This window comes from Kitasatospora sp. NPDC059462 (assembly GCF_042749955.1).
Lineage (GTDB): Bacteria > Actinomycetota > Actinomycetes > Streptomycetales > Streptomycetaceae > Kitasatospora.
Window position 1 is genome coordinate 1 of sequence record NZ_JBHYUU010000034.1, and the last position, 56286, is coordinate 56286.

Genomic DNA, 56286 nt, shown 5'->3' on the forward strand with positions numbered 1-56286 from the left:
CCCCGGCCACCACCGCGCCGCCGTCCGGCGGCCCGACCCCGGCGACGCCGAGCGCCACGGCCACGCCGCGCGGCAAGGCGAAGCCGTCGGCCCGGCCGGAGACCGGGGCGCCCGCCTCGGGGGCCCCGGCGGCGCCCGGGTCGTCCGCACCGGCGCCGTCCGGTACGGCGCCCTCGCAGCGGGCCACCCCGGCCCCGCCGTCCGGCAGCGGGCCGGCGTCGAAGCCGGCGCCGAGCGCCGGGACCGGCGGCCAGGGCGGCGCCCCGAGCGGCTCGGGCGGCTCGGGGCTGCTGGGCGGGGTGCTGGGCAGCGCGCCGCTGGCCGAGCTGTCCGGCGGCGGTGCCCGCCCCTCGGCCGCCCGCCCGGTGGCGGCGACGGCCACCTGACGGGCCGGGCGAACGGCCCGGTGACGGCGACCGGCCGGGTGCTCCGTGGGGGAGCACCCGGCCGGTCGCGTTGCGGGTCGCGTGGCGGGTCGCGTGGCGGGGGCGGCTACCGCGGGGCGCGGCCGGCGCCCGAGGCGAGCTCCTTGGCGGCCTCGGTGAGGTCCTTGGCGGTGTCGATGGCCCGCCAGTAGACGCCCTGCGGCAGCTGGTAGCCGGCCAGCCGCTTGCCACGGGCCAGCTGCGGGAAGGTGGTCCGCTCGTGGTCGCCGACGTCCGGCAGCAGTTCGGCGAACTCCGGGCTGAACACGTAGAGGCCGGCGTTGATGAGGAAGGGCGACGGCGGGGCCTCGATGAAGTCCAGCACGTTGCCGAACTGGTCGGTCTCCACGGCGCCCCACGGGATCCGCGGCCGGGCCAGCGCGAGGGTGGCGACGGCGGCGCGCTCGTGGTGGAAGGCGGCCATGTCGCGCAGGCTGAACCTGGTCCAGATGTCGCCGTTGGTGGCGTACCAGGGCTCGTCGGGGCGGGGCAGCGCCTTCGCGGCGTACTTGAGCCCGCCGCCGCGGCCGAGCGGCTCGGCCTCGACCACCGTGCGGACCCGCAGCGGCAGGTCGGCCTTGTCGAGCCAGTCCTCCAGCACCTCCGCGAGGTGGCCGCAGGAGATGACCACGTCGGTGACGCCCTCGGAGGCGAGCCAGGCCAGCTGGTGGCCCAGGATCGGGGTGCCCGTGCCGGGGATCTCCACCAGCGGCTTGGGGCGGTCGTCCGTGTAGGGGCGCAGCCGGGAGCCCTGGCCGCCGGCCAGGATGACGGCCTGGGTCACCGGCACCGGGCGGGCGGCGGAGGTGTGCGGGGGAGTGGCCGTGGGGCCGGAGTCAGCGGTCATGGCTGAACAATAGGCGCACCCGCCGCGGCGGTGTACGGCCCTCCTCGGCCTTCGCCGGCCTTCCTCGGCCGGGTGCGGCCCCGCGCGACCCCGCGCGACCCCGTGCGGCGCGCGGCTCGGCTCAGCCGGCCGCGCCGGCGGCGAAGGAGCCGTCGCAGACCGGGCGGGCGAAGGAGCGGGCCCGCTGGACGTCGCCCTGGTACTTGCGCACCGCGGCGCGGCCGAGCTCGGTGGCGAGCGAGCTGCAGTACGGGGTGAGCCCGGGCTGCTCGCGCATCGAGCGCTCCAGCAGGTCGAGGGCGCTGCCCGGGTTGTGGGCGCGCAGCTCGTCGAGGAGCGTGACGCGCAGCGCGTCCTGCGGGGCGAGCCCGTCCTGGGACCGTCCGGCTCCCGTCGTCCGGCCGATCCCGGCGCCGTCCCCGCTGGACGCCGCCACGACCTGCTGGTCCAGCGAGGTCGGCGGGGCCCACGGCACCCTGGTCACGGCGAGGGTGCCGGTGGTCACCAGGACGACGGGCAGGGCGAGGGCGACGGTCTGGCCGATGCGGCGAACTAGCTGCTTCACGCACAGGAGCGTAGCGGTGGGTAGGGCTTCCATGGCCCTCGGTGACACCATCGGGTGACACGGTGTCCCGGTTCGTCCCGGCGCCGGGTTGACGGCCGTCACCCGTGGGAGTGGCCGGGGAACGGCGGGAGCCCCGCCGGACCGGATGACGGTCCGACGGGGCTCCGCGGCGGGGCCGGTCGCCTCAGCTGGAGAGGCGGGCGCCGGTGCTGGTGGAGAAGACGTGGGTCTCGTTGGCGATCGGGACCACGTGGATGGTCTCGCCGCGGGACGGGATCTGGCGGCCGTGCACGCGGACGACCAGCTCCTTGTCCTCGCCGCCGATCTTGGTGGTGCCGTACACGAAGCCGTCCGAGCCGAGCTCCTCGACCACGTTGACGGTGACGGCCACGCCCTCGATGCCGCCGCCGGAGACGACCTCGAAGTGCTCCGGGCGGATGCCGACGGTCACGGTCTTGTCGGTGCCGGCGCCGGCCAGGTCCTCGCGGGAGATGTTGACGACCGAGCCGCCGAACTTCACGCCGCCGTCGACCAGCGGGACCTCGACCAGGTTCATCGCGGGCGAGCCGATGAAGCCGGCCACGAAGAGGTTGGCGGGCCTGTCGTACATGTTGCGCGGGGTGTCGACCTGCTGCAGGACGCCGGCCTTGAGCACCGCGACCCGGTCGCCCATGGTGAGCGCCTCGGTCTGGTCGTGGGTGACGTAGACCGTGGTGATGCCCAGGCGGCGCTGCAGGCCGGCGATCTGGGTACGGGTCGAGACGCGGAGCTTGGCGTCCAGGTTGGACAGCGGCTCGTCCATCAGGAAGACCTGCGGCTCGCGGACGATCGCGCGGCCCATCGCGACGCGCTGGCGCTGACCGCCGGAGAGCGCCTTCGGCTTGCGGTCCAGGTACTCCGTCAGGTCGAGGATCTTGGCGGCCTCCTCGACCTTGGTGCGGATCTCGCTCTTGTTGACGCCGGCGATCTTGAGCGCGAAGCCCATGTTCTCCGCGACGGTCATGTGCGGGTACAGCGCGTAGTTCTGGAACACCATCGCGATGTCCCGGTCCTTCGGCGGCAGGTGGGTCACGTCGCGGTCGCCGATCCGGATGGCGCCGCCGTTGACGTCCTCCAGGCCGGCCAGCATGCGGAGGCTGGTCGACTTGCCGCAGCCGGAGGGACCGACCAGGACGAGGAACTCGCCGTCGGCGATGTCCAGGTCCAGCGCGTCCACCGAGGGCTTGGTCGCCCCGGGGTAGACACGGGTCGCCTTGTCGTACGTCACAGAAGCCATGGTCGTGCTCTCCTCCACCGGCAGGAACGTGCCGGACGATCCGAGTAAAGGGCGGGTGGTGCCGCTTCCGCCGGCCGCCCCAGTGGTCTGAACCACTGGACGAACCGACTCCCGGCGACGCTACCTGCGCTTCCGCCGCTTGTCAGCCCCCGGTCGGCCCGATTTCGGCATCGGTTCCATCACGCCCGCCCCTCCCGCCCGGCCCCCGGATATCCCCACACCGCCCGCGCCCCGCCCGGTAGACTGCCCCCGGTGCCGCCGTGACCTCGTCGCGGACGGTCACCATGCCTCCTTAGCTCAGCTGGCCAGAGCACCGCTCTTGTAAAGCGTAGGTCGTCGGTTCGAATCCGACAGGGGGCTCCGAAGGTCCCTCCTCGAAGGCCCCCCGGCATGCCGCCGGGGGGCCTTCGTCGTTCCGTCAGGGGCGCGTCGGGCGGAGGCGGCGCAGGGTGAGGGCGGGGGCGTGGGCGGTGAGGAGTTCGGCGGCGCGGCGGTAGGAGAGGCGGGCCCGGCGGGTGTGGGGGCAGCGGTCGGCGGCGGGGGTGGCGGCCGGGGCGCGGCGGGTGGTGAGGAAGAGCGGGCCGGTGGTGCGGCCGGCCAGGAGCAGGGGGAGCAGCCGGGCGGTGGCGGCCTGCCAGCCGAGCGGCGGGGCCGGGGGCCGGGTGCGGCGGTGGACGAGGTCGAGGTCGTCGACGTCGAGGGCGAGGACGGTCCCGACGGTGGCGCCGCTCTCGTGCAGGAGGCGCCAGAGGACCTGTTCGCGCAGCGGGGCGCGGAGCGCGAACAGGGCGCGGAGCTCGTCCGGGGCGAGCGGGGCGGGGCCGTCGGCGGGGGCGGGGAGGGGGTGGTGGCGCAGGCCGTCGGCGGGGTCGGTGCGGATCCAGCCCTGTGCGCGCCACCAGGCGAGGGCGGCGCGCAGGGTGGAGAGCTCGCGGTTGAGGGTGCGCGGGTCGGTGGCCGGCGAGCGGTGGCCGACGGCGGCCCGGAGGCGGTCGGCGGCCTCGGGGCGGTCGAGCAGGGCGAGCGGCAGGACGGGCGGGCGGGAGCGGCGCCGTTCGGCCCCGGTGGGGGCGGGGCGGCCGGCCAGTGCCCAGGCCCAGGTGCGCAGGGCGATCCGGTAGACGCGGCGGGAGCCGTCGCCGAGCCCGGAGGCGGCCAGGTAGCGCTCGACGGCGACGGCGTACTCGACCGGGGGCGGGGGAGCCATTCGGACCTGCTTTCCGCAGTAAACGACGAGGAGTGGGGCCGGGGAGAGAATAGCCCGTGGCGCAGTAAAGAGCAGGTGGAACAGGGTTTTCCGGGGTATTTACTGCGGCGGCGAGGGGGCTGGTGGAAATTGACGGTAAAAGGCTCAGGTTTTTCTCCGGAAAGCCTTGCCGGGGGTTTCCGTCCGTGGGCAGACTGAGCGACCATGACAGGGGAGAAGGAGCGTGCTCCGGCCCGCCGCCGGCGGCTGACCGGCCGTCTGGCCGTGCTGGGCGAGCGCGATTTCAGGTGGTTCTTCGCCGGGTACGCGACCTCGCTGCTCGGCTCCTCCATGGCGCCGGTCGCGGTGGCGTTCGCGGTGCTGGACGGCGGGGGCGGCGGAACGGAACTGGGCTGGGTGATGGCCGCCCGGATCCTGCCGATCGTGCTGGTGATGGTGGCCGGCGGGGTGGTCGCGGACCGGCTGGGCAGCCGCCGGGTGATGCTGGCGGCGGACGTGCTGCGCTGCGCGGTGCAGGGCGCCTTCGCGGCGCTGCTGATCGGCGGGCACGCGCCGGTGGCGGCGATGGCGGCGCTGGTCGCCGTCTGGGGCCTCGGCGAGGGGGTGTTCCTTCCGGCGCTGGGCGCGCTGGTGCCGGCCCTGGTGCGCCGCGAGGAGCGCCTGCCGGACGCCAACACGCTGCTGGGGCTGGCCCGTTCGGTGTCCACGGTGGCCGGCCCGGCACTCGCCGGAGTGATCACCGCCGGGTTCGGGCCGGGGGCGGTGCTGCTGATCGACGCGGTGACGTACGGGGTCGGGGCGCTCGCGCTGGCCCGGCTGTCCGCGGTGGCGCCGGCCGGCCCGGACGGCGCCGGGGACTCGCTGTGGACCGATCTCCGGGACGGCTGGGGCGAGTTCCGCTCCCGGCGGTGGCTCTGGGTGACCACCGTGCAGATGGCGCTGTTCAACCTGCTGGTCTGGGCGCCGTTCCTGGTGCTGGGGCCGCTGACCGCGCAGCGCGAACTGGGCGGGGCGCGGGCCTGGGGGCTGGTGATGGGCGTGTACGGGGTCGGCGCGGTGCTGGGCGGGCTGCTGATGCTCGGGCGCCGGCCCGGCCGGCCGCTCGCGGTGGCGACGGTGGCGACGCTCGGCTGGGCGCTGCCCTCGGCGGCGCTCGCGGCCGGGCTGCCGCCGGCCTGGACGGCCGCGGCGGCGCTGGTGGCGGGGGCCGGATCGGCGGTCTGCGGCTCGCTGTACGACTCGACGCTGCAGAGCTGGGTGCCGGCGGAGGTGCTGGCGCGGGTGACGGCCTTCGGCGGGCTGGGCGCGTTCGTGCTGGGGCCGCTGGGCCTGGCGGCGGCCGGACCGCTGGCCGACCGGGTGGGGGTGGCGGCCGTGCTGGCCCTCGGTGCGGGGTGGCAGCTGGTGGCCGGGGCGGCGGTGCTGGCGGTGCGCGACGTGCGCGGCCGGCGCTGGGAGGAGCCGGACGGGGGAGCGGTGCCGGGGGCCGGGCGGCCGGCCCCGACGGCGGCGGGTGCCGGCTGAGCCGGACGGTCGTACCGTGGAGGGGTGCGGGGGCGAACGGAGGAGGCAGGACATGCCCGGTTCTCTCACCATCAGCCACCACGAGACGGCCGCGACCCTGGACCACGCGGACGCCGTGCGGCTCGCCGCCGTCCTGGACGAGCTGGCGTACCTGCTGGGGATCCCGGGGCCGAACCGGATCAACGACGCCCAGCTCGCCGCCCTGTGCGAGGGGCGGGCCCCGGACCGGGCCGACCTGGCGCGGTGGTCGCGCGGGCTCGCCGCGGCGCTGAGGGGCCGGCGCCCCTGACCGCGCAGGTGTCGGAGCACCCGCCGGACCCGCCGTACGATGGCGCGCGGGGCGGGTGGTCCGCGCGCACCGCGGAGGGCGGGGGGAACGACGTGGCAGAGCGTACGGCGCCGATGGCCTGGCTGACGGTGGACACCCCGTTGCCGAGCGGCCCGCTGCACGTCGCGGTGACCGCGCAGGGCGTGGCGGCCGCCGGCTACCTCGGCCGGGAGGGCGAACTCCCGCGCTGCGCCGACGAGTCGAAGATCTCCGCGGTCACCGGCCGGGTCGGCGAGTACCTCGCGGGCCGCCGCCGGCAGCTGGACCTGCCGATCGACTGGAGCCTGAGCACCGGCCCGCACCGGGCGGTGCTGCAGACGCTGCTGCGCGAGGTGCCGTTCGGGAGCACCATCACCTACGGCGAACTCGCGGACCGCAGCGGGGTGTTCGGCGAGATCGAGGAACCCGGGCTGGCGGCCCGGACGGTCGGGCAGATGATGGCCGCCAATCCCGTCGCGCTGCTGGTGCCCTGCCACCGGGTGGTGGCGGCGGACGGGATCGGCGGCTTCGGCGGCGGCCGGGTCGGGATCGACGTGAAGCGCTGGCTGCTCACCCTGGAGGGTGTGCTCGATCCGACGCTGGACTGGAACGGCCCGCTCTAGCGGCCGTGGTGACGGGCCGTCAGTGCACCAGCCGGCCGGCGCCCGCCGCCAGTCCGGCCGGCCCGCCCGGGGCGAGCGGCGGCAGCACCGGCTGGATCCCGGAGACGAGGGTGTACTCGATGCCCGCCGGGTCCCCGGTCCACTCGGTGTCCGGCCGTTCGCCGAGCGCCAACTGCACCGCGTTCCAGGGCAGGTTGAGCCCGCACAGGCGCAGCTGGTGCAGCCCGCCGGAGGGCCGGGTGTTGACGTCGATGACCACCGGGTCGCCGCGCAGGTGCCGGAACTGCACGTTGGAGAGGTAGGCCATCCCGGTGGCCTCGACCAGCCGGCGGGCGGGTTCGAGGTACTGGGGCGCGGTGGTGAAGCTGCGCCGGCGGCGGTGCTTGCTGCGGCCGACGGCGGCGAGCAGGGTGCCGTCCAGGTCGGCGAGGCAGTCCACCGAGACCTCGGGGCCGTCGAGGTAGGGCATGACCAGCAACTCGGTGGTGGCGTCCGGGTTCTCGCGGGCCGCCCGGTCGAGCGCGGCGACCACCTGGTCGACCTGGACGCGGCTGTCCCAGCCGGCCAGCCGGTGCAGTCCGAACGGCTCACGGGTGAGGACCCGGAAGCCCTCGCCGCCGGCGCCCGAGGCGGGCTTGAGGCAGGCGGTGAGGCCGGACTCCTCGATCCGGTCGACGGCGGCGACCAGGTCCCCGGCGGTGCGCACCAGCCACCAGGGCGGGGTGGGGAGTCCGGCGTCGGCCATCGCCGCGTAGCCGTCGGCCTTGCTCTCGAAGGCGGCGATCGCGGTGGCCGGCGGGCAGGCGAGGGCGGTGCCGACGGCCTCGAACTCCTGGCGGTGCAGGGATATCGCGAGCTGGTGCAGCCGGGGCACGAAGACGTCGACGCGGTGGCGGGCGCAGTGGTCGAGGGCGAAGGCGACGTAGGCGTCGGGGGTGAGGTCGGCGGGTTCCAGGCCGGCCGTGTCGGCGGCGGCGAGGACGGGGGAGTCGGGGTCGGCGTGCGTCGCGTGGATCCGGACCGGGCGCGGGGCGGCGCGCAACTGTTCGATGAAGAACACGTTCTCGGCGTACGTGCGGTTGAGCCAGACGGTGACGGGGGCGCTCATGGGGCCTCCCAGGGCAGGGGTGAACGAGGGGAAGGGCTGTCTCGCGGCCGCGCTCGTCCAGTGGCCCGTGGCCCTTTGAGGTGGCACCTTAGCGGCCTCCCGAACGGGCGCGTACGCGGGGTGGGCCGGTGGCGCACGGTCCGGGGAAGCAGACCGGAGGGTTTCATTCCGGAAAGAATTAGATCACTTGATCGAATGAATATCGATCAGACATTCTATTCGTACTATTTTTTCGGTTATCCCGACCACCCGAAAGAGTGATTGCGGCGCCCCTCCGAACGGGGTCACCATGATTGTTGCAAGTTGCAAGGCGACACTTCATCGGGTACGGGCACGCGAAGGGCTTCCTATGTCGACCGAAACCAACGTCGGTATTCCTGCACCGGGCGGTGAAGCACAGGCCGGGGAGCAGCAGAGTCTTGCCACGGCCGCCGCGCGGAACCTCGCGACGACGACCAAGTCCGCGCCGCAGATGCAGGAGATCAGCCCCCGTTGGCTGCTCAGGGCGCTCCCCTGGGTCCAGGTCTCGGCCGGCACCTACCGCGTCAACCGCCGGCTGCGGCACGCCGTCGGCCGCGGCCGGGTCAGCTTCGACCGGACCGGCAGCGAGGCCCGGATCCTGGCGCCGACCCTGCGCGAGGTGCCGGTGCTGCGCGGCTTCCCGGACGACGCCGTGCTGGAGGAACTGGCCGGGCGGTTCGTCCAACGCGAGTTCTCCGCGGGTGAGGTCCTGGTCTCGGCGGGGTCGCCGATCGACGAGGTCTTCATCATCGCGTACGGAAAGCTGAGCCGCCTCGGTACGGGCAAGTACGGCGAGGAGGCCGTCGTCGGCACCCTGGCCGACGGCGACCACCTGGGCGACGAGGTGCTCCAGCAGGAGAACGCCACCTGGCCCTACGCCGTCCGGGCGGACACCGCGGGCACCCTGCTGTCCCTGCGGTTCTCCGACTTCCAGCAGCTCGCCGACCGCTCCGAGGCGCTCCAGCTGCAGGTCATGGAGTACCTGGCCGGGTTCCAGCAGCCGCAGAACAAGCACGGCGAGGCGGCGATCGACCTCTCGGCCGGCCACCACGGCGAGTACGAGCTGCCCAGCGCCTTCGTGGACTACGAGCTCAAGCCGCGCGAGTACGAGCTGAGCGTCGCCCAGACGGTCCTCAAGGTGCACACCCGGGTGGCCGACCTCTACAACCAGCCGATGAACCAGACCGAGCACCAGCTGCGGCTGACCATCGAGGCCCTGCGCGAGCGCCAGGAGCACGAGCTGGTCAACAACCCGGAGTTCGGCCTGCTCGCCAACGCCGACTACGACCAGCGCATCCAGACCCACTCCGGCCCGCCCACCCCGGACGACGTGGACGAGCTGCTGAGCCGCCGTCGCAGCACCAAGCTCTTCCTGGCCCACCCGCGGGCCATCGCGGCGTTCGGCCGCGAGTGCAACCGGCGCGGCCTCTACCCGGACACCGTCGAGGTGCAGGGCCGCCGGGTGTTCGGCTGGCGCGGGGTGCCGGTCTTCCCGTGCAACAAGATCCCGATCGTCAACGGGACCACCTCGATCCTCGCCATGCGCACCGGCGAGGACAACCAGGGTGTCATCGGGCTGCACCAGACCGGAATTCCCGATGAAGTCGAGCCGAGCCTTTCGGTGCGGTTCATGGGCATCAACGAGAAGGCCGTCATCTCCTATCTGGTGAGCGCCTACTACTCCGCCGCGATTCTGGTGCCGGACGCCGTCGGCGTGCTGGAGAACGTCGACATCACGCACCGCTAGGGCCGACCGCGGCGGGGCCGGCCCGACCCCGGGCCGGCCCGTCGCACCACCAAGGGGGAGGACCCATGGGAATGTTCATGCTGGAGCGCGACCATCGCGAGGGGAACGAGGCGCAGGACGTCCTCGCCCGCGCCCGCACCCTGGTCGACCCGGTGCTCCGGGCCGCCGTGGACTCGCTCCCCGGCACCATGCGCCGGGTCGCCGGCTACCACTTCGGCTGGTGGGAGGCGGACGGCTCACCGTCGACGGCGTCCTCCGGCAAGGCCATCCGGCCCGCCCTGGTGCTCGCCGCCGCCCAGGCCCTGGGCGGCGACCCCGCCGCGGCCACCGCCGCGGCGGCCGCCGTCGAGCTGGTGCACAACTTCACGCTGCTCCACGACGACATCATCGACCGGGACGAGACCCGGCGGCACCGCCCCACCGCCTGGCTGGTGTTCGGCACCACCGAGGCCATCCTGGCCGGGGACGCCATGCACGCGCTGGCCCTGCGGCTGCTCGCCGAGGACGGCCACCCGGCCGCGGGCGACGCCGTGCGCCGGCTGGCCGACTGCGTGGTGGAGCTCTGCGAGGGCCAGCAGATCGACTGCGCCTTCGAGCAGCGCAACGACGTCTCGCTGACCGAGTGCCTGGCGATGGCCGAGGCCAAGACCGGGGCGCTGCTCGGCGCCGCCTGCGCCATGGGCGCCCGGTACGCGGGCGGGTCGGAGGCGGCGGCCAAGGCGATGGACGGCTTCGGCCGGGAGATCGGCCTGGCGTTCCAGCTGATCGACGACCTGATCGGCATCTGGGGCGATCCGGCCGTCACCGGCAAGCCGGTCGGCGCGGACCTCCTGGTCCGCAAGAAGTCGCTACCGGTGGTCGCGGCGCTGGGCTCCGGCACGCCCGACGGGGCCCGGCTGGCCGAGCTGTACGCGCTGGAACGGCCGCTCACCGGGGAGGAGTTGGCCGACTGCGCGGCCGCCGTCGAGGGCGCCGGCGGGCGCGCCTGGGCCCAGGGGGAGTCCTGCGACCGGATGGCGGCGGCGATGACCCAGCTGGCCCTCGCGGTGCCCGAGCCGTCGGCCGCCGACGAGCTGCTCGCGCTCGCCGAGCTGGTCACCCGCCGCACCCACTGAGCCGGCGCCCGCCGGGGCAGCGGGACGCCGCGAGGGGCGCCGGGGGTGCGGGGGCACCGGGGGAGCGGCCCGGCCGCCGCCTGCCCGCCGGGCGGGACCGGTCCCGCCCGGTCAGCGCGCCGGGGCGAGCGCCTCCAGCAGGCGCCGCTCCTTCGCCGGCTCGATGCCGTGCAGGATCCGGCCGCGCTTGCGCCCGTCCGGCTCCGTGTCGTCCGCCGGCCCGCGCTGCCGCAGCCACTCCCAGGTGTCCGCGGCGGTCTCGGCGAAGGGCCGGCAGCGCAGCCCGGCCGCCTCGGCCCGGCGGGTGTCGGCCCGCCAGGTGCCCGCCGCCTCCGGTACGTCGGGCATCCAGAGCGGCAGCTCGCTCCACGGCCGGACGCTGTCCGGTCCCTCGGCCGTCAGCGGCCCGTCCGCGACCCAGACGAGTTCGACGCTGCCGTCACCGGCCGCCGCGGCGCAGCCCGCCAGGAACTCTCCGTAGGTGAGCCGGCCGGGCGGCGCCGTGGTGATGAAGCGGCCGGCCGTGCCCGCCGTCAGCCGGTCCAGCCCGAACACCGCGAAGTCCCGGACATCGATCAGCTGCATCGGCCGCCCCGGCTCGCCGGGCGCCAGCACCCGCCCGCCCCGGGCCATCCGCTCCAGCCACCACGGCAGCCGGCCGCCCTGCTCGTGGGGGCCGATCAGCAGCCCGCTGTTGAGGAGCAGCGCACGGCCGGCGCCGAAGTGCTCCAGGACGGCCCGCTCGCAGCCGGCCTTGAGGGCGGTGCCGAACTCCTGCCCGGGCGGGGTGTCGGCCGGACACGGGTGCCGCGGGGAGGTCTCGTCGACCACCCGGGCCGGCCAGTCGGTGAAGGCGTGGACGGAGGAGACCAGGGTGTAGTGGCCGGCGCGGTCGCGCAGCAGCCGGGCGGACCGCGCGGCCTGGGCGGGCTGCTGGGCCGAGGTGTCGACCACGGCGTCCCAGGACCGCCCCTCGGCGAGCCGGGCCAGGTCGTCGGCCGCGTCGCGGTCGCCGCGCACCGCCTCCACACCGGGCAGGTCGGAGGCCGTGCGGCCGCGGTTGAAGGTGGTGACCTCGTGGCCGCGGGCGAGGGCTTCGGAGGCGAACGCCCGCCCCAGGAAGGACGAGCCGCCGAGCAGAAGGATCTTCATACCGGCAAGGCTGTCCCGGCCTCCACTGCCGCATACCGGCGTTCGCCACGGGCGGAGGCCGGTGCCCGTCCGGGCGGCCCCGGACGGCCGGGGGAGGGCCCGCGTCGGCCGAGATGCCGACCCCCGGGGGCCCGCATAGCATCCGATTCGTACTGGTACGTCCCTTCGCCCCGTCCGTCACGCAGCCGCCGCGCCCCGCCCCGGGGCACGGCGCAGGGAAGAGCGCCACCATGGTCAACCCGGCACTCGTGGACCCGGACACCATCCGCGCGACCGCCGCCGAGGCGTGGATCCGCGGCTACCCGGTCCTGCAGAACTACCGCACCCTGTACACCCAGGCACTGGACGACGCCGACCCGCGCCACACCGGCGGCTTCGGCGTCTTCCGGCACTACCCGCGCCCCGCCACCCCGGCCGACACCGACGTCGTCACGCCCAACAACGACACCCCGTACTCCTGGGCCTGGCTCGACCTGCGGACCGAACCCTGGGTGCTCTCCGTCCCCGCCACCGACCGCTACTACGTCCTGCCGGTGCACGAACTCGACACCGTCTACGCCGGGTTCGTCGGCTCCCGGACCACCGGGCAGGAGGCCGGCGACCACCTGGTGGCCGGCCCCGACTGGCACGGCGAACCCCCGCCCGGCGTCAGGAGCGTCATCCGCACCACGACCCGGCTGGCCGGCATCCTCGGCCGCACCCACCTCGGCGGGACGTCCCCCGCGGACATCGCGGAACTCGCCGCGCTCCAGCAGCAGTACCGCCTCCGTCCGCTGCACGCCTACGCCGGCACGCCGGAGCCCGAGCCCGCCCCGCAGCCCGTCTGGCCGGTCTGGCGCGACGAGGTGCTCGACACCGTCGAGTTCTTCGTCTTCCTCGACTTCCTGCTCGGCTTCCTGCCCGCCGAGGCCGCCGCGCCCGAGGAGGACGGGCTGCGCGGCCGGCTGGCCGACCTCGGCATCGACGGCCGCGGCGAGTTCGAACCGGCCGCCCTGCCCCTGGCGGTCCGCGCCGAGATCGAGCGCGGCATCGCCGACGCCAAGGCCGGACTCGCCCGTGCCGCCACCCGCGCGGAGTCCTCCGTCGGACTCTTCGGCACCCGCGAACAGCTCGGCACCCGGTACCTCGACCGGGCGGTCGGCGCGCTCACCGGCCTGTACGGGCTGCCCGTCGAGGAGGCCTGGTACGGCGGCTGGCAGGCCGACGCCGCCGGCCACCGCCCGCCCGACGCGAGCGAGCACGACCACCTGCTGCGCTTCCCGCCGGACGCGCTGCCGCCCGCCCGGCACTTCTGGTCGGTGACCATGTACGCGCTGCCCGGGCTCCACCTGGTCGACAACGCCCTGGACCGCTACTCCGTCGGCGACCGCACCCCCGGCCTGGTCCACGACCCGGACGGCGGGCTCACCCTCTACGTCCAGCACAAGCGGCCCGCCGACGCCGACCACTCGGCCAACTGGCTGCCCGCCCCGGACGGCCCGTTCACCGTCGTGATCCGTCTCTACGGACCGGACGCGTCCGTGCTCGACGGCCGCTGGACGCCACCGCCGCTCACCCTGCGCTGACCCCCGCCCCCGCCCCCGCCCGCCCGGCACCGGGAAGGACCCCCATGAACCAACCCGAGCTGGAGGCCCTGGCCGCCGACGCCTACGTCTACGGCTATCCGCTGGTCGCCGGCCTCACCACGGTCGACCGCTTCGTGCACGGCGGCCTGGGCGTCCTGCCGCCCACCCCGTTCAACCGCTTCGCCCACGCCACCCGGCTGGCGGGCCCGGACGACGACTTCGCCTCCGTCAACAACGACGTCCTCTACTCGGTCGCCCCCCTCGACCTCTCCGAGGGCCCGCAACTGCTGCACCTGCCCGACACCGCAGGCGCCTACCACGTGCTGCAGTTCGTCGACGCGTGGACCGACAACTTCGCCTACCTCGGCAGCCGCGCCACCGGCGGCGCGGCCCGCACCTGGCTGGTCGTCCCGCCCGACTGGCACGGCACCCCGGCCGACCCCGACCGGGTGATCGCCGCACCGACCACCGTCGCCACCCTCGTCGGCCGCTTCGCCTGCGCCGGGCCGGACGACCTCCCGCGGGTCCGGGCCCTCCAGGAGGGGCTCGTCCTCGAACCGCTGGAACCCGGCGGAGTCGCCGCCGGACTCCCCGCCCCCGACCCCGACGTGCCCGAGCGGCTGGCCTTCTTCGAACGGCTCCGGGTCTGGCTGGCCGCCTACCCGCCCGCCGCCGCCGACCGCGACTACCAGCAGCGGTTCGCACCGCTCGGCCTCCTCGACACCGGTCCCTCGCCGTACCGCGCCGCCGCCCCCGACTGGACGCTCGCCCTGGCGACCGGACTCGCCGCCGGGCGCGAACGCGTCGAGGACGCCACCCGGCCGCCCGAGGACCACCCGCCCGGCGAATGGCGCGCCGCCCTCCACCTGTTCGACCACAACACCGCCTTCCTCGGCCCCGGCACCCGCGACGAACCCGAGTGGCGGATCCCCGACCGCCGCGCCGCCTACCTCAGCCGGGCCGCCGCCGCCCGCGCCGGCCTCTGGGGCTGCCACGCCTACGAGGCCCTGCACGCCGGCACCACCGACGACGCCGACGGCCGCCCCCTCGACGGCACCCACCCGTACACCCTGCGCTTCCCGCCGGACGGGCTGCCGCCGGCCGAGGAGTTCTGGTCCCTCACCGTGTACGGCCTCCCGGACCAGCACCTGGTCGCCAACCCGGCCGCCCGCTACGCGATCGGCAGCCGCACCCCCGGCCTGCGCCCCGACCCGGACGGCGGCCTCACCCTCCACCTCCGCCACGAGCGCCCCACCGCCCCGTCCGAGGCGGCGAACTGGCTCCCCACCCCCGCCGGCCCGTTCCGCCCGGTGATCCGCCTCTACCGCCCGGGCCCCACCGTCCTGGACGGCACCTACCGCCTCCCGCCGCTGCGCCGGGCGTAGGGCGCGTCCCACCAGGAAGGACGCGCGATGGGTGATGCCGTCGGCCGGATGCTGGCCTCGGCCGCGGGCATCGCGATCACCCCGATGGCGCTGATCGCGACCGTCCTGCTGCTCGCCACGCCCCGGGGCCCGGCCAACGGGACGGCGTTCGCCGCCGGCTGGGCGGCCGCGCTGACGGCGGTGACGGCCCTCGTGGTGCCGCTCGGGTCCGGGCTCGCCGGGGACGTCGCCGGCCCGGACTGGTCGTGGTGGTTCGAGCTGGCCGTGGGCGGTCTGCTCCTGCTGCTCGGCGCGCGCCAATGGTGGGACCGCCCCCGCGAGGGCCGGGTGCACGGGCCGCCGGCCTGGATGCGGACGGTCGACCGGTCCACCCCCGCCCGGTCCGCCGCCCTGGGGGCGGCCCTGCTGGCGGGCGACCCGAAGAACCTGCTGCTGGCCGTCGCCGCCGCCGTCGCCGTCGGAACCGGCGGCAGCCCGGCCCCCGGCAAGGCGGGGGCCGCCGCGCTGCTGGTGCTGATCGGGTCGCTCGGCACCCTGCTGCCCCTGGCCGTCCATCTCCGCGGCGGCCCCCGCGCCACCCGCCGGCTGGACGAGTGGAGGGCCTGGGCCGCCACCCACAACACCGCGATCCTGCTCACCCTGCTCCTCACCCTCGCCACCGCCCACCTGGGCACCGCCCTGTCGGGCCTCACCACCTGACCCCGACCCGGCCGCCGCGGTGCGGCACGCGGTTCGCGGGGCGGCGTCCTGGGGTTGTGGCCTGATCGTGGGCGTCGTCCTCGTGCGGCGGAGGTGTGCGGCCTCATCGGGGCGTGGGACCCGGGGTGGCGGTGGACGTGGACGTGGACGTGGAGGGGGAGGGGGAGGGGGAGGGGGAGGGGGACGGGGACGCCGGAGCGGTCGGCTCGGGCGTCGGTGTGACTGTCGGCGTGGGAGCCGGCGTCGGCGTCGGCGTGGCGCTCGGGGACGGGGTGGTCGTGGGGGCCGGGGTGGGGGCGGTGGGGCTCGCGGTGGGTTCGGCGGTGGCGGGGGCCGTCGGGGACGGGGTGGCGCCGCCGCGGTGCCGGGGGCCGCCCTCCAGGGTGACCACCGCCTGCGAGGGCGGCAGCGCGATCCGGGCGGTCCAGCGGGTCGCGGGGGCGAGGTCCTCGTCGACGCCGACGATCACCGTGATCCGCTGTCCGGGCGCGAGCGTGCCCGCGTCGCGGCTGAGCCGCAGCCAGGGTGCGTCCACGACGGCGTGCCAGTGGATCTCGGTGCCGCCGGAGTTGGTGAGGGTGAGCACCGTGCGGTTGCCGTACTCGCCCGCCTCGACGGTCAGCAGACCACCCGACGCGGGCGCCTCCTCCGCCGCCCCGCCCGTGCCGCCCGCCCCTCCCGCGCCGCCCACCGGGGCGGCGGGGACCGGCGTGGGCCCGGCCGCCGGGGCGGCGACCAGGGCGGGGCCGCCGAGCGCGCTCGCCCCGTGCGCCGGGACCGGGACCAGCGGCCCCTGGACCCCGGGCAGCAACGTTTCTGCAGTGAGCGGTCCTGCCCCCGCCAGCTCCATCCCGGCCACCGCCGGACCGGACCCGCGGTAGGCCCCGCCCGCCGCCCCGATCGCGGCGCCGACCGCCCCGGTGGACCCCGGGGAGCCACCGGCGGTCGCCGCGCCGCCCGCCGGTCCGCCCACCCGGCCCCCCGTCGAACCCCCTGCCGCACCCCCCGCCGAGCGCTCCCCCTCGACCCGGACCGAGGAGACCGCCGCCACCCCGGGCCCGCCGCCGCCCCGGTGCCCGGCCCACAGGGCGACGACCGGCGCGGCCAGGACGGCGGCCAGCACCCCGGTGGTCACCACCCGCCGCCGCACCGTCGGCCCCCGCCCGGCGTCCGGCGCGCGGTGCCGGGGGAACCCGCCCTGGTCGAAGCGGAGCCCGGGCTCGGCCACCGGCGCGGGCGCGCCCGCCCCTCGCCCGGGCCGCCGGGCCGCCGAGGGCAGGAACACGACGGTCCCGCCCGGGAGCCCGCTGCCGCCGGACGGCGCGGCGAGCACCGGCAGCCCGGACAGGCCCGCCGTCCCGTCCTCCGGGACCTCGCCCGCGACCCGCTCCGCCGTGCCCCGGCAGGTCGGGCAGTCCACCACGTGCTGCACCAGCTCCCGGCGTAACGCGGGGCCGAGCACCCAGTCCCGCCAGCTCTCCGCCCCCGCGCCGCCGAGCCGGTCCAGCTCGGGGCAGCTGCCGACGCCGAGCACCAGCAGGGCGGCCCTGGTCCGGCCGACCTCGGCCCGTGCGGAGGCGAGCAGCGCCCGGACGGTCTCGAACGGCTGTCCGAGGACGGCCGCCACCTCGATCGGGGTGAGCCGGTGCCGGACGGCCAGCTCCAGGGCCTCGCGCTGCTCCGGGCCGGTGCCGGCCGCCTCGGGCCAGGCCAGCGAGGCCAGTTCGCGCCGCCGCCGGACCGCCTGCGCCCCGCCGTCCCGGCCCGCCCCGCTCCGGTCGCCGCCCGTGGCCGTGCCCGCCGCCCCGTCGGCCAGCCGCCGCAGGCAGCAGTACCGGGCCAGCGAGTACAGCCAGGCCCGGACCAGCCCGGGTTCGGCGAGCCGGCCGCCGTGCCGGACCGCCAGCTCGCGCACCTCCCGCAGGGCGGCCTCGGCGGCGTCGTGCTCGCACAGCACCGAGAGGCAGTAGGTGAAGAGGCCGTCCACCTGTCGCTCGTACGCCGCGAGGACGGCGTCGCGCGGCCCTTCCGTACTCGTCGTCACCCGTCCGACGGTAGAGAGCGCACCAGCCCTGCCCGGGTGATTCCGCCCGGTTGTACTTCTTTCGGGTAACAACATCGCCCATGCGTGGACCCCGCCCGGCGGCCCCGCGGGTCCCGGCCCCGGCCCACTGCTCCGCCCGCCGCCCGGCCCGCTGCTCCGCCCGTCGCCCCGCCCTGTCGTACCCAGGCGCTACGGTGACCGCATGGCTGCCCGTACCAAGACCACCGCCAAGCCGCGCCCGGCCTACCGCTGCACCGAGTGCGGCAACCAGCTGCCCAAGTGGGTCGGCCGCTGCCCGGAGTGCAACGCCTGGGGCACGGTCGAGGAGTACGGCGCGGTGCCGATCCGGACCACCGCCGCCGGCCCGGTGAGCGCGCCCGCCCGCCCGATCGCCCAGGTGGACGGTCAGGTGGCGACGGCGCGCTCCACCGGCGTGCCCGAGCTGGACCGGGTGCTCGGCGGCGGCCTGGTCCCGGGCGCCGTGGTGCTGCTGGCGGGCGAGCCCGGCGTCGGGAAGTCCACCCTGCTGCTGGACGTCGCCGCCAAGGCGGCCACCGCCCAGCACCGCACCCTCTACGTCACCGGCGAGGAGTCGGCCGGCCAGGTCCGGCTGCGCGCCGACCGGATCAACGCGCTCTCCGAGCACCTCTACCTGGCCGCCGAGTCCGACCTCGGCGCCGTCCTCGGCCACATCGAGGCGGTCGGCCCCGGTCTGCTGATCCTGGACTCGGTGCAGACCATCGCCTCCGCCGAGCTGGACGGCGCACCCGGCGGCCCGGCCCAGGTCCGCGAGGTGGCGGGCGCGCTGATCCGGGCCTCCAAGGAGCGCGGCATGGCCACCCTGCTGGTCGGCCACGTCACCAAGGACGGCCAGATCGCCGGCCCCCGCCTGCTGGAGCACCTGGTGGACGTGGTGCTGAGCTTCGAGGGGGACCGGCACGCCCGGCTGCGGATCATCCGCGGGGTCAAGAACCGCTACGGCGCGACCGACGAGGTCGGCTGCTTCGAGCTGCACGACGAGGGCATCGAGGGCCTGGCCGACCCGTCCGGCCTCTTCCTGACCAGGCGTGACAAGCCCGTGCCGGGCACCTGCCTGACCGTGACCCTGGAGGGGAAGCGGCCGCTGGTGGCCGAGGTGCAGGCGCTGATGGTGGATTCGCAGATCCCCTCGCCGCGCCGGACCACCTCCGGCCTGGAGTCGCCCCGGATCGCGATGATCCTGGCCGTGGTCGAGCGTCACGGCGGGGTGAAGCTCGGCAAACAGGACATCTACACCGCCACCGTCGGCGGGGTGAAGCTCTCCGAGCCCTCGGCGGACCTCGCGGTGGCGCTCGCGGTGGCCAGTTCCTCCTCCGACACCCCGCTGCCCAGCAACCTGGTGGCGATCGGCGAGGTCGGTCTGGCCGGCGAGGTGCGGCGGGTGACGGGTGTGCAGCGGCGGCTGGCCGAGGCGCACCGGCTGGGCTTCACCCACGCGCTCGTCCCGCCGGACCCGGGCAAGGTGCCGCCGGGCATGAAGGTGGTCGAGGTGGCCGACATCGGTGAGGCGCTGCGGGCGATCCCGGGCCGCCGCCGGGCCGCCGCCAGGCCGAAGGCTGAGTCCCCGTCGGCGCCGCCGGCGCCCCGCGCGCCCCGGCCGGCGGCCCACCCGGAGGAGCTCATGGACGGGTGGGAGCCGCTCGACTCCGACGAACTGCGCTGACCCAAGCCCTGTCGTTGCCGCACGCAGTTAGACTTTCCCCTGTCTCATTGGTGATAAGGCAGTACTAAGCGACAGAGCAACAGACCGCAGGCCGGCGCCCCGTGCGAGGGCGGGCGGTACGGGGTCGACCGGAGGAGTCACGTGGCAGCCAGCGACCGGGCGGACAAGTCCTCCCGCGAGGAGGCCCTGCTGCGGGCCTCCCTCACCGCCATCGCCCCCGGCACCGCGCTGCGCGACGGCCTGGAGCGGGTGCTCCGGGCCAACACCGGCGGCCTGATCGTGCTCGGCTTCGACAAGACCGTCGAGTCGCTGTGCACCGGCGGTTTCGTGCTCGACGTCGAGTTCACCGCGACCCGGCTGCGCGAGCTGTGCAAGCTCGACGGCGCCGTGGTGCTGGACAAGGACATCACCAAGATCGTCCGGGCCGGCGTCCACCTGATGCCGGACTCCACCATCCCGACCGACGAGACCGGCACCCGGCACCGCACGGCCGAGCGCGTCAACCGGCAGACCGGTTTCCCGGTGGTCGCGGTCTCGCACTCGATGCGGCTGATCGCCATGTACGTCAACGGCACCCGCCGGGTGCTGGAGGACTCCACCACCGTGCTGTCCCGCGCCAACCAGGCGCTGGCCACCCTGGAGCGCTACAAGCTGCGCCTGGACGAGGTGGCCGGCACGCTCTCCGCCCTGGAGATCGAGGACCTGGTGACGGTCCGGGACGTCACCGCCGTCGCCCAGCGGCTGGAGATGGTCCGGCTGATCGCCACCGAGATCGCCGGGTACGTCCTGGAGCTCGGCATCGACGGCCGGCTGCTCTCGCTCCAGCTGGACGAGCTGATCGCGGGCGTGGAGCCGGAGCGTGAGCTGGTCGCCCGGGACTACTTCCCGGAGCGCGCCGCCAAGAAGGGCCGGACCGTCAACGAGGTGCTGGCCGACCTGGAGGCGCTGACCCACGCCGAGCTGCTGGACCTCCAGACGGTGGCCAAGGCGCTCGGCTACTCGGGCTCGCCGGAGTCGCTGGACTCGGCGGTCTCGCCGCGCGGCTACCGGCTGCTGGCCAAGATCCCGCGCCTGCCCAACACGGTGATAGAGCGCCTGGTGGAGCACTTCGGCGGTCTGCAGAAGCTGCTGGCCGCGAGCATCGACGATCTGCAGACGGTCGAGGGCGTCGGCGAGACCCGGGCCCGCTCGGTCCGCGAGGGGCTGTCCCGGCTTGCCGAATCGTCCATTCTGGAGCGCTACGTCTGAGCCGGGCGCACCGCCCGTGAACGCCGGAGCCCGGACCGCCTGAGCGGTCCGGGCTCCCTGCTGTCGTGCCGTGCCGGTGAGGGCGGTTCAGTTCTCCAGGCGGATCGAGGAACGGGCCGAGGCCTGGCCGCCGGAGAGGCCGGTGAGGTCGGCGACCACCAGGTAGGTGCCGGCCGGGGCGGGCGCCGGGTCGGCGGTGGCGCACTGCGGCTTGCTGCGGACCCGGTCCCAGCTGAAGGTCTCGGTCAGCCCGCCGTTGGCGGGGAGCTGGACCCAGCTGCTGTTCTTGTCGGCCGGGCAGTCGCCGGAGGACCAGATGCGCTCGCCGTTGCTGGCGGTGACGGTGATCGCCGAGGCGGTCCGGCCGAGGTCCAGCCGGCAGGTGGTGGCCGAGGAGTTGTTGATGGTCAGTGCCAGCTTGGGCTTGTCCTTGGGCTGGTAGGCGTTCTGCGCGCCGGCCAGATTGAGCGTCACCTGCGAGGAGGCGCAGACCGGCAGGGCCATGATCTCCGGAGTGTTCACCGGGGGCGGGCCGCCGGTGCCGCCACCGCCGGTGCCTCCGCCGCCCGCGCCGCCGCCGGTGGCAGCGCCGCTCGCCCCGCCGGCCGCCGCCCCGCCCGCCGCGGGTGCCGGGCTGCCGCCGCCGGTGGTGCCGCCGGTGCTCACGCTGACGTCGCCGCCGCCCCCGCCGCCGACGGCACCGCCGGAGGCGCCGCCCCCGCTGCTGCCGCTGCCGGGGCGGGAGTTGTTGGCGGGCCCGGTCGGTGAGGCGCCCGGCGTGATCGCCTGGGCGGGCGTCTGGCTCTGCGACTGGGTCGGTGCGGCCTGCGCGGCCTTGTCCTTCGGGCCGTCGTCACCCCCGCCCTGATCGGTCATCAGCCAGATGACGAGGGCGGCGACCGCGACGACGGCGACGAGCACGACGATGCGCCGACGCCAGTAGATCGAGGCCGGCAGCGGTCCTACGGGTTGACGCAGAGAGGGCACGCCCAAACTCTACGAGACAGTGTGTGTCCCTTGACGCACCAACACCGCACAGTCACCCCTTCCTTCACATGATCCGCCATTTGCGCCGTTCGAGGGAGGCCGAATGGGGTGTTTTGCGCCCCGGTCCGGAACACCGTGATCCGCTTCGGCTCCCGACCCGGGCATGGGAGGATCGAAGGGTCATGGCTGCCATCACCGTCACCCCCGCCCTCCCCGCCCCCGCGACCCCGGCCGAAGCGCCGGAGCCCGCCGGGGTGCCGGGGCTCGCGCTGCCGCTGCCCGTCCTGCACACCACCGTCCTCGGCTGGTACGAGGAGAACGCCCGCGACCTCCCCTGGCGCACCCCGGACGCCTCGCCCTGGGCCGTGATGGTCAGCGAGTTCATGCTCCAGCAGACCCCGGTCAAGCGGGTCCTGCCCGCCTGGGAGGCCTGGATGGAGCGCTGGCCGACCCCGGCCGCCCTGGCCGCCGAGGCGCCCGGCGAGGCCGTCCGGATGTGGGGCCGGCTGGGCTACCCGCGCCGGGCGCTGCGCCTGCACGGCGCCGCCGTCGCGATCACCGAGGACCACGGCGGCGAGGTCCCGGACGACCACGCGACGCTGCTCTCGCTGCCCGGCGTCGGCGAGTACACCGCGGCCGCGGTGGCCTCCTTCGCCTTCCGCCGGCGGCACGTGGTGCTGGACACCAACGTCCGCCGGGTGTTCGCCCGTGCGGTGACCGGCGTGGAGTACCCGGCGCAGGCCACCACGGCGGCCGAGCGGCGGACGGCGACCGCGCTGCTGCCCGAGGCCGCCGGGACGGCGGCCACCTGGGCGGTGGCCGTGATGGAGCTGGGAGCGCTGGTCTGCACGGCCCGCGGGCCGCGGTGCGGGGACTGCCCGCTGTTCACCGTCTGCGCCTGGCAGCGGGCCGGCCGCCCGCCGTACGAGGGCCCGGCCCGGCGCGGGCAGTCCTACGAGGGCACCGACCGGCAGGTGCGCGGCAAGCTGCTCGCGGTGCTGCGCGAGGCGCACGGCGAGGTGCCGCAGGCCCGGCTCGACGCGGTCTGGCCGGACGCCGTGCAGCGGGCCCGCGCCCTCGACGGCCTGGTCGCCGACGGCCTGGTCGAGCCGGTCGAGCAGGGCGTCTACCGGCTGCCCCGGTAGACCCGCCGCTCCGGGCCCCGGACACGCGCGAGGGCCCCCGTCCGCCGGTGCGGCGGACGGGGGCCCTCGGCTGCGTCCGGTGTCAGATCGCGACGGCCTCGATGGTGTCGGCCGCGGGACCCTTCTTGCCCTTGCCGCCCTCGGCGTCGGCCGACGGGGTGCCGGCCCCGCGCAGCGGCACCTCGCGCATGAAGACCGCGGCGGCGACCGCGATCACCGCGACCGCGGCACCCCACAGGAAGACGGTGTGCATGCCGTTGGCCACCGCGTGGTGGTAGGCGTCCTGGACCGGCGCCGGCAGCGCCTTGAGCGCGGCCGGGCTCAGCTGCGCCGGGTCGCCGCCCTGGGCGGAGCCCGCCCCGGCGGCCGAACCGAGCCGCTCGTTCATGGTCTCGGTGACCCGGTTGTTGAACAGCGCGCCGAACAGCGCCACGCCGAACGAGCCGCCGATGGTGCGGAACAGGGTGGCGGTGGAGCTGGCCACGCCCATGTCCTTGAGCTCGACGCTGTTCTGCGCGACCAGCATGGTGATCTGCATCAGGAAGCCCATGCCGGCACCGAGCACCACCATCCAGCAGGCCGAGACGAAGCCCGAGGTGTCGGTGGAGAGGGTGGAGAGCAGCACCATGCCGGCGGTCATCACGACGGTGCCGATGATCGGGTAGATCCGGTACTTGCCGGTCTTGGTCACGGCCTGGCCGACCACCAGCGAGATCACCAGCATGCCGAACATCATCGGCATCAGCAGCAGGCCGGAGTTGGTCGCCGAGGCACCCTGCACGGTCTGCTGGTAGAGCGGCAGGAACACGGTCGAGCCGAACATCACGAAGCCGACCACGAAGCCGATGATCGAGACCAGGGTGAAGTTGAGGTTCCGGAACAGCGACAGCGGCAGCATCGGCTCCTGGACCCGCTGCTCGACGTAGCAGAAGCCGATCAGGGTGGCCGCGGCCAGCGCGGTCAGGCCGAGGATCTGCTTCGAGCCCCAGTCGTACTCCTGCCCGCCCCAGGTGGTGATCAGGGTGAGCGAGGTGATGCCGGTGGTGAGCAGCACCGCGCCGAGGTAGTCGATCCGGGCCTTGCTGCGGACCTTCGGCAGCTTCAGCGTGACGATCACGACGGCGAGCGCGACGGCACCGAGCGGCAGGTTGATGTAGAAGGTCCAGCGCCAGTTCAGGTGGTCGGTGATGAAACCGCCGACCAGCGGACCGCCGATGGTGGCCAGGGCCATCACCGCGGCGAACATGCCCTGGTACTTGCCGCGGTCGCGCGGCGGCACGAGCGCGCCCATGATCGACATCACGCCGACCATCAGACCGCCGGCGCCCAGGCCCTGGAGGGCGCGGAAGCCGATGAGCTCGTTCATGTCCTGGGAGAGGCCGGAGAGCGCCGAGCCCGCCAGGAAGATCACGATCGAGATGAGGAAGGTGCCCTTGCGGCCGTACATGTCGCCGAGCTTGCCCCAGATCGGGGTGGAGGCGGCGGTGGCCAGGGTGTACGAGGTGACCACCCACGACAGGTGCTCGGCGCCGCCGAGCTCGCCGACGATGGTCGGCATCGCGGTGCCGACGATCAGGCCGTCGAGCATGGCGAGCAGCATGGTGACGACCAGGCCGATCATGACCAGGCGGATCTCTCGGGCCGAGCGGGGCTGCTCCTCCTCGGCCGGTTGCTTCTCGGGGGCGCCGGTGTCGGCCTTTGGCTGTGACATGGGTGGGTGTCTCCCGGACAGGACGTCGGGCGACCGGCGCGGCCTGCGACGGCCTCCTTACTTGTCGCCCGGCTAGTTTGTGGACCGTCGGCACGGTAGGTTGTGCACTAGCCGGTCGTCAAGCCAGTTTTCGGGCAGGCGCCCTGGGCAGGAAGAATGGACGCAGGGGCGGCCGCCGAACGGATGTCCGCCGCTGCGCCGCGGCGGCCGTCGGCCGGTGCGGGGAACCGGATCACGACGCAGTCAGAGGCAGGCGATGGGCACGATGCACGGCCCCCGTAGCGACACCCGGGCGCGCATCGTCGCGGTGGCCCTGGAGCTCTTCTCCGAGCACGGGTACGAGCGCACCTCGCTGCGGGAGATCGCGGACCGCCTCGGCGTCACCAAGGCCGCGCTCTACTACCACTTCAAGACCAAGGAGGACATCGTCCAGGGCATCGTGGCGGCCACCGCCGCCCCGATCCACGAGCTGATCGCCTGGGGGCGCGAGCAGACCTGGACGCCCGAGGTGCGGGACGAGCTGATCCGCCGGTTCGCGGCCGGGATGTCCGAGCGGGCGCTGCTGCTGCGCTTCTTCCAGGAGAACCAGCCCGCCCTGCGCGACCTGCCGGCCGGGCAGGAGTTCCGGGACAGCATGATCGCGCTGGTCCGGCTGATGCACGGTCCGGGGGCGAGCTTCGAGGACCGGCTGCGCGCGGCGATGTCCCTGTTCACCATCAACTCGGCGCTCTTCCTGCTGCAGCAGGACAACCGGCCCGGGGCCGACCCCGCCGTCGCCGGGGTGCCGGTCGCGGAGGCCACCCGCGAGGAGGCGATCGTGGCCGCCCAGCACGTGGCGCTGGAGATCTGCCGGCTGATCGGCAGACCCGCGCCGACGGACTGAACGGCCGCGACCCGGTCCGGACGGGGGATCAGAAGTCGGTGACCCCGCGCGCGGACAGGTAGGCGATCGGGTTGATCACCTTGCCGTACTGGTTGGCGGAGCGAATCTCGAAGTGCAGGTGCGGCCCGGTCGAGTTGCCGGTGTTGCCGGAGCGGCCGATCTGCTGGCCGGCCGCGACGCGCTGGCCCGCCGACACCGAGATCGACGACATGTGGGCGTACTGGGCGTACCGGCCGTCCGCCAGCCGCAGCACGACCTCCTTGCCGTACGCGCCGTCCCAGCCGGCTGACACCACGGTGGCGTTGCCGACCGCGAGCAGCCGGGTGCCCGGGGAGACCGCGAAGTCCACGCCGGTGTGGTAGCCGGCCGCGTAGTGGACGTTGCGCACGCCGTACGGGTTGCTGGTCGGCGCGCCCGGGACCGGGGCGGACCACTGGGGGGCCGGAGCCGGAGCCGGAGCCGGAGCCGGAGCCGGAGCCGGCGCGGGCGCGGGGGCCGGGGCGGGTGCGGGCTCGGGAGCGGGCTCCGGGGCGGGCTCGGGAGCGGCGGGCGCCTCCGGAGCGGCGGGCTCCGGCTGCGGCTCGGCGGCCTGCTCGGTGCGCAGGTTGGCCGCGACCGCCACGTACTCCTGGGCCGAGTCCTGCTCGGACGGCAGGGTGTACGGGCTCGGGCCGGCGACCTGGACCAGCCCCGAGGCGGGCGACGCCCCGTGCGGCGCGGTGAACGCCGAGCTTCCGGGGGTGGTCGGGTCGACCGTCTGCGCCGAGGCGCTGCCCGAGGCGGCGAGGAGCAGGGCGCCGGTCAGCACGGCCGCACCGGCCGCGGCCGCGGTGGTGGAGTGGTTTCGGCCGGTCTGCCGGAGGAAGGAATCGGCGAGCCGGCACAGGGCCGGCCCCAGAGGCGGGACGGAAGGCATGGAGCTCGACCTCTTGTACGTACGGGGACAGCACACTGAGCCCGGTCGGGCGTGCTGAGCGGGGGACCACTCAGGTGTAACCGTCACCGAGCGGAGTCCCAAACCGTGTGACGTACTACGGCGTGTAGTCATCGTCGCGCCGGAATTCGATCCGACGGAGTAACGATCATGCGGTCGGATCGTCCGCTCATGGGCCGGCGGCCGGCGGGCCCCGCCCGGTCGCGCTACTACGCCCGCTCGTACCGGTCCCGCGGGTTGTGAGCAGCACCACCCGAGGGGTGGGTTTGAAGGCGCCCCGCGCGCCCGCCGCGCCCGGACACGAAGAATCCGGCCCGCCCCCGCGGGTGCGGGAGCGGGCCGGATCGGCTCAGCGGTGCCTGGTCAGGGACCGGGCGTCAGAGCTCGGTCGGATCAGTTGTCGACCGGGCGGACGCGGATCCAGGTCTCCAGGTAGTTCGAGGACTCGTTCTCGACCTCGATGCTGGTGCCCGTCTTCGGGACGATGACGCTGCTGTACGGGTTGTCCTTCGACCAGTAGGACTTCAGGTCGGAGAACTCGTCGACGCCCTTGGCCTTCGGGACGACCGTCTCGACGCCGGCGCGGTGCAGGGTCAGACCGTCGACCTTGCGGGAGCCGAAGGTGGAGTCGTAGCCGTTGATGCGCGGGCGCATCAGCGTGCCGTCCTTCCACTTCAGCGGGGTCGGGTGCGAGTCGACCGGCAGGATCAGGCCCTGGCCCGGGTGGTTGGTGACGTTGTTGTCACTCTGCGACTCGTCCCAGTACCAGATCAGCAGACCGGGCTGGTACGGGTAGTGCTCGACCCAGAGCGGCTTGTCCACGAAGCCGAAGTTGTACGGGCCGACCTTGAGGGTGCGGTCGTACGAGACGTACTGGCGGTTCTCCGCGATGTAGTACTGGTTGTAGTCGTTGGTGAACGACCCGGTGGTCCGCGAGAAGCCCTTGGCGGTCCAGCCGTTGTCACCGTTCTCGGCACCGTCGGTGAAGACGGTGGCGCCGTTGGCGGTCACGACCAGGTCGTCCAGCGCCAGGCCCTTGAGGTGCAGGCCGCCGTCGGTGACGTAGCGGAAGCGGACCTTGACGGCCTTGCCGGCGTAGGCGTCCAGCGGGAGGACGAGGTCGCCCCACTTGTCGCCCGAGCTGCCGGTCAGCGAGGCGTTGCCGGAGGGGTCCTTCGGCAGCGCGACGCCGTTGTAGGTGCCGGCGAGGGCGGTCCAGCTGGTGCCGCCGTCGGTGGAGACCTCGGCGTAGCCGTAGTCGAAGTCCTGCTCGATGTCGTACCAGGCCTTGGCCGCCAGCGAGGCGGAGGTCTTGCCGGTCAGGTCGATGTCGCGGGTCAGCGTGACGTTCAGGTCGTCCGCGCTGCCGCTCCACCACTCGTTCGCACCCGCGTAGGGCTTGTTGATGGTGGTGGTGACGGCCTTCTTCGGCAGGTCGACGACCAGCGCCTGCGGGAGCTTGCTGTTGTACTCCGCCGGGCCGATGTGGTGGGTCGACTCGGTGCCGGCCTTGGCCTTGTCGAACTTCAGCCAGCCGAGCTTGAGCTTGCTCCACGCGTCGAGGTCGTTCGGCATGTCGCCGATCGAGTTCTTGCCCTCGCCCAGCCAGGAGCCCGACGACATCAGCGACCAGAAGCCGACCGAGTTGTCGATGCCGCTGCCGGAGGTGTCGTAGAGGTCCGGCAGACCGAGGTCGTGGCCGTACTCGTGGGCGAAGACACCGAGGCCGCCGTTCTCGGGCTGCATGGTGTAGTCGCCGACCCAGACGCCGGTGCCGCCGACGGGGGTGCCGCCGAGCAGGTTGCCGGACGGGCCGGTGCTGCCGGCGCCGGTGCCGTAGACGTACGAGCGGTGGGCCCACAGGGCGTCAGTGCCCTGCTTGCCGCCGCCGGCCGACTGGTCCTCACCGGCGTGCACGATCTGGAAGTGGTCGATGTAACCGTCCGGCTCGTTGAAGTTGCCGTTGTGGTTGAAGTCGTACCGGTCCCACTGGTCGTACTGCGCGATGGTGGCCTTGATCTGCGCGTCCGTCTGGCCCTTGGCCTTCTGGTCGGCGACCCAGGTGTCGATCGCGTCGCGGATCAGGTCCTGCGCGTTGGCGCAGACGTGCTGGCCGCAGTAGTCCGAGCCGTAGCGGGCCTCGTTGTACTTGACCTTCACCCAGTCGGTGACCTGACCGTCCACCGAGTAGCGGCCCGAGGACTGCTTCTCGTAGTAGGTCTTCAGCGAGTCACCGGACTTGTCGAAGTACAGGTCCTGGTAGTGCTGCTGGTTGTAGTCAGCCTGCCAGAGGGTCGAGTTGTTGGTGGCCGCGTCGGGCTTCTCGATCTGGTTGCGCTGCGGACCGGGGGTGCCGCCGTACTTGATCCGGCCGTCCGGCGTCTTCGTGGTGTTGTCGACCTCGTCACCGAACTCCACGAGGATGGTGAAGATCTTGTCCGTGCGCTCACGGGCGAGCTCGACGTACTTGTCCTTGCCCAGCTTGATGCTGGAGCCGCCGCCGTGCTGCTCGATCTTGGCGGTGCCGGCGAGCAGCTGCTCGGTGGCGGCCTTCGACTCGGCCTCGACCTTCTCGGTCAGCGGGCCCGGCAGGTTGTGCTCAGTGCTGGTCTGGACGGCATCGGCCGGGTCCTGCGGCACGGGGGCGGAGCCGGCGGCGATGGCCGTGCTCGGGAGCAGCCCCGCGCCGAGCGCGGCTATGACCGCCGCGGCCGAGGCGACCGCAGCGGCTTTCCTGGTCATCTTCAACGTTGTGACGTCCTCCCCAAACCGGTCCGGCTCTTGGCCTTCCGGTAAACCAATGAAAGACAGGTGGACGTCATTTGATCCAAGCGTGGACGGAAAAGATAGACCTTGACCGTGACATGGCCACAGCGCTATGCTCCGCAACTTCGTATCAACTGACGCACCGTCAACAACATTGTCATTAAAGATGACCACGACTTCGATCGCACCCGCACCGGCCCCCCGTGCGGCCCCCGACCTGCCGCTTCGTGGGCCTGATCACAGCTTCGGCAGCGGTGCGGAAAACGGTTCGGGCCCCCGGCGAGAACGCCGGGGGCCCAAACCGTTTGCTGTTATCTGTTAAATGTTGCTACTTCGTCAGGTCGGGACCCGGCGAGGCGACCGCGGCCGGAGTGTCCGCGACCGCGGACTTCTCCTCGCCCCGGAAGGTGAACTTCGCGTCCTTGCCCTCGCCCTCGACGCCGACGACCACGATGTGGCCGGCCCGCAGCTCGCCGAAGAGGATCTTCTCGGAGAGGTGGTCCTCGATGTCGCGCTGGATGGTGCGGCGCAGCGGACGGGCGCCCAGGATCGGGTCGTAGCCGCGCTTGGCGAGCAGCTTCTTGGCCTCGACGCTGAGCTCCAGGCCCATGTCCTTGTCCTTGAGGCGCTCGTCCACCTTGGCGATCATGAGGTCGACGATCTGGATGATGTCGTCCTCGGACAGCTGGTGGAAGACGACGATGTCGTCGACGCGGTTCAGGAACTCGGGGCGGAAGTGCTGCTTGAGCTCCTCGCCGACCTTCGCCTTCATCCGCTCGTAGCCGGTCTGGGTGTCGCCCTGGGCCGCGAAGCCCAGGTTGAAGCCCTTGGAGATGTCCCGGGTGCCGAGGTTGGTCGTCATGATGATGACGGTGTTCTTGAAGTCGACCACGCGGCCCTGGGAGTCGGTCAGGCGGCCGTCCTCCAGGATCTGCAGCAGCGAGTTGAAGATGTCCGGGTGGGCCTTCTCCACCTCGTCGAAGAGGACGACGGAGAACGGCTTGCGGCGCACCTTCTCGGTCAGCTGGCCGCCCTCCTCGTAGCCCACGTAGCCGGGGGGCGAACCGAAGAGCCGGGAGACGGTGTGCTTCTCCGAGAACTCCGACATGTCGAGGGCGATCAGCGCGTCCTCGTCGCCGAAGAGGAACTCGGCGAGCGTCTTGGACAGCTCGGTCTTACCGACGCCGGACGGGCCGGCGAAGATGAACGAGCCGCCGGGGCGCTTCGGGTCCTTGAGGCCCGCGCGGGTGCGCCGGATGGCCTGGGAGAGCGCCTTGATGGCGTCCTTCTGGCCGATGACGCGCTTGTGCAGCTCGTCCTCCATGCGCAGCAGCCGGGAGGTCTCCTCCTCGGTCAGCTTGAAGACCGGGATGCCGGTGGCGGTGGCCAGGACCTCGGCGATGAGCTCCTCGTCCACCTCCGCGACGACGTCCATGTCGCCGGCCTTCCACTCCTTCTCGCGCTTGGCCTTGGCCTGCAGGAGCTGCTTCTCGTCGTCGCGCAGGGACGCGGCCTTCTCGAAGTCCTGCGCGTCGATCGCGCTCTCCTTCTCGCGGCGCACGTCGGCGATCTTCTCGTCGAACTCGCGCAGGTCCGGCGGCGCGGTCATCCGGCGGATGCGCATCCGGGAGCCGGCCTCGTCGATCAGGTCGATGGCCTTGTCCGGCAGGAAGCGGTCCGAGATGTACCGGTCGGCCAGGGTGGCGGCGGCGACCAGGGCGGCGTCCGTGATGGAGACCCGGTGGTGGGCCTCGTAGCGGTCGCGCAGGCCCTTGAGGATCTCGATGGTGTGCGGCAGCGACGGCTCGGCGACCTGGATCGGCTGGAAGCGGCGCTCCAGCGCGGCGTCCTTCTCCAGGTGCTTGCGGTACTCGTCGAGCGTGGTGGCACCGATGGTCTGCAGCTCACCGCGGGCCAGCATCGGCTTGAGGATCGAGGCGGCGTCGATGGCGCCCTCGGCGGCGCCCGCGCCGACCAGGGTGTGCAGCTCGTCGATGAACAGGATGATGTCGCCGCGGGTGCGGATCTCCTTGAGGACCTTCTTCAGGCGCTCCTCGAAGTCACCGCGGTAGCGGGAGCCGGCCACCAGGGCGCCCAGGTCCAGCGTGTAGAGCTGCTTGTCCTTGAGCGTCTCGGGGACCTCGCCCTTGACGATCGCCTGGGCCAGGCCCTCGACGACGGCGGTCTTGCCGACGCCGGGCTCACCGATCAGCACCGGGTTGTTCTTGGTGCGGCGGGACAGCACCTGCATGACCCGCTCGATCTCCTTCTCGCGCCCGATGACCGGGTCGAGCTTGGCCTCGCGGGCGGCCTGGGTGAGGTTGCGGCCGAACTGGTCGAGGACCAGCGAGGTCGACGGGGTGCCCTCGGCGGGCCCGCCGGCCGTGGCCGACTCCTTGCCGCCGGGGGTCTGGTAGCCGGAGAGCAGCTGGATGACCTGCTGGCGGACCCGGTTGAGGTCGGCGCCCAGCTTCACCAGGACCTGGGCGGCGACGCCCTCGCCCTCGCGGATCAGGCCGAGCAGGATGTGCTCGGTGCCGATGTAGTTGTGGCCGAGCTGCAGGGCCTCCCGGAGCGACAGCTCCAGGACCTTCTTCGCCCGGGGGGTGAAGGGGATGTGACCGGACGGGGCCTGCTGGCCCTGGCCGATGATCTCCTCGACCTGCTGGCGAACGGCCTCAAGAGAAATCCCGAGGCTCTCCAGGGCCTTAGCGGCGACACCCTCACCCTCGTGGATCAGACCCAGGAGGATGTGCTCGGTGCCGATGTAGTTGTGGTTGAGCATCCGGGCTTCTTCCTGAGCCAGGACGACAACCCGCCGCGCGCGGTCGGTGAACCTCTCGAACATCGTTTATCGCTCCTCAGAGCGGTCGGGCAGTTCGGGGTCCGTCCCCGCCCTGTCCTTCCGCATGCTAGTCCCGCTCAGCGGCGCGGCCCACGGATTCGCTCCCTCGAAGGGGAACGAGATGCTGCGCGACCAGCCGACACCAATCCCAACCCGATGCTGGGAGACGGTGTTCCCGCACGCGGGCCGGATGCACCGGATACCGCTACGCCATCGGCGAACAACCTCCGCCGCGACGCTGCCGGTGGGTGTCCGACCGGTCACGCGTCCTGCCCCGGGCGGAGTCACGGACCCCGTCCCTCTGCATTCATACCCGGTATCGGGGCGGTTCTCGCGCAGTTTCCGCGGTGGCGGTGTTCGCCTGGCGAGAAGTCGGCCTGCCGCTGACGGTGGATCAGCCGCGGCCGGCCGGCCGGTGCGCCGTCCCGGTGCTGTCCGCGTCGCCGCTTCGCCCTTACAGCGTTGCACAGGCCGCGACCCTCCCGCCGCCCGGACCGCGGCCGGGCCCGCTGCCCGAAGGGGCAGCCGCGGCTGTGCCGGGCCCCGGCCGGAGGTGTGCCGCGGGGCGCGGAGGGGGCCCCTCCGCGCCCCGCGCGTGCACCTCGGACGCCTCATCCGGCGCCCGGAACCCCGCACCCGTCCGGGCTGCCGGGCGTCGCCCGGTTCAGGACGCGTTGGCCTTCTCGTAGGCCTCGCGCACGTTGCTGGGGACGCGACCGCGGTCGTTGACCTCCAGGCCCTGCTCCTTGGCCCACGCGCGGATCTTGGCGGTGTCCGGGACGCTGCCGGACGGACGCGGCGCGGAGCTGCGGCCGGTGCGGCGGGTGCCGGCGAGGCGGCCGCTCTGCTTGCGCCCCTTCTCCACGTACGGCGCCAGCAGGCCGCGGAGCTTGTCCGCGTTGGCGCTCTTCAGGTCGATCTCGTAGGCAACGCCGTCGAGCGCGAACGTGACCGTCTCGTCCGCCGAGCCGCCGTCGAGATCGTCTTCAAGAATGACCTGCACCCTCTGTGCCACGGGCTTCCCTTTCCGCTAAACGACCCATTGCCTAAGGAAAGGAAAGCGCCTTTCTCCGGAAAACACAAACCCCTGGCCGTCGCGGGGGCGGCTCACAGGTGCAGCAGCATGCGCGAGTTGCCCAGTGTGTTGGGCTTCACCCGCTCCAGGTCGAGGAACTCGGCGACACCTTCATCGTACGAGCGGAGAAGTTCTTCATAGACATCCGTAGCGATCGCCGCCGGGTCTGTCGTACCATCATCGGTTTCCTGGAGCTCCCCGATCTCCACGAAACCGTGTTTCGCGAAGAAGGCGACCTCGAACGTCAAGCAGAAAATCCGACGGACGCCGAGCCAGCGGGCGGTCTGCAGCAGCTTCTCCAGCAGCAGGTGTCCGACCCCGTGCCCGCGGCAGGACCGGTCGACGGCGAGGGTGCGGACCTCGGCGAGGTCCTCCCACATGACGTGCAGCGCGCCGCATGCGACCACGGTCCCGTCGTCGTCGCGTTCCGCGACCCAGAACTCCTGGACCGATTCGAACAGCGTGACGGTGGGCTTGTCGAGCAGAATGCCGTCGCGGGCGTAGGCGTCGATGAGCCCGCGTACGGCCCGTACGTCCGTGGTCCGCGCCCGGCGGATGGTGACCTCCATGGCGGGACGTTATCGTGCCGGCCCCGGGCGGGTCTCCCCGGTATCCGCTCCGCCCTCCGGGGAATCCGGTGCGGCCGGATCGGACGGGGACGGAGCGGCCACCCGCAAGGCGTCCCGCAGTGCCTCCCGTTGCTCGGGTGACATCAGGCCGAAGAAGTGCACCAGGGCCGCCGCGGGATTGTCGCTCGTGGCCCACGCGTCGTTCATCAGGGCCGCCGTGTACGCCTCGCGCGAGGAGACCGGTTCATATCGATAGGCCCGCCCCGCGCGCTCCCGGCGGAGCCAGCCCTTTCTGTGCAGCTTGTCCAGGACGGTCATCACCGTGGTGTACGCGATATCGCGTTCCGACCGCAGATCCAGGAGAACCTCGCGAACCGTGACCGGTCGGTTCCACTGCCACACCCGGGTCATGATGGCGTTCTCAAGTTCGCCGAGTTGCCGGACCATAGTGCGGCCAGGATAGGGAGTGAATGGGGCAAATCTTGTGAAGTGCCGCCAAACCGGCGCGCCGCCACCCCCGGGAATCCGGGAATGGCGGCGCGCGGTGCTCGTGGACGGCCGACGGGGTCAGTCGGCCACGTCCTCCTTGGTCTTCTGGGCCCCGCCCTGGCTGCGGATGATGGCCCGCACCAGGAAGCCGAAACCGATCGCCATGACCAGCGGCGGGACGATCGCGCTGACGTAGTCCATCAGGTCACTCCTCCTCGGTCTTCTCCGCCGTGCCGGCGGACGCCTTGGGCTCCGGCTTCACCAGCGGGAAGAGCACCGTCTCCCGGATGTTCTTGCCGGTGAGCAGCATGATCAGGCGGTCCACCCCGAGACCGAGGCCGCCGGTGGGCGGCATCGCGTACTCCAGGGCCCGCAGGAAGTCCTCGTCGACCTGCATCGCCTCGACGTCGCCGCCGGCCGCGAGCAGGGACTGCGCGGTCAGGCGGGCGCGCTGCTCGACCGGGTCGATCAGCTCGGAGTAGGCGGTGCCGATCTCGGTGCCGAAGATCACCAGGTCCCACTTCTCGGCCACGCCCGGCACCGAGCGGTGCTGGCGGGTCAGCGGGGAGACCTCGGTCGGGTAGTCCTTGATGAAGGTCGGCCGGACGGCGTTCTCCTCCAGCAGGCGCTCGACCATCTCCAGCACGATCTGGCCGTGGCCCCACTCCTTCTCGAAGGGGATGCCGTGCTCGGCGGCCAGCGCGCGCAGCTCCTCGACCGGGGTCTGCGGGGTGACCTCGGTGCCCAGCCGGGCGGAGATGCCCGGGTACACCGAGACCTCCTCCCAGGGCTCGGCCAGGTCGATCTCGTGCTCCACGCCGTGCGGGTCCAGGCCCTTGATCACCGTGGTGCCCAGCGCGTCCCGGGCGGCGTTCACGATGGTCGCCCGGATCAGCTCGGCCTGGGTGTCGTAGTCGCCGTAGGCCTCGTACGACTCCAGCGAGGTGAACTCGGGGTTGTGGGTGGAGTCCGCGCCCTCGTTGCGGAAGTTGCGGTTGATCTCGAAGACCTTCTCCGCGCCGCCGACCACCAGCCGCTTGAGGTACAGCTCGGGGGCGATCCGCATGAAGAGGTCGATGTCGTACGCGTTGATGTGCGTCTTGAACGGCCGCGCGTTGGCACCGCCGTGCACCGGCTGCAGCATCGGGGTCTCGACCTCGATGTAGCCGCGCTCCTCGTAGGTGCGGCGGATCGAGCGGACCACCCTGGAGCGCAGGTGGAGGATCTCGCGGGCCTCGGGGTTGACGATCAGGTCGACGTACCGCTGGCGGACCCGGGCCTCCGGGTCGGTCAGGCCCTTGTGCTTGTCCGGCAGCGGGCGCAGGCACTTGGCGGTGAGCTCCCAGCGGTCCACCATCACCGACAGCTCGCCGCGCCGGGAGGTGATCACCTCGCCCTCGACGCCGACCTGGTCGCCGAGGTCGATGTCGGACTTCCAGGCCGCCAGCCGCTCCTCGCCCAGCTTGTCCAGGGAGAACATCACCTGGAGGTCGCCGGAGCCGTCGCGCAGGGTGGCGAAGCAGAGCTTGCCGCCGGTGCGGGAGAGGATCACCCGGCCGGTGATGCCGGCCCGTTCACCGGTGGCGGTGTCCGGGGCGAGGTCCGGGTGCTTGGCCCGGAGGTCGGCGATGGTGCTGGTCCTGGGGAAGCCGACCGGGTAGGGGTCGACACCGGCGGCCCGGAGCCGGTCCAGCTTCTCGCGCCGGACGCGCATCTGCTCGGGAAGGTCGTCGGTCGCGGGGATAGGGCTCTGATCGCTCACCCCACCAGGGTAGCCAGCCGGGACCGGTGCTCCGCCACGGGATTACCGTGCCGCGCGGTGCGGCGGGGCCGCCGCGCACGGAACCGGGGAGGCCGGGCCGGACGGATCCGGCGCGGCCTCCCCGGGAGGCGCGGGCGGGCGGGCTCAGCCGGTGCCGGTGGCCAGCGCCAGGTCCTCGGGCGCGGGCGGCGCGGCCGGGGCGGCCGGCGGCTTGGGCCGGCGGCCGAACAGCTCGGCGGGGGTGGGCATCCGGTGCGGCCGGGCGGGCGTGCGGTCGTGGGGCGCGCGGGGGTCGGCGGACTGCTCGACGGGGGGCTCGGTGCTGCTCATCGGGATCCGTCCTCCAACAGGGGTGCCAACGGGGATGGGGACAACGGGGATGGGAGAGGTGCTCGGGGGTGCGGCGGGGCTCGGTACGGCGACGAGGTGGCGCTGGCCGGTGGTGAGGGCGAGCCGCTCGCGGACGGCGGCCTCGGCCAGCGCGTGGCAGCGCCCGGCCAGCCGGGAGCGGCGGGAGCGCTCGCCCTGGCCGCAGGGCTGGCGGCTCAGCCCGCGCAGCGCGGTGAGGTCCTCCGGCCCGGGGAGGTAGCCGTCGGTCACCGCCTCCTCCAGCCGTTCCAGGTAGCCGCTGACGCTGCCGGGCAGGGCGGCCCGGTAGCGGGCGAGGTCGGCGAGGAGGAAGGCGCGCAGCCGGCCGCCCTCCTGGACGGCCTCGTCGATCGCCTCGGTCAGGCGCAGCGCGTCCTGGACGTCCTCGGCCCACAGCGCGGCGCCCGCGTCGGCGTGCGACGGCCGGCCGGGGAACTGGAGGTGGACGGGGACGGCGGGGTGCAGGGCTTGGGCGAGGGCGCGGCGCAGCACGCGGACTTCGTCGGCGCTGAAGGCCATGCCGCCGCGCGATCCGTGTGGCGTAGGCATGGGCTGACACTACGTGAGGAATATCCGATTTGTCGGTAGCGTCGCGCCGACGCCCCACGTTTGCCCCGGGAACGTCCTGCGGGCGGGCCGCGGGGGCCCGCCCGCAGGACGGCCGGTCCGGGCGCCGGTCAGCGGCGCAGCGCCTCGGCGGGCTGGATCCGGGCCGCCCGCCAGGCCGGGTAGACCCCGGCCAGCAGCCCGGTGAGCAGGCCGATCGCGGGTGCGGCGGCCACCGTCGCCGGATCGACCACCGGGGTCCAGTCCCGGGCCAGCGCCACCCCGAGCACCGTCAGCACTCCGAGCGAGGTGCCGACCAGGCCGCCGATCAGCCCCAGCGAGGCCGATTCGGAGAGGAACTGGCCGGTGATGTGACGGCCGCGGGCGCCCAGCGCCCGGCGCAGGCCGATCTCGCCGGTCCGCTCCAGGACGGCGACCAGGGTGGTGTTGGCGATCCCGACCGCGCCGATCACCAGGCAGATCCCGGCCAGCAGCAGGAACAGCTGGTTGAGGTCGGAGGTGACGTTGGAGCGCAGGGTGCGCGGGTCCGGCGGCGGGATGGGCTTGAAGTACTCCGGGTGCGCCGGGTCCAGGGCGAGCGGGGCCTCGGCGGCGATCTGCCGGGCGGCGCCGATCCTGGTCGAGATGAGCATCTTGGCCCGGTCGCGGTCCGGTTCGCCCCAGAGCCGGGCGGCGGCCCCGCGCGGCACCGTCACCGAGAGCAGCAGGTCCGCCTTGCGCTTCACGTCGTCGACGATCCCGATCACCGTGAACGGCTTGTTCTCCAGGAAGATCGCCGGCTGGGTGTCCAGCGTGGTGATGCCCAGCCGGGACGCCAGCGCCGCGCCGATCACCGCCACCTGCCGGCCGGTGGAGTCGTGCCAGCCGTCGAAGGTCCGGCCCTGCACCAGGTGCGGTTCGGCGGCCGCGAGCACACCGGCCGAGGCGGCCACCACCGAGACCTGCTCCCCGCCGCCCTGGCGGCCCACCGGCGCGGCCCGGACCGCGCCGGAGGCCCGGGACACCGGCCAGTAGACGCCGGCCGCCTCGACCCCGTTCAGCCGCTGGATCCGGGCGTCGGCGTCGGCCGGGAAGGCGAGCGGCACCAGCTCCGGGCGGGCGCCGCCGATGTCCTCGACGCTCACCTCGGTCGCGCTCAGCACGCTGAACCGGGAGTCGATCTGCGAGGAGGTGGTCGCGGTCAGCCCCAGGATGGCCACGAAGGTGCCCACCCCGAGGACGGTGCCCAGACCGGTCAGCGCCGAGCGGGCGGGCCGCTGGAGCACCCCGGCCAGGGCCTCGGCGAGCAGGTCGCGCAACGGGAACCGGGAGGGCTCGACCACCCGGTCGCGGCGGCGGATCGGCCTCACGCCGCGGCCACCTCCTCGCGCAGCAGGCCGTCCCGGATCGCCACCGTGCGCCGCCCGCGGGCGGCCACCTGCGGGTCGTGGGTGATCAGCAGCACCGTCAGCCCCTGGGCGTGCAGTTCGTCCAGCAGGGCCAGGATCGACTCGGCGGTGACGGTGTCCAGGTTGCCGGTGGGCTCGTCGCAGAGCAGCAGCGAGGGCCGGCCGACCAGCGCCCGGGCGATCGCCACCCGCTGCCGCTCGCCGCCGGACAGCCGGGTCGGCAGCGCGTCCAGCCGGTGGCCGAGGCCCACCCGGACCAGCGCCGCCCGGGCGAGTTCGCGCCGCTCGGCGGCGGCGCGCCGGCCCCGGGTGGCGGTGTAGAGCATCGCCAGGGCGACGTTCTCGGCCGCCGAGCGGTGCGGGAGCAGGTGGAAGGACTGGAAGACGAAGCCGATCCGGCGTCCGCGCAGGGCGGTGCGGTCGGCGTCCGGGAGCCGGCCGGTGTCGATGCCGTCCAGCAGGTAGTGGCCGGTGGTGGGGGCGTCGAGCAGACCGGCGATGTTCAGGAAGGTGGACTTCCCGGAGCCGGACGGGCCGATCACGGTCACGTACTCGCCGGGGGCGACCGCGAGGTCGCACGGCCTCAGGGCGGCCACCGGCGGCGGGCCCGGGTAGGTCAGGCCGACCTGGCGGAACTCGATGACGGGGGCGGCGGCGTCGCTCGCCCCGGACACCCCGGACACCCCGGTCACGGCGGTCGGGCCGGCCGGGCCGGTCAGGTCGGTCGGGTCGGTCATTTGGCGCCCGCCCCGGTGGCGTCCTTGACGCCGACGATCACCTGGTCGCCCTCCTTCAGCGTGCCCTCGGTCAGCGGCCGGACCTCGGTGCTGCCGCCGCCGACCGTTCCCGGGGTGACCTCCACCCGGCGGCGCTGGCCGTTCTCGTACACCGTCACCACCGTCCTGCCGTCCGCCGTCGCGGAGACCGCCGACAGCGGGACGACCAGCACCGGGCCGGCCGAGGAGGCGGCCTGCACGGTCAGCCGGACGTCCTGACCGGCCAGCCGCGGGTCCAGCGGGGCGTCCGGCTGGACCACCATCGGATAGCCGTTGGCGGCGGCGCCCTGGGCCGGGCCCGGGTTCTGGCCGCCACCGGGCCCGGCCCCCTGGGCGGCGCCGGCCGGCTGGCCGTCCCCGGGGGTGTCGGCCACCGTGCCGACCTTGCCGGTGGCCTTGAGGCCGGTCACCTCGGAGAGGACCTCCACCACCTGCCCGGGGTGCACCAGGCCCTTGTCGGAGACGGTGAGGCTGCCCTTGACCACCAGCGCCCCGGCCGAGACGGTCAGCACCTTGCCGGAGACCTCGCCGCCGATCCGGCCGGCCACGGTGTCGACCCGGGCCGGGAAGCCGGAGAGGAACAGCAGCTCGGCGGCCGGGACCATCGGCCCGGCGGCGGCCTTCGCGTCCGTCGCCTTCCCGCGCAGCTTGGCGAGGTCCTCGGTGGCCCGGTTCACCTGCTTCTGGGCGGTGTCGACGGCGGTGCGGGCCGCGTCCACCGGGCTCTCCCCGGCCGGGGCCGGTGCCGCGCCGCCGGAAGCGGCGGGGCGGCCGGTGCCGCCCGTCCCGGTGGCCGCTCCGGCGCTCGCTCCGGCGCTCGGCGCCGCACTCGGCGCGGCGCTCTGCTGCGCCTCGGCCTGGGCCTGCGCCTGGGCCTGGGCCTGCTGCCGGGCGGCCGTCACCGCGTCGTCGTAGTGCTTCTTCGCCAGCTTCAGCGCGTCCTTGGCGTCCGCCAGCGCGCGCTCGCCGCCGGTGACGGCCTCCTGGGCGGCGCTCACCTGGGTGTCCCCGTCCGGCGTGGCGGGCAGCGGGTCGTAGCCGCGTGCCGCGTAGAACGCCTTCACCGCGTCCTTGGTGGCGGCGCCGTAGGTGCCCTCCGGGTCGCCGTCCGAGCCGAACCCCAGCTCCTTCAGCGCCTGCCGGAGCTGCTTGACGTCCTGCCCGGTGGCCCCCGGCTTGAGGTCCCGGTACACCGGCAGGTCACCGTGCAGCGCGAACACCGGCCGCCCGGCCACCTCCAGCACCGGCTGTCCGGCCTGCACCTGGTCACCGACCTTGGCCGGCAGTTTGGTGACCACCGGCTTGGCGCCCGTCGTCCCGCCGCCCCCGGCCGGCGCGACGTCCACCGACTGTCCGGCGCTCACCTGCCCGCGGATCACCACGGAGTCCGTCAGCACCCGCCTCTCCACGGCCGCCGTCAGCACGTCCGGCGCCGGCGGCTCGCTGTCCGCCGCCGCCTGGGCGGGCGACTTGATCATCGTCGACGCCGCCACCCCGCCCCCGGTCAGCGCGACCGCCGCGGCCATCACCAGCACCAGCGCCCGCCGGCGCCGTCGGACCCCCCGTCCGCCGCCCACCTCGTCGTCCGCCGCCTCCGGCGTGACGTCCGGCCCCTCGAACTCGGCCACGACCCACCCTCGTTCCAAAAATCGATCCAACTGTCCGACCATGAGGATCCCCTGATGCGCATTCAGGGGCTCCGCCGATTCTCCGGGCTCACCCGGCCACCGCCTGACTCGCCTCCCGCGCGAGGCGCTTCTCGGAGTCGGCGGCCTCCTTCAGCAGCTGGGCGTTCTGCTCGACCAGGCGCTGTTCCAGCTGCGAGCGCACCTGGAACCACACCTCCGCCGGCCGGCTGCCCGCCCGGCACTCGGCGTCCGCCCGGGCGATCGCCAACTCCTGCGCACCGGCGGGGCCGACCACCTTCTCGAACTGCTGCGCCGCCTGGAGCGGGCTCGCGTACGTGTAGCCGCTGGGCCGCATGCACTGCGACCACTGGGCGAGCGCCGCGACCATCCGGGGATCGGCCTCCGTCTGCTCGCCCGCCTGCGTGATCAGGTCGTTCAGCCGCCCCTTGGCCGAGCTCTTGCCCGAGTCGGTCGCCGCCAGCCGGACCGTCACCTCCTTGGCGCACTTGCCCTGGGCGGTCTCCGCCGCCGAGTCGGCGGCGACGGGCTGCCCCGTCTCCGGGGGCTTCGCGTCCCGGCCGTGGGCGGACCCGGCGTAGCCGAAGTCCTTCAGCGCCTGGACGGACGGCCACGCGTACGGGTTCACGCTCGTGCCCTGCGCCTTGTCCCGGGCCAGGATCTGTTCGGCCGTGACCGCCGGCCGTTCGGTGACCTGGTACCCCTGGTCCCGCGCGCACTTCGCGGCGAGCTTGTTCACGGCGTTGGTGAAGACGGCCTGGCTCTCCGCGTCCCCCCGCATCGCCGCCTCCAGCGGCAGCCCCTCGTCCCGCGAGGCCTCGGTGGCCTGCGACCCGGACGGCGCGGCCGCGGGTGCCGCGGGGCCGTCGCCACCGCCGGTGCCGCCGGAGGAGCATCCGGCCAGTGCCAGCACCGCCGCCGCGGCCGGCAGCAGCGCCCACCGGCCGTGTCGGCGCCGGACGCCCCGTCCGCCGTCCGCCGCCGCGTCGTCCGTCGCCGTCGTCGTCGTCGCCGGCCTCACGTCCGGCCCGTCGAAATCGGTCACGCCCCACCCTCGTTCCGGTCATCCGTACCAACTGTCCTTCCAGGAAGACCGGTTGACGGACCATCCGGGTTGTCGCCGATTTTCCGGGATCAGCCGGCCGCCAGGGACCGGGACGCCGTGCGCAGCCGGTCCTCGTTGTCCTTGCGGATCTGGGCGAGGGCCGGGGCGTTCTGCTCGATCAGCAGGCTCTCGTAGGCCGCCTCGACGGCGAACCAGACGCCGACCACATTGGTCTGCTCCTTGCAGGCGACATCGGCCACCGCCGTGGCGCGCTCCACCTCGGTCGGCGTGGGGGAGGCCCAGCGCGGGTCGTCGAGCACCTTGATCGGGTCGGGGTAGTCGTAGCCCCTGGTCCTCATGCAGGCGGACCAGGACCGGAAGACGCCCAGCACCCGCTCGTCGGTCTTGGACTTCTCCCGGGCGCCGGCGTCGATGTCGCGGGCGAGCTGGGCGTCGCCGCCGCCGTTGTTGGCCGGGCCGGCGCCGAGCCGGTCCTTGCTCTCGCCGAGGCAGCCGCCCTTGGGCACCGGCGTGCCGTTGTAGTCCTGTCCGCCCTGGCCGTTCTTGGCGTTCGCGTCGGCGCTGCCGGTCAGCACCAGCCGGGTGGCGTCGGAGAGCGGGGGCGGCGGCGGGGCGGCGGTGGGCCGGTCGCCCTCCGCCCCGTGGTAGCCGTTCGCCCGGGCGCCGGCCGCGGTCATCTCCAGGTACCGGCGGTCGGTGCGGCTGCGCGGCCGGTTCCCGGCGGGGATCTGCGGCGGGGCCTGGTACTGGATGCCGAACCGCGCCATGCAGCGGCTCACCAGCACGGACGCGGCCCGCTCCAGCTGGTCCCGCTGCTCGTAGCTCAGCAGATAGGGGTCGATCGGCAGGGCCCGGTCGGCGGCGGAGGCGATGGTGGGCGGCGCCGAGACCGGCGGGACCCCCTCGACCTGCGTCGACGGGCCCCTGTGCGACTCGGACGTGGTGCTGGTGCAGGCCGTCGCGAGCAGCGCGACGGCACCCGCGAGGGCCAGTCGGACCGCGGGCGCCGGGGCCGGGCGGGAGTGCGTCATGGCGTGGAGGTCTCCGTGGGTCGCGCGAAGGGCCGGGCGGCCGGCGGTGCGCAGGGCCGGCCGCCCGGCCGCCGGTCAGCCGGTGAACTTGGCTCCCGCGTTGTTGTCGTGGGTGACCGTCAGGTCGGCCTCGCCGTACCGGGCGATCCAGTCGACCCGGCCGCTGCCCCCGTTCGCGCTGAACTCGTACACGGTGAAGGCGGAGTCGGGGTTCCAGTTGTCCGCGTAGGCGGCGTGGTTCTTGACGTACACGCCGGCCCCGCCGCTGCCGTGGGTGCTGGGCTGGAAGCGGTAGGTGGTGCCGTAGTTCGTGATGTCGCCGGTCTGCTCGAAGTAGGCGCCGTACCCGTACCCGCTGGAGTTGTAGTACAGGCAGGCGCTGTACAGGTAGCAGTCCCCGTCGAGGGCGGAGGCCTGCGGGGCGGCCGCCACGCCCAGCCCGACGGCGGCGAACAGCGCCACGCCGGCGCCGGTGATTCGCTTGAGGTTCATCGGAGAATTCCTTCGAACTGCCCGCCGGTGTCGCACCGGCGGGACCGCGAAGGAGAGGAGCGCACAGTGCTCCCCCCCAAGAGCTGCCGGAAGGCGGGAGAGCGCCCCGGCGGTCATGAATCTAGGCGGTCGTTCGCGTCATGACCATTGTCCGCGGGGACAGTGGTCATGCGGTGGTAGAGCGCGACCATGGCGAGGCGCAGTCGCGAGTGGACGCCGAGACGGTCCATCAGCGCGGCGACGTGGGCCTTGACGGTGCGTTCGGTGATGCCGAGGTGGTCGGCGACCTGCTGGTTGGAGAGGTCCAGGACCAGGAGGTGGAGCACCTCTTCCTGGCGGTCGCTCAGGCTGCCGATCCGGGACGCCGAGGTGCGCAGGTCGCCCAGGGCGTCATCGACGGCCGTCATGGTTGCGTGCATGTGTTTCCCCCCTCAGTGCCTGCCGCTCCTCGACGACGGGAAGCGGCGGGTGTGACGGGGCCCCGTCGTTCGAAGCTAGCACGGGGCGGGGCGCGGGGGATGATCACCCGTGGTCGCGATGGGGGGACCGTGCGTGAATGTCCGCCTTCGCGAACGTGTGATCCGCGTCACGCGTCTCCGGGCTCAGCTCGGGCGGTTGCGCTCGTAGACCAGGCGCAGGCCGATCAGGGTCAGCCAGGGCTCGTGGACGTCGATCGAGCCCGCCTCGCCGAGGACCAGCGGCGCCAGGCCGCCGGTGGCGATCACCTGCACGTCGTCCGGGTCCTTGGAGAGCTCGCGGGCCATCCGGTCGACCAGGCCGTCGACCTGGCCGGCGAAGCCGTAGAGGATGCCGGACTGCATGCCCTCGACGGTGTTCTTGCCGATCACGTTGCGCGGGCGGGTCAGCTCGATCTTGCGCAGCAGGGCACCGCGGTTGCCGAGCGCCTCGACCGAGATCTCGATGCCGGGGGCGATCGCGCCGCCGACGTAGTCGCCGCGGGCGTTGACCGCGTCGAAGGTGGTGGCGGTGCCGAAGTCGACCACGATGCACGGGCCGCCGTAGAGGTGGTTGGCGGCCAGCGCGTTGACGATGCGGTCGGCGCCGACCTCCTTGGGATTGTCCATCAGGACGTGCACCCCCGTCTTCACCCCCGGCTCCACGATCACCGCGGGGACGTCGCCGTAGTAGCGGCGCGTCACCTCGCGGAACTCGTGGAGCACGGAGGGGACGGAGGAGCAGATCGCCAGGCCCTCGACCTTCGCGTCGGCGATCGCGGTGCGCGACCCCTGCGAGCCCATCAGGCCGTGCAGCAGCACCGCCAGTTCGTCCGCCGTGCGGCGCGGATCCGTGGAGATCCGCCAGGTCTCGACGACCTCTTCACCGCCGAACAGGCCGAGGGTGGTCTGGGTGTTGCCGACGTCGATGGTGAGCAGCATGGGGTGCTTTCTTCGTCGAGGGCCAGCGGACGGACGGGCGGACCGGGTGGAGCGGGTGGAGCGGACGAACGGGCGGAGCGGACGGACGGGTCAGGCGCGCAGGTCCAGGCCGATGTCCAGGATCGGCGAGGAGTGGGTCAGCGCGCCCACCGCCAGGAAGTCGACACCAGTCTGGGCGACCTCGCGCGCGGTGGCCAGGGTGAGTCCCCCGGAGGCCTCCAGCTCGGCCCGGCCGGCCACCAGGGCGACCGCCTCGACCAGCTGCGGCACGGTGAAGTTGTCCAGCAGGATCAGGTCGGCCCCGGCCTCCAGGACCGGCGCGATCTGCTCCAGGGTGTCGACCTCGACCTCGACCGGCAGCTCCGGGTAGGCGGCCCGGACGGCCCGGAACGCCTCGGCGACACCGCCGGCCGCGACCACGTGGTTGTCCTTGACCAGGGCGGCGTCCGACAGCGCCATCCGGTGGTTGGCGCCGCCGCCGCAGCGGACCGCGAACTTCTCCAGCGCGCGCAGGCCCGGGGTGGTCTTGCGGGTGTCGCGGACCACCGCGCCGGTGCCCTCCAGGGCGTCCGTCCAGGCACGGGTGGCGGTGGCGATGCCGGACAGGTGGCAGAGCAGGTTGAGCGCGCTGCGCTCGGCGGTCAGCAGGTCCCGGGTGCGGGAGCGGACCGAGAGCAGCACCTGGCCGGCCTCGACCCGGTCGCCGTCCTGGACGTGCCGCTCGACCTCGAACTCCTCCTCGCAGACCAGCGAGACGACGGCCTCGGCGATCCGCAGGCCGGCCACCACGCCCGCCTGACGGGCGGTGAAGTCGGCGGTGGCGACGGCGTCGGCCGGCACGGTCGCCACCGAGGTGACGTCCTCGCCGCCGGCGAGGTCCTCGGCCAGCGCCAGGGTGGCGATGTCCTCGACCTCGACCGGGTCCAGGCCGGCCTCCTCCAGCAGCTCGGCGAGCTGCGGGTCCAGGCCGGTCTCGTAGCCCTCGCCGTCCCCGCAGGCGCAGCCGTCGCCGCAGCCGCCGGCCAGCGGGAGCTCCTCGTGCTCGTGCTCGTGCAGGTGGGTCACGTCGGTCGCGTCGGTCATGGTGTTACTGCTCCTCGGGGGTGCTGACGGGGCCGCCGGAGGCGGTGAGGGTGGTGATCAGGTGGCGTCGCCAGCGCGCGTCGTCCCGCTCCGGGAAGTCCTCGCGCCAGTGGCAGCCGCGGGTCTCCTCGCGCTGCGCGGCGGCGGTGACCAGGGCGTCGGCGACCAGCAGCAGGTTGGCGGCCTCCCAGGTCTCCACCCGGGGGTCGGCCGGCTTCTGCTCGGCGGCGTCGGTGCGGGCGTCCTCGGCGAGCCGTGCCAGCCCCTGCGCCGTGGCGGCCATCGACGCGGCCGAGCGCAGGACGCCCGCACCGCGCGACATCAGCCGCTGGATCTCGGCCCGCGCCTCGGGCGCGGGCAGCGGCACCGGGCGGGCGGCGCGGGCGGCGGCCACGTCGACGGTGCGCTCGGGCAGGTCGCCGGCCGTGTGCCGGGCGGTCAGGCCGGCGGCGATCCGCTCGGCGAAGACCAGGCCCTCCAGCAGCGAGTTGGAGGCCAGCCGGTTGGCGCCGTGCACCCCGGTGCAGGCGACCTCGCCGCAGGCGTACAGGCCGGGGACGGAGGTGCGGCCGTGGACGTCGGTGCGCACCCCGCCGGAGGCGTAGTGGGCGGCCGGGGCGATCGGGATCGGCTCGGTGACCGGGTCGATGCCGTGCGCCCGGCAGGACGCCAGGATGGTCGGGAAGCGCCGCTCCCACATCTCGGCGCCGAAGTGCCGTCCGTCCAGGTACATGTGGTCGGTGCCGTGCAACTGCATCCGGCGGGTGATCGCCTTGGTGACGATGTCGCGCGGGGCGAGCTCGGCCAGCTCGTGCTGCCCGACCATGAAGCGGACGCCGTCCGCGTCGACCAGGTGGGCGCCCTCGCCGCGGACCGCCTCGGAGATCAGCGGCTGCTGGCCGTGCGCCTCCGGGCCGAGCCAGAGCACGGTGGGGTGGAACTGGACGAACTCCAGGTCGGTGACCCCGGCGCCGGCCCGCAGCGCGAGCGCCACGCCGTCGCCGGTGGAGACCGGGGGGTTGGTGGTGGCCGAGAAGACCTGGCCCATGCCGCCGGTGGCGAGCACCACGGCGCGGGCCCGGACGGCGCCGACGCCGTCGCGCCGGCCCTCGCCCATCACGTGCAGGGTCAGTCCGGCGGCGTGCCCGTCGGCGTCGGTGAGCAGGTCGAGGACGAGGGCGTGCTCGATGAGCTCCACGCCGGGGTCCTGCCGGACGGCGGCGACCAGGGCCCGGGATATCTCGGCGCCGGTGGCGTCCCCGCCGGCGTGCGCGATCCGGTTGCGGTGGTGGCCGCCCTCGCGGGTGAGCAGGATCGTGCCGTCCGCGCCGCGGTCGAAGGCGGCGCCGACCGCGATCAGCCGGCGGACCGCGTCCGGGCCCTCGGTGACCAGGGTGCGGACGGCGTCCTCGTCGCACACCCCGACGCCGGCGACCAGGGTGTCGGCGAGGTGCTGCTCGGGGGTGTCCCCCTCGCCCAGGGCGGCCGAGATGCCGCCCTGGGCCCAGCGGGTGGAGCCGTCGTCCAGCATCGCCTTGGTGACCACCAGGGCCCGCAGGCCGGCCTTGCGGACGTTGAGCGCGACGGTGAGCCCGGCCACGCCGGAGCCGACCACGACGACATCGGTGTCGGTGGTCCAGCCCGGCGCGGGGGCGGTGAGACGGTGCGTGACGGCGGACATGACGGTGACGGCTCCTTAGCGCGCGGCGGCGTCGACGGCGCCGCTGTCGCCACGGTACGCCGCGTCCCCGCGCAGCAGTCCGGTGCCCTCCCCGGCCTCGGCCGGGTCGCCGCCCGTGCCGGTGATCCGGTTGTGTGCGTCGACGAAGACGACCTTGGGGAGGTAGCCCTTGGCCTCGGCGGTGTCCATCTGCCCGTAGGCGATCAGGATGACGAGGTCGCCGGGGTGGACCAGCCGGGCGGCGGCACCGTTGATGCCGATGACGCCGGAGCCGCGCGGGCCGGCGATGGTGTACGTCTCCAGCCGGGCGCCGTTGTTGATGTCGACGATGTGGACCAGCTCGCCGGGGAGCAGGTCGGCGGCGTCGAGCAGGTCCTCGTCCACCGTGACCGAGCCGACGTAGTGCAGGTCGGCCTGGGTCACGGTGGCCCGGTGGATCTTGGACTTGAGCATGGTGCGGAGCATTGCGGGTCACGCCTCCTGTGAGTGCATGCCTGGGGAACTGCCTGCGGACGTACCGGGTGGTACTACCGGACGATGATGCGGACGTTGTCGATCAGGCGGGTCGTGCCCACCTTCGCGGCGACGGCCAGCACCGCCTCGCCCCGGAAGTCGTCCGGCGCTTCGGTGAAGTCGTGCGGATCGATCAGGGCGAGGTAGTCGAGGTCCACGCCCTCGGCGGCGTCCAGCACGGCCGAGGCGGCCTCGCGCACGGCCTTCGGGCCCTGCGCGGCCGCGTCCCGGCCGGCGAACAGCGCGCCGGACAGGGCGAGGGCGCGGGTGCGCTCCTCCGCCGAGAGGTAGCGGTTGCGGGAGGAGAGCGCCAGGCCGTCCTCCTCGCGGAGGGTCGGCACGCCGACCACCTCGACGTCGAAGTCGAGGTCGGCCACCATCCGGCGGACGATCGCCAGCTGCTGGGCGTCCTTCTCGCCGAAGAAGGCGAAGTCCGGGTCGGTGATGTGCAGCAGCTTGGCGACCACCGTCAGCACGCCGTCGAAGTGGCCGGGGCGGGTGGCGCCCTCGTAGCGCTCGCCCATCGGGCCGGCGGCCAGCCGCACCTGGGGCTCGCCGTTCGGGTAGACCTCGTCGACGGACGGCGCGAAGACCACGTCGGCGCCGTTGGCCTCGGCGAGCCGCACGTCCTCGTCCAGGGCGCGCGGGTAGCGCTCCAGGTCCTCGCCGGCGCCGAACTGCAGCGGGTTGACGAAGACGGTGACGGCGACCCGGCCGTCCCGGCCGACCTGCTTGCGGGCGGCGCGGATCAGCGAGGCGTGGCCCTCGTGCAGGGCGCCCATCGTCATCACGACCGCGTTGTCGACCGGCTGCTCGTCCGGCCAGAAGGCCGCCTCGAAGTCGTCGACGGTGTGGGTGACCACGGCCCGGTGGACCTTCGGGGCGCGCTGGGCCTTGCCCGGCTGCTTGCCGCGTGCCATTACTGCTTCTCCTCGTTCAGTACGTCCAGCAGCGCCGCCGCCGACGTCTCGTCGATCGTCCCGTGGGCCAGGGCCCGCTGGGCGGTGGCGCGGGCCATCGCCCGGTAGGCGGCCGGGATGTCCGGGGACACCGTACTGAGCTGCGCCAGGTGGCGCCGCACGGTGCCGGCGTCGCCCCGGGCGACCGGGCCGGTGAGGGCCGCGTCGCCGGAGCGCAGCGAGTTGTCGAGCGCGGCGCCGAGCAGCGGGCCGAGCATCCGGCCGGGCTCGGCGACGCCCGCCCCGCGCAGCAGCTCCATCGCCTGGGCGACCAGGGTGACCAGGTGGTTGGCGCCGTGCGCGAGGGCGGTGTGGTACCGCGGGCGGACGTCCTCCGGCACCCACTCGGGCTCGCCGCCCATCTCCACCACCAGCGCCTCGGCGACCGGGCGCAGTTCCTCGGGGGCGGTCACCCCGAACGGGCAGCCGGCCAGGCGGGCGAGGTCCACGGAGGTGCCGGTGAAGGTCATCGCCGGGTGCAGCGCCAGCGGCAGCGCACCGGCCCGGGTGGCCGGCTCCAGCACGGCCACGCCGTGCGCGCCCGAGGTGTGCACCAGCAGCTGGCCGGGGCGGACGGCGCCGGTCGCGGCGAGGCCGGCGACCAGGTCGGCCAGCGCGTCGTCGGGGACGGTGAGCAGGACGAGGTCGGCGGCGGCCAGCACCTGCGGCGGGGTGACGACCCGCACGCCCGGCAGCAGGGCCTCGGCGCGGCGCCGGGAGGCGGCGGAGACCCCGGAGGCGGCGACCACCTTGTGGCCGGCCAGCTGGAGGGCGGCGCCGAGCGCGGGGCCGACCCGGCCGGTGCCGACCACGCCCACGGCGAGGCGGGCGGGGCGGTTGCCGGGGTCGGCGGGGTCGTCGGGCAGGGCCGGATCGCCGTAGTCGGACTGACTCACGCACCCACCTCTGTCCAGGGCTTTCCGTTCCGGTCCGCTCGACGGGTACCGGACGTACCGGCCCATTCTACGGGGGCCGGGAGCGGGCCCGGGCGGTCCCGAGCGGCGCCCGGGGCGGGCTCAGTCGGTGGCGCCGGCGCGGATCAGGCCCGCCTCGTAGGCCAGGACCACGGCCTGGACGCGGTCGCGCAGGCCCAGCTTGGCCAGGATCCGTCCGACGTGGGTCTTCACGGTGGCCTCGGAGAGCACCAGCCGGGCCGCGATCTCCCCGTTCGACAGGCCCTGCGCGACCAGCAGGAACACCTCGCGCTCGCGCTCGGTGAGCGGGCCGAGGGTGTCCGCGCGGCCGGGGCCGCTCTGCGGGGTGGGCAGCACCTCGGCGAAGCGGTCGATCATGCGGCGGGTGGTGGTCGGCGCGACCACCGCGTCCCCGCCGTGGACGGCGCGGATCGCGGCCACCAGCTCGGTCGGCGGCACGTCCTTGAGCAGGAAGCCGCTGGCGCCGGCCTTGAGCGCGGCGAAGGCGTACTCGTCGAGGTCGAAGGTGGTGAGGATGAGCACATGCGGGGCGCCGGGCAGCGGGCTGCCGTCCTCGGCCAGGCAGATCTGCCGGGTGGCCTGCACGCCGTCCAGCCGCGGCATCCGGACGTCCATCAGGATCACGTCCACCGCGGTGTGCCGGAGCTTCTCCAGGGCCTGGGCGCCGTCCCCGGCCTCGGCGGCGATCTCGATGTCACCCTGCGACTGCAGGATCATCCGGAATCCGGTACGCAGCAGCTCCTGGTCGTCGACCAGCATCACGCGGATGGTCAAGGGTGGCTCCTAGCTCCTCGGGGGGAACGGCGGGGGTGCTGCGGGGTGCGACAGGGGGCGGAGCGGGCCGGCGGGGGGCCCGGGGCCGCGGTCAGTGGGCGGCCTTCAGCGGCAGCACGGCGCGGATCCGGAAGCCGCCGCCGGGCCGTGGCCCGACGTCGAGGCTGCCGCTGACCATGCCGACCCGCTCGCGCATGCCGATCAGGCCGTGGCCCTGGCCGTCGGTGCCGCCGGCGGCCAGCTGTTCGTCGGTGCTGCCGCGCCCGTCGTCCTCGACCAGCACGGCCAGCTCGCGCTCGCCGAAGTCGACCGCGACCCGGGCGTGCACATCGGGTCCGCCGTGCTTGCGGACGTTGGTCAGCGCCTCCTGGACGATCCGGTAGACCGTCAGCTCGACGCCGCGCGGCAGTTCGCGCGGGTCGCCCGAGGTCGCGAAGTCCACCTGGAGACCGGCCGTGCGGACCTGGTCCAGCAGCTCCGGCAGCTCCTCGACGCCCGGCTGCGGCACGTACTCCTCGCCCTTGGTGTCGGCGGTGCGCAGCACGCCGAGCAGCCGGCGCATCTCGACCAGCGCCTGCCGGCCGGTGGAGGCGATGGTGCCCAGCGCCTCCTTCGCCTGCTGGGGCGAGTTGTCCAGCACGTACGCGGCGCCGTCGGCCTGGACGATCATCACCGAGACGTTGTGCGCGACCACGTCGTGCAGTTCGCGGGCGATCCGGGCCCGCTCGGCGGCGACCGCCACCTTGGCCTGGGCGTCGCGCTCGCGCTCCAGCCGGGCCGCCCGGTCCTCCAGCTCCACCAGGTAGGCCCGGCGGACCCGGGTCAGCCGCCCCCACGCCCAGCAGAGGATGAACGGGGTGGTCATCATGCCCGCGAAGAACAGCGCCTCGGGGAGGGAGTACTCGACGTAGCTGATGTCGCCGTCGGGCAGCCGGGTGGCCTTCTGCGGGTGGAGCCGCCAGAACACCAGCGGTCCGGCCAGCAGCCCGGCGGCCAGGGCCACCCGGGACGTCCACGGCCGGCCGAAGGCGGCGCCCGTGTAGGCGAACACCAGATAGGCGATGCTGGAGATCGCCGGGTTGACGTCGAGGGCCACCTGGCCGAGGCCGACCAGGGTCGCGGCGGTCACCGTCAGGTCGGGGAAGCGGCGGCGGAAGACCATCAGCAGCGGCAGCACGACGGCGACGACGAAGCCGGCGACGGCCCGCCAGCCGTAGTTGCCGCTCCCCTCCTCCGGCAGGATGCCGAGGACGAGCACCAGCGCGGCCCAGGCGGAGTCGACCACCATGGGGTGTCGGCGGAGCCACGCGTTGAGTCGATGCACGGATCAAGCGTAGGCAGGTGCGGCGTGTTCCCAGGTCCGCCGGGAGGGCGATCCGCCCTACTCCCTAGGTCGGAGAGGGGGGCGTACCGATGCCGTACGGATTGGGCGGGTACGGACCGGGTGTGTAGCGTCCCGCCCCATGACCTGGATGCGGTGGGCGCCCGCGACGGAGCGCGCCCTCTACGGACCCGACACCGGCTTCTACCGCAGGCCGGAGGGCCCCGCCGGGCACTTCCGCACCTCGGTGCACGCCTCACCGCTGTTCGCCGGGGCGGTGGCCCGGCTGCTCCTTGAGGTGGACGCGGCACTCGGCCGTCCGGAGGAGCTGGCGTTCGTGGACGTCGGGGCCGGGCGGGGCGAGCTGGTCGCCGGGGTGCTGGCCCGGCTGCCGGAGGCGGTGGGGGAGCGGCTGCGGGTGTACGCGGTGGAGCTCGCCGACCGTCCGCCGCTGCCGCCCGCCGCTCCGTCCACAGGGCTGTGGACGGAGCGGCGGTGGGACGCGGTGGTGTGGACGGACGCGGTGCCGCGCGGCGTCACCGGGCTGCTGTTCGCCAACGAGTGGCTGGACAACGTGCCGCTGGACACCGGCGAGGTCGGCGAGGACGGGCTGCTGCGCTACCTGGAGGTGGACACCGCGACCGGCGAGGAGCGGCTCGGCGCCCCGGTCGACGCCGCCGACGCGGCCTGGGCCGCGCGCTGGTGGCCGGCCGAACGCCCCGGGGACTTCACCGAGTTCGGCGCCCCCCGGGACGCCGCCTGGGCGCACGCGGTGGCCGGGCTGGAGCGCGGGCTCGCCGTCGCCGCCGACTACGGGCACACCGCCGCCCGCCGCCCGCCGTTCCCCACCCGCACCGGCTTCCGGTCCGGCCGCGAGGTGGCTCCGGTGCCCGACGGCTCCTGCGACGTCACCGCGCACGTCGCGCTGGACGCCGTCGCCGTCCCCGGTCTCCACAGCCTGTGGACGACGCAGCGGGAGGCGCTGCGGGCGCTCGGCGTCAGCGGCGCCAGGCCGGCGCTCGCCCTCGCCTCCACCGACCCGGCCGGCTACCTGCGGGCCCTCGGGGGCGCCGGCGAGGGGGCGGAGCTCACCGACCCGGCCGGTCTCGGCGCGTTCGGCTGGCTCGCGCAGACCGTCCGGATGCCGGTACCGGCGAGCCTGGAGGCGCTGCCGGGATGGCAGACTCTCACCCCATGAGGGAGACCACGGTCGGCATCGGGGCGGGAGCCGAGAACTTCACGGGCGAGGCGGGCGCCACCGACATGGTGCTCAACATCGGCCCGCAGCACCCCGCCACCCACGGCGTGCTGCGGCTGCGGCTGGTGCTGGACGGCGAGCGCATCGTCGCCGCCGAGCCGGTGATCGGCTACATGCACCGGGGCGCCGAGAAGCTCTTCGAGGCCCGGGACTACCGGCAGATCATCATGCTGGCCAACCGGCACGACTGGCTGTCGGCCTTCTCCAACGAGCTGGGCGTGGTGCTCGGCGTCGAGCGGATGCTCGGTATGGAGGTGCCGGAGCGCGCGGTGTGGATCCGCACCCTGCTGGCCGAGCTGAACCGCGTCCTCAACCACCTGATGTTCCTCGGCTCCTACCCGCTGGAGCTGGGCGGGATCACCCCGATCTTCCACGCCTTCACCGGCCGCGAGGACCTCCAGCACGTGCTGGAGGAGGCCTCCGGCGGCCGGATGCACTACATGTTCAACCGGGTCGGCGGCCTGAAGGAGGACCTCCCGGCCGGCTGGCTCGGCCGGGTCCGCGCCGCCGTCGCCGTGGTCCGCTCCCAGCTGCCGGTCTTCGAGGAACTGGTGCTGGGCAACGAGATCTTCCGCGCCCGCACGGCCGGGGTCGGCGTGCTCACGAAGGCGCAGGCCCAGGCGTACGGCGTCAGCGGCCCGATCGCCCGGGCCAGCGGCCTGGACTTCGACCTGCGCCGCGACGAGCCCTACCTCGCGTACGGCTCCGAGGAGCTGCGGCGGGTGCTCACCGTGGTCACCCGCGAGGAGGGCGACTGCCTGGCCCGCTTCGAGTGCCTGCTGGAGCAGACGGTCAACGCGCTGGACCTCGCCGACGCCTGCCTGGACAAGCTGGCCGGGCTCGCCCCCGGGCCGGTCAACCTGCGGCTGCCCAAGGTGCTCAAGGCCCCCGAGGGCAGCACCTACGCCTGGACGGAGAACCCGCTCGGCGTCAACGGCTACTACCTGGTGTCGCGCGGCGACAAGACGCCGTGGCGGCTCAAGCTGCGCTCGGCGTCGTTCAACAACATCCAGGCGCTCACCGAGCTGCTGCCGGGGACGCTGGTCGCCGACATGGTGGCGATCCTGGGCTCGATGTTCTTCGTCGTCGGCGACATCGACAAGTGAGGACGGACGAGGGGGCGGGCGGGTAGCCGCCCGCCCCCTCGGCGCTACGCGTTCTTCGGCGTCCTGGGCTTCTTCGCCGGGTCGGCCGGGTGCGGGGCCACCTTCCGGTCGCCCTTGGTGGCGATCCGCTCCTCGCAGAGCCCGGCCAGCACCCGGTACGCGGCCGGGCCCATCAGCTCGGTGAGCTCCGGGCGGTAGCTGACGTAGACCGGGTCGGCGCCCTGGTGGGCGTCCGGGCTGCCGGTGCACCACCAGTGCAGGTCGTGGCCGCCGGGGCCCCAGCCGCGCCGGTCGTACTCGCCGATGGTGACCTGGAGGTAGCGGGTGTCGTCCGGGCGGTCGATCCAGTCGTAGGTGCGGCGCACCGGCAGCTGCCAGCAGACGTCCGGCTTGGTCTCCAGCGGCTCGCGGCCCTCCTTGAGCGCGAGCGCGTGCAGGGCGCAGCCCGCGCCGCCGGCGAAGCCGGGGCTGTTCACGAAGATGCAGGCGCCGTTGACCCGCCGGGTCTGGCGGTCGCCGTCCTCGTCGAACATCGTGATGCCGCCGTCGGTCCTGATCCGGCCCTTGGCGTCGGTGCCGTGCGCGTGGTTCTCCCACAGCTCGGGGGTCAGCCGGGCCGCGTGGCCGGTGACGCGCTTCTCGTCGTCCTCGTCCGAGTAGTGCGCGCCCAGCGTGCAGCAGCCGTCGGACTCGCCCCGGCCCTCGCGGATGCCCTGGCAGCCCTGGCCGAAGATGCACGACCAGCGGGAGGTCAGCCAGGTCAGGTCGCAGCGGAAGACCTGCTCCCCGTCGTCCGGGTCGGTGAACTCGACCCAGGCACGCGGGAAGTCGAGCGGCACCTCGGGGCGGAGCTCGGAGCGGAGGACCGGCATCGCGAGGTCGACGGCGGCCGGGGTGCCGGCCTTCCGCTTGGCCTTCTTGCCCTGGGAGGTGCTGCTGCTGTGCTGGGACGTGTCTGCTGCTGCCACTCGGCAAGGGTAGAGCCTTCGCGCGGTGGCGGACCGATCGTGGCCACCGGGTCCACGAGGAGTTCACCGCCCGGCGCCCGGCCGCGGTGGGTGCGGGGCCGCGGTGAAGGCGGGGTGAAGGGCCCGTCGGCGCACGCCGGGCGGGGCCGCGGGCGGCCCTAGGATGGCTGCCGGTCCAGCACACGGGGAGGTCCGCGATGGCCGGTGGCAGCAGCGAGTTCGTCATCAAGCCGTGGGAACTGCACGGCGAGGGGCGGGAGTTCGAGCGGATCTCGGCGGACTTCGGGAAGGCCGCCACCGCCCTGGAGCAGGGGCTCGCCGCCCTGGGCAGCCCGTGGGGCGCGGACGCCCCGGGCAGCGGGTTCGCCGCCGCGTACCGGGAGGCGCACGGCGCTCTGGTGGGCGGGCTGCGCGGGCTGGCCGGGCGGCTCGGGACGGTCGGCACGGGTCTGCACGGCATGGCCGAGCGGACCGCCGACGCCGACACCTCGGCGGCGAGCGGCTTCGCCGGCGGTGCGCCGGGCGGGCGCGGCACCGGCAAGGACCGGTCGGCCTGACGCCGGTGGTGGACGCGCGCACCGTTCGGGGCCCGGCGCGCGTCCTTCCCCCGGGGCGGTGCGCCGCCCGGTAGCGCAGGGCCTGTCCGTCGAAGGGGGAGACACGTGTCCCGGAAACTGCCCGAGGAACTCGTCCCGGTGCTGGTCCGGACCGGCCACCGGTGGCCGCTGGCCGACGAGGAGGGGCTGCGCAGGGCGGCGGGCCTCTGGCGCGAGTTCGGCACCGAGGCGGACCGGCTGGCCGGGCGCGGCGGCGACGCCGTGCGGCGCGTCACCGGGGACAACTCGGGCCGCGCCGTCGAGGCCTTCGCCACCTACTGGCAGGCGTTCCGCGGCGGCGGCAAGGGGCACCTGGACGACGCGCACGCCGCCGCCGGGCTGGTCGCCGGCGCCTTCGACGCGGCCGCCCGCGCCGTCGACTCCGCCAAGGCCGACATCGTCGCCGCCCTCAACGAGCTGGCCGCCGAACTGGAGCAGGCCGAGGAGGCGGTGGCCCGGGCCCGGGCCGCGGCGGCGTCCCGGGCGACGCCGGTGCCGGGGCCGGTGCCGGGCGGCGTGTTCGACGCGGTGCGGCAGAGCGTCGACGCGGTCGCCGAACGGACGGCGCGGGCGGTGGCGGCCGCCGCCGTCGAGGCCGCCGGGCTGAGGATCGGCGGACTGCTCGACGAACTCG

Annotated in this window: 49 protein-coding genes, 1 tRNA gene and 2 pseudogenes (1 of these 52 only partly in view); 17 read left to right on the forward strand and 35 right to left on the reverse strand. The window is 74.1% G+C overall.

Features of this window, described 5'->3' with window-relative positions:
- From ACFXAM_RS12185 to ACFXAM_RS12200, 4 genes and pseudogenes are all read right to left on the reverse strand, one after another.
- Nucleotides 1-382, reverse strand: a pseudogene (locus tag ACFXAM_RS12185) (hypothetical protein); the annotation flags it as partial.
- 110 nt (nt 383-492) lie between these two features.
- Entirely contained in the window at nt 493-1272 is a 780-nt protein-coding gene (locus ACFXAM_RS12190; protein WP_380290122.1) for an NDP-sugar synthase, read from the reverse strand.
- 121 nt (nt 1273-1393) lie between these two features.
- The gene (locus ACFXAM_RS12195) at nt 1394-1837 is read right to left on the reverse strand and encodes a hypothetical protein (protein ID WP_380290124.1); all 444 of its coding nucleotides are present in this window, start codon (nt 1835-1837) and stop codon (nt 1394-1396) included.
- Nucleotides 1838-2021: 184 nt separating this feature from the next.
- Nucleotides 2022-3113 (reverse strand): ABC transporter ATP-binding protein, encoded by a 1092-nt coding sequence (locus tag ACFXAM_RS12200; RefSeq protein ID WP_380290126.1) that lies wholly within the window; start codon nt 3111-3113, stop codon nt 2022-2024.
- A 286-nt stretch (nt 3114-3399) separates the two neighbouring features.
- On the opposite strand from ACFXAM_RS12200, the gene ACFXAM_RS12205 reads away from it, so the two are divergent.
- Nucleotides 3400-3473, forward strand: a tRNA-Thr gene (locus ACFXAM_RS12205).
- A gap of 58 nt (nt 3474-3531) precedes the next feature.
- Here ACFXAM_RS12205 and ACFXAM_RS12210 read toward each other — a convergent pair.
- Complete coding sequence (locus ACFXAM_RS12210) at nt 3532-4320, reverse strand: hypothetical protein (RefSeq protein WP_380290128.1); 789 nt, start codon at nt 4318-4320, stop codon at nt 3532-3534.
- Nucleotides 4321-4524: 204 nt separating this feature from the next.
- Here ACFXAM_RS12210 and ACFXAM_RS12215 point away from each other — a divergent pair, with 204 nt between their 5' ends.
- From ACFXAM_RS12215 to ACFXAM_RS12225, 3 genes are all read left to right on the forward strand, one after another.
- The gene (locus tag ACFXAM_RS12215; protein WP_380290130.1) at nt 4525-5844 is read left to right on the forward strand and encodes an MFS transporter; all 1320 of its coding nucleotides are present in this window, start codon (nt 4525-4527) and stop codon (nt 5842-5844) included.
- A gap of 52 nt (nt 5845-5896) precedes the next feature.
- Nucleotides 5897-6133: a hypothetical protein gene (locus tag ACFXAM_RS12220; RefSeq protein WP_380290132.1), complete on the forward strand. Its 237-nt coding sequence runs from the start codon at nt 5897-5899 to the stop codon at nt 6131-6133.
- A gap of 92 nt (nt 6134-6225) precedes the next feature.
- Complete coding sequence (locus ACFXAM_RS12225; RefSeq protein ID WP_380290134.1) at nt 6226-6774, forward strand: methylated-DNA--[protein]-cysteine S-methyltransferase; 549 nt, start codon at nt 6226-6228, stop codon at nt 6772-6774.
- 19 nt (nt 6775-6793) lie between these two features.
- Here the strand turns inward: ACFXAM_RS12225 and ACFXAM_RS12230 are convergent, their stop codons facing one another.
- Nucleotides 6794-7882 (reverse strand): ATP-grasp domain-containing protein, encoded by a 1089-nt coding sequence (locus ACFXAM_RS12230; RefSeq protein ID WP_380290136.1) that lies wholly within the window; start codon nt 7880-7882, stop codon nt 6794-6796.
- A 349-nt stretch (nt 7883-8231) separates the two neighbouring features.
- Between ACFXAM_RS12230 and ACFXAM_RS12235 the strand changes: the two genes are divergently transcribed.
- Together ACFXAM_RS12235 and ACFXAM_RS12240 are read left to right on the forward strand one after the other, a co-directional pair.
- Nucleotides 8232-9650, forward strand: a complete 1419-nt coding sequence (locus tag ACFXAM_RS12235) for a family 2B encapsulin nanocompartment shell protein (protein WP_380290138.1) — start codon at nt 8232-8234, stop codon at nt 9648-9650.
- Between the two features lie 65 nt (nt 9651-9715).
- Entirely contained in the window at nt 9716-10765 is a 1050-nt protein-coding gene (locus ACFXAM_RS12240; protein WP_380290140.1) for a family 2 encapsulin nanocompartment cargo protein polyprenyl transferase, read from the forward strand.
- A gap of 111 nt (nt 10766-10876) precedes the next feature.
- Here the strand turns inward: ACFXAM_RS12240 and ACFXAM_RS12245 are convergent, their stop codons facing one another.
- Complete coding sequence (locus ACFXAM_RS12245) at nt 10877-11917, reverse strand: NAD-dependent epimerase/dehydratase family protein (protein WP_380290142.1); 1041 nt, start codon at nt 11915-11917, stop codon at nt 10877-10879.
- A 230-nt stretch (nt 11918-12147) separates the two neighbouring features.
- Between ACFXAM_RS12245 and ACFXAM_RS12250 the strand changes: the two genes are divergently transcribed.
- The 3 genes from ACFXAM_RS12250 to ACFXAM_RS12260 are packed head-to-tail and all read left to right on the forward strand — an operon-like array spanning nt 12148 to nt 15566.
- The gene (locus ACFXAM_RS12250) at nt 12148-13482 is read left to right on the forward strand and encodes a DUF1254 domain-containing protein (protein WP_380290144.1); all 1335 of its coding nucleotides are present in this window, start codon (nt 12148-12150) and stop codon (nt 13480-13482) included.
- A 44-nt stretch (nt 13483-13526) separates the two neighbouring features.
- Entirely contained in the window at nt 13527-14867 is a 1341-nt protein-coding gene (locus ACFXAM_RS12255; protein ID WP_380290146.1) for a DUF1254 domain-containing protein, read from the forward strand.
- 27 nt (nt 14868-14894) lie between these two features.
- A complete protein-coding gene (locus tag ACFXAM_RS12260; RefSeq protein ID WP_380290148.1) occupies nt 14895-15566 on the forward strand; it encodes a GAP family protein in 672 nt (223 codons plus the stop codon).
- 103 nt (nt 15567-15669) lie between these two features.
- Here the strand turns inward: ACFXAM_RS12260 and ACFXAM_RS12265 are convergent, their stop codons facing one another.
- The gene (locus tag ACFXAM_RS12265; RefSeq protein WP_380290150.1) at nt 15670-17610 is read right to left on the reverse strand and encodes a sigma-70 family RNA polymerase sigma factor; all 1941 of its coding nucleotides are present in this window, start codon (nt 17608-17610) and stop codon (nt 15670-15672) included.
- Nucleotides 17611-17812: 202 nt separating this feature from the next.
- On the opposite strand from ACFXAM_RS12265, the gene radA reads away from it, so the two are divergent.
- Both radA and disA read left to right on the forward strand, forming a co-directional pair.
- Entirely contained in the window at nt 17813-19312 is a 1500-nt protein-coding gene (radA, locus tag ACFXAM_RS12270) for a DNA repair protein RadA (RefSeq protein WP_380290152.1), read from the forward strand.
- Nucleotides 19313-19501: 189 nt separating this feature from the next.
- A complete protein-coding gene (gene disA, locus ACFXAM_RS12275; RefSeq protein ID WP_380290207.1) occupies nt 19502-20560 on the forward strand; it encodes a DNA integrity scanning diadenylate cyclase DisA in 1059 nt (352 codons plus the stop codon).
- A gap of 87 nt (nt 20561-20647) precedes the next feature.
- Here the strand turns inward: disA and ACFXAM_RS12280 are convergent, their stop codons facing one another.
- The gene (locus ACFXAM_RS12280) at nt 20648-21547 is read right to left on the reverse strand and encodes a hypothetical protein (RefSeq protein WP_380290154.1); all 900 of its coding nucleotides are present in this window, start codon (nt 21545-21547) and stop codon (nt 20648-20650) included.
- Nucleotides 21548-21729: 182 nt separating this feature from the next.
- Between ACFXAM_RS12280 and ACFXAM_RS12285 the strand changes: the two genes are divergently transcribed.
- On the forward strand, nt 21730-22692 hold the full coding sequence (locus ACFXAM_RS12285) for an A/G-specific adenine glycosylase (RefSeq protein WP_380290156.1): 963 nt from the start codon (nt 21730-21732) through the stop codon (nt 22690-22692).
- Between the two features lie 82 nt (nt 22693-22774).
- Here ACFXAM_RS12285 and ACFXAM_RS12290 read toward each other — a convergent pair whose 3' ends face one another.
- A complete protein-coding gene (locus ACFXAM_RS12290) occupies nt 22775-24403 on the reverse strand; it encodes an MDR family MFS transporter (RefSeq protein ID WP_380290158.1) in 1629 nt (542 codons plus the stop codon).
- Nucleotides 24404-24668: 265 nt separating this feature from the next.
- Here ACFXAM_RS12290 and ACFXAM_RS12295 point away from each other — a divergent pair, with 265 nt between their 5' ends.
- The gene (locus ACFXAM_RS12295) at nt 24669-25286 is read left to right on the forward strand and encodes a TetR/AcrR family transcriptional regulator (protein WP_380290160.1); all 618 of its coding nucleotides are present in this window, start codon (nt 24669-24671) and stop codon (nt 25284-25286) included.
- A 28-nt stretch (nt 25287-25314) separates the two neighbouring features.
- Here the strand turns inward: ACFXAM_RS12295 and ACFXAM_RS12300 are convergent, their stop codons facing one another.
- The 24 genes from ACFXAM_RS12300 to ACFXAM_RS12415 all read right to left on the reverse strand — a co-directional run bounded on the left by ACFXAM_RS12300 (nt 25315) and on the right by ACFXAM_RS12415 (nt 51691).
- Nucleotides 25315-26202, reverse strand: a complete 888-nt coding sequence (locus ACFXAM_RS12300) for a M23 family metallopeptidase (protein ID WP_380290162.1) — start codon at nt 26200-26202, stop codon at nt 25315-25317.
- A 411-nt stretch (nt 26203-26613) separates the two neighbouring features.
- The gene (locus ACFXAM_RS12305) at nt 26614-28962 is read right to left on the reverse strand and encodes an immune inhibitor A domain-containing protein (RefSeq protein ID WP_380290163.1); all 2349 of its coding nucleotides are present in this window, start codon (nt 28960-28962) and stop codon (nt 26614-26616) included.
- Nucleotides 28963-29314: 352 nt separating this feature from the next.
- Nucleotides 29315-31834, reverse strand: coding sequence for an ATP-dependent Clp protease ATP-binding subunit (locus tag ACFXAM_RS12310; protein WP_350564470.1), 2520 nt, complete (start codon nt 31832-31834; stop codon nt 29315-29317).
- Nucleotides 31835-32495: 661 nt separating this feature from the next.
- Nucleotides 32496-32846, reverse strand: coding sequence for an Lsr2 family protein (locus ACFXAM_RS12315; RefSeq protein ID WP_380290164.1), 351 nt, complete (start codon nt 32844-32846; stop codon nt 32496-32498).
- Between the two features lie 92 nt (nt 32847-32938).
- Nucleotides 32939-33475, reverse strand: a complete 537-nt coding sequence (locus tag ACFXAM_RS12320) for an amino-acid N-acetyltransferase (protein WP_344339283.1) — start codon at nt 33473-33475, stop codon at nt 32939-32941.
- A gap of 9 nt (nt 33476-33484) precedes the next feature.
- Nucleotides 33485-33922: a BlaI/MecI/CopY family transcriptional regulator gene (locus tag ACFXAM_RS12325; RefSeq protein ID WP_380290166.1), complete on the reverse strand. Its 438-nt coding sequence runs from the start codon at nt 33920-33922 to the stop codon at nt 33485-33487.
- 120 nt (nt 33923-34042) lie between these two features.
- On the reverse strand, nt 34043-34165 hold the full coding sequence (locus tag ACFXAM_RS12330) for a hypothetical protein (RefSeq protein ID WP_380290168.1): 123 nt from the start codon (nt 34163-34165) through the stop codon (nt 34043-34045).
- 4 nt (nt 34166-34169) lie between these two features.
- Nucleotides 34170-35726, reverse strand: coding sequence for a bifunctional lysylphosphatidylglycerol synthetase/lysine--tRNA ligase LysX (lysX, locus tag ACFXAM_RS12335; protein ID WP_380290170.1), 1557 nt, complete (start codon nt 35724-35726; stop codon nt 34170-34172).
- Nucleotides 35727-35870: 144 nt separating this feature from the next.
- Nucleotides 35871-36644: a hypothetical protein gene (locus ACFXAM_RS12340; protein ID WP_380290172.1), complete on the reverse strand. Its 774-nt coding sequence runs from the start codon at nt 36642-36644 to the stop codon at nt 35871-35873.
- 128 nt (nt 36645-36772) lie between these two features.
- Nucleotides 36773-38011, reverse strand: a complete 1239-nt coding sequence (locus tag ACFXAM_RS12345) for an ABC transporter permease (protein ID WP_380290174.1) — start codon at nt 38009-38011, stop codon at nt 36773-36775.
- Nucleotides 38008-38787, reverse strand: a complete 780-nt coding sequence (locus tag ACFXAM_RS12350; protein ID WP_380290176.1) for an ABC transporter ATP-binding protein — start codon at nt 38785-38787, stop codon at nt 38008-38010. The genes ACFXAM_RS12345 and ACFXAM_RS12350 overlap by 4 nt, the downstream gene beginning before the upstream one ends.
- Nucleotides 38784-40454: a peptidoglycan-binding protein gene (locus ACFXAM_RS12355; protein ID WP_380290178.1), complete on the reverse strand. Its 1671-nt coding sequence runs from the start codon at nt 40452-40454 to the stop codon at nt 38784-38786. Before ACFXAM_RS12355 ends, ACFXAM_RS12350 begins: the two co-directional genes overlap by 4 nt.
- Nucleotides 40455-40542: 88 nt before the next feature.
- Nucleotides 40543-41517: a hypothetical protein gene (locus tag ACFXAM_RS12360; protein ID WP_380290180.1), complete on the reverse strand. Its 975-nt coding sequence runs from the start codon at nt 41515-41517 to the stop codon at nt 40543-40545.
- 89 nt (nt 41518-41606) lie between these two features.
- Nucleotides 41607-42569, reverse strand: coding sequence for a hypothetical protein (locus ACFXAM_RS12365; RefSeq protein ID WP_380290182.1), 963 nt, complete (start codon nt 42567-42569; stop codon nt 41607-41609).
- A gap of 75 nt (nt 42570-42644) precedes the next feature.
- Nucleotides 42645-43061, reverse strand: coding sequence for a hypothetical protein (locus ACFXAM_RS12370; protein ID WP_380290184.1), 417 nt, complete (start codon nt 43059-43061; stop codon nt 42645-42647).
- Nucleotides 43062-43174: 113 nt separating this feature from the next.
- Nucleotides 43175-43468: a LuxR C-terminal-related transcriptional regulator gene (locus ACFXAM_RS12375; RefSeq protein WP_380290186.1), complete on the reverse strand. Its 294-nt coding sequence runs from the start codon at nt 43466-43468 to the stop codon at nt 43175-43177.
- A 195-nt stretch (nt 43469-43663) separates the two neighbouring features.
- Nucleotides 43664-44458, reverse strand: coding sequence for a type III pantothenate kinase (locus tag ACFXAM_RS12380; RefSeq protein ID WP_350564455.1), 795 nt, complete (start codon nt 44456-44458; stop codon nt 43664-43666).
- Nucleotides 44459-44548: 90 nt separating this feature from the next.
- Nucleotides 44549-45541: a carboxylating nicotinate-nucleotide diphosphorylase gene (gene nadC / locus ACFXAM_RS12385; protein WP_380290188.1), complete on the reverse strand. Its 993-nt coding sequence runs from the start codon at nt 45539-45541 to the stop codon at nt 44549-44551.
- A gap of 4 nt (nt 45542-45545) precedes the next feature.
- Complete coding sequence (locus ACFXAM_RS12390) at nt 45546-47222, reverse strand: L-aspartate oxidase (RefSeq protein ID WP_380290190.1); 1677 nt, start codon at nt 47220-47222, stop codon at nt 45546-45548.
- Nucleotides 47223-47237: 15 nt separating this feature from the next.
- Complete coding sequence (panD, locus tag ACFXAM_RS12395) at nt 47238-47687, reverse strand: aspartate 1-decarboxylase (protein WP_380290192.1); 450 nt, start codon at nt 47685-47687, stop codon at nt 47238-47240.
- Between the two features lie 62 nt (nt 47688-47749).
- Nucleotides 47750-48655: a pantoate--beta-alanine ligase gene (panC, locus tag ACFXAM_RS12400; protein WP_380290194.1), complete on the reverse strand. Its 906-nt coding sequence runs from the start codon at nt 48653-48655 to the stop codon at nt 47750-47752.
- A complete protein-coding gene (locus tag ACFXAM_RS12405; RefSeq protein WP_380290196.1) occupies nt 48655-49590 on the reverse strand; it encodes a Rossmann-like and DUF2520 domain-containing protein in 936 nt (311 codons plus the stop codon). The genes panC and ACFXAM_RS12405 overlap by 1 nt, the downstream gene beginning before the upstream one ends.
- A 120-nt stretch (nt 49591-49710) precedes the next feature.
- On the reverse strand, nt 49711-50403 hold the full coding sequence (locus ACFXAM_RS12410) for a response regulator (protein ID WP_380290198.1): 693 nt from the start codon (nt 50401-50403) through the stop codon (nt 49711-49713).
- Nucleotides 50404-50494: 91 nt separating this feature from the next.
- Nucleotides 50495-51691 carry a sensor histidine kinase gene (locus ACFXAM_RS12415; RefSeq protein WP_380290209.1) on the reverse strand — a complete coding sequence of 399 codons (1197 nt, stop codon included), beginning with the start codon at nt 51689-51691 and terminating at the stop codon, nt 50495-50497.
- Between the two features lie 175 nt (nt 51692-51866).
- Between ACFXAM_RS12415 and ACFXAM_RS12420 the strand changes: the two genes are divergently transcribed.
- Nucleotides 51867-52922 carry an SAM-dependent methyltransferase gene (locus ACFXAM_RS12420; protein WP_380290200.1) on the forward strand — a complete coding sequence of 352 codons (1056 nt, stop codon included), beginning with the start codon at nt 51867-51869 and terminating at the stop codon, nt 52920-52922.
- Nucleotides 52919-54088, forward strand: coding sequence for an NADH-quinone oxidoreductase subunit D (locus ACFXAM_RS12425; protein ID WP_380290202.1), 1170 nt, complete (start codon nt 52919-52921; stop codon nt 54086-54088). The genes ACFXAM_RS12420 and ACFXAM_RS12425 overlap by 4 nt, the downstream gene beginning before the upstream one ends.
- A gap of 44 nt (nt 54089-54132) precedes the next feature.
- Here ACFXAM_RS12425 and ACFXAM_RS12430 read toward each other — a convergent pair whose 3' ends face one another.
- Complete coding sequence (locus ACFXAM_RS12430) at nt 54133-54960, reverse strand: hypothetical protein (RefSeq protein ID WP_380290211.1); 828 nt, start codon at nt 54958-54960, stop codon at nt 54133-54135.
- Between the two features lie 293 nt (nt 54961-55253).
- Here ACFXAM_RS12430 and ACFXAM_RS12435 point away from each other — a divergent pair, with 293 nt between their 5' ends.
- Entirely contained in the window at nt 55254-55613 is a 360-nt protein-coding gene (locus tag ACFXAM_RS12435) for a hypothetical protein (protein ID WP_380290204.1), read from the forward strand.
- Between the two features lie 105 nt (nt 55614-55718).
- Nucleotides 55719-56286, forward strand: a pseudogene (locus ACFXAM_RS12440) (hypothetical protein) (its annotated part continues 1336 nt past the right edge of the window); the annotation flags it as partial.

Coding starts and splice junctions, on each gene's coding strand:
- ACFXAM_RS12235 (WP_380290138.1), top strand. CDS start 8,232: ATGTCGACCGAAACCAACGTCGGTATTCCTGCACCGGGCGGTGAAGCA.
- ACFXAM_RS12330 (WP_380290168.1), bottom strand. CDS start 34,165: ATGGACTACGTCAGCGCGATCGTCCCGCCGCTGGTCATGGCGATCGGT.
- ACFXAM_RS12285 (WP_380290156.1), top strand. CDS start 21,730: ATGGCTGCCATCACCGTCACCCCCGCCCTCCCCGCCCCCGCGACCCCG.
- ACFXAM_RS12190 (WP_380290122.1), bottom strand. CDS start 1,272: ATGACCGCTGACTCCGGCCCCACGGCCACTCCCCCGCACACCTCCGCC.
- ACFXAM_RS12350 (WP_380290176.1), bottom strand. CDS start 38,787: ATGACCGACCCGACCGACCTGACCGGCCCGGCCGGCCCGACCGCCGTG.
- ACFXAM_RS12325 (WP_380290166.1), bottom strand. CDS start 33,922: ATGGTCCGGCAACTCGGCGAACTTGAGAACGCCATCATGACCCGGGTG.
- radA (WP_380290152.1), top strand. CDS start 17,813: ATGGCTGCCCGTACCAAGACCACCGCCAAGCCGCGCCCGGCCTACCGC.
- ACFXAM_RS12320 (WP_344339283.1), bottom strand. CDS start 33,475: ATGGAGGTCACCATCCGCCGGGCGCGGACCACGGACGTACGGGCCGTA.
- ACFXAM_RS12310 (WP_350564470.1), bottom strand. CDS start 31,834: ATGTTCGAGAGGTTCACCGACCGCGCGCGGCGGGTTGTCGTCCTGGCT.
- panC (WP_380290194.1), bottom strand. CDS start 48,655: ATGGCACGCGGCAAGCAGCCGGGCAAGGCCCAGCGCGCCCCGAAGGTC.
- ACFXAM_RS12430 (WP_380290211.1), bottom strand. CDS start 54,960: ATGCCGGTCCTCCGCTCCGAGCTCCGCCCCGAGGTGCCGCTCGACTTC.
- ACFXAM_RS12260 (WP_380290148.1), top strand. CDS start 14,895: ATGGGTGATGCCGTCGGCCGGATGCTGGCCTCGGCCGCGGGCATCGCG.
- ACFXAM_RS12305 (WP_380290163.1), bottom strand. CDS start 28,962: ATGACCAGGAAAGCCGCTGCGGTCGCCTCGGCCGCGGCGGTCATAGCC.
- ACFXAM_RS12415 (WP_380290209.1), bottom strand. CDS start 51,691: ATGGTGGTCGACTCCGCCTGGGCCGCGCTGGTGCTCGTCCTCGGCATC.
- ACFXAM_RS12425 (WP_380290202.1), top strand. CDS start 52,919: ATGAGGGAGACCACGGTCGGCATCGGGGCGGGAGCCGAGAACTTCACG.
- ACFXAM_RS12230 (WP_380290136.1), bottom strand. CDS start 7,882: ATGAGCGCCCCCGTCACCGTCTGGCTCAACCGCACGTACGCCGAGAAC.
- ACFXAM_RS12220 (WP_380290132.1), top strand. CDS start 5,897: ATGCCCGGTTCTCTCACCATCAGCCACCACGAGACGGCCGCGACCCTG.
- ACFXAM_RS12340 (WP_380290172.1), bottom strand. CDS start 36,644: ATGCCTACGCCACACGGATCGCGCGGCGGCATGGCCTTCAGCGCCGAC.
- ACFXAM_RS12200 (WP_380290126.1), bottom strand. CDS start 3,113: ATGGCTTCTGTGACGTACGACAAGGCGACCCGTGTCTACCCCGGGGCG.
- ACFXAM_RS12435 (WP_380290204.1), top strand. CDS start 55,254: ATGGCCGGTGGCAGCAGCGAGTTCGTCATCAAGCCGTGGGAACTGCAC.
- panD (WP_380290192.1), bottom strand. CDS start 47,687: ATGCTCCGCACCATGCTCAAGTCCAAGATCCACCGGGCCACCGTGACC.
- ACFXAM_RS12380 (WP_350564455.1), bottom strand. CDS start 44,458: ATGCTGCTCACCATCGACGTCGGCAACACCCAGACCACCCTCGGCCTG.
- ACFXAM_RS12365 (WP_380290182.1), bottom strand. CDS start 42,569: ATGACGCACTCCCGCCCGGCCCCGGCGCCCGCGGTCCGACTGGCCCTC.
- ACFXAM_RS12390 (WP_380290190.1), bottom strand. CDS start 47,222: ATGTCCGCCGTCACGCACCGTCTCACCGCCCCCGCGCCGGGCTGGACC.
- ACFXAM_RS12420 (WP_380290200.1), top strand. CDS start 51,867: ATGACCTGGATGCGGTGGGCGCCCGCGACGGAGCGCGCCCTCTACGGA.
- ACFXAM_RS12250 (WP_380290144.1), top strand. CDS start 12,148: ATGGTCAACCCGGCACTCGTGGACCCGGACACCATCCGCGCGACCGCC.
- ACFXAM_RS12255 (WP_380290146.1), top strand. CDS start 13,527: ATGAACCAACCCGAGCTGGAGGCCCTGGCCGCCGACGCCTACGTCTAC.
- ACFXAM_RS12215 (WP_380290130.1), top strand. CDS start 4,525: ATGACAGGGGAGAAGGAGCGTGCTCCGGCCCGCCGCCGGCGGCTGACC.
- ACFXAM_RS12240 (WP_380290140.1), top strand. CDS start 9,716: ATGGGAATGTTCATGCTGGAGCGCGACCATCGCGAGGGGAACGAGGCG.
- ACFXAM_RS12370 (WP_380290184.1), bottom strand. CDS start 43,061: ATGAACCTCAAGCGAATCACCGGCGCCGGCGTGGCGCTGTTCGCCGCC.
- ACFXAM_RS12300 (WP_380290162.1), bottom strand. CDS start 26,202: ATGCCTTCCGTCCCGCCTCTGGGGCCGGCCCTGTGCCGGCTCGCCGAT.
- ACFXAM_RS12245 (WP_380290142.1), bottom strand. CDS start 11,917: ATGAAGATCCTTCTGCTCGGCGGCTCGTCCTTCCTGGGGCGGGCGTTC.
- ACFXAM_RS12290 (WP_380290158.1), bottom strand. CDS start 24,403: ATGTCACAGCCAAAGGCCGACACCGGCGCCCCCGAGAAGCAACCGGCC.
- ACFXAM_RS12210 (WP_380290128.1), bottom strand. CDS start 4,320: ATGGCTCCCCCGCCCCCGGTCGAGTACGCCGTCGCCGTCGAGCGCTAC.
- ACFXAM_RS12295 (WP_380290160.1), top strand. CDS start 24,669: ATGCACGGCCCCCGTAGCGACACCCGGGCGCGCATCGTCGCGGTGGCC.
- ACFXAM_RS12375 (WP_380290186.1), bottom strand. CDS start 43,468: ATGACGGCCGTCGATGACGCCCTGGGCGACCTGCGCACCTCGGCGTCC.
- nadC (WP_380290188.1), bottom strand. CDS start 45,541: ATGACCGACGCGACCGACGTGACCCACCTGCACGAGCACGAGCACGAG.